The following is a 57,671-nucleotide window of genomic DNA, read 5'->3' as shown; positions in this document are numbered from 1 at the left end:
ATTGATTGCTCAACCAAATTCGCCAGTGTTTCATGATCTTTCCGGTATGCCACCAAAGGCTCACCTGCACTTTCAATCAACATACACGCATGAAATAACCGTTTTAAACCTAAGCTGCCTGCGGACCCTTTTAATTTATGCGCGAGCGACTTCACTTCAAGATAATCATCCGCGTTGTCCGCAACTTGTAGGCTCACTAGTACGTCTCGGCTACTGGTTACAAACAGCCCTACGATTTCACGCATTTTATCTCGGCCTAGAATAGACATGTCCCCTTCAATGACCGTAACATCTATCACTCTTATCTCATTTGGTGTATTTTTTTCATCTGAAGAACTTACACTCTCATGCATAGTGCAATCATCCTTATTTAACGAATCAACACCCTCTTCATCTAGTTGAGGTAATACTAACGATTTCCCATCGAGAGTACTTTGAATGAGGGCTGCCAATGCATCCTTATCAAGTGGTTTAGGTAAGTAGCCATCAAACCCACTTGATAAATAACTCTCAACTTCTTCATTGAAAACATGGGCAGATACCGCCACCATTGGCGTTGGATGAGCCTGTAATGTGATCTCTTTATTTTTCTCAATCGCCTTCAAACTGCCCAGAAGATCAACGCCATTGCAATCGGGTAAGTTAATATCCAACAACGCGATATCAAAATGCTGCGATTCAAAAATTTGCTCAGCTTCGGCTCCGGTTTCCGCAGTCACCACTTCATGCCCTAAGTTCGATAAGAACCCTTCAGCAACCAGGCAGTTCACAGGGTTATCTTCTACCAGTAAGACTTTAGCTTTAATCACCGTGTTCAAGCTCGTCACTGATGGAATATCCACCTTTTCTCCGGGTTGAAGCTCTAAACTAAACCAGAAGCGACTCCCCTCTCCAACGTTTGACTCTAAATGCAACTCCGCATCCATCGCCTCAATAATTCGTTTACTGATGGCTAGGCCTAATCCTGTTCCCCCAGTCGAATTAATCCCACCACTAGCCTGAGTAAATGGGTCGAATAGGTTTCTTTGTTCTTCTGGGCCAATACCAATACCAGAATCGCTCACTTCAAACATCACTCGCTTGTCGTTATCAACATCCATACTCACATAGATATCAACTTCACCGCGTTCCGTAAATTTAATCGCATTACCCACAAGGTTATTGAGAACTTGGCTGATACGAGTTACGTCTCCCCTCCAATATTTTGCAACATCACTTTCAATATGCTGATAGAAAGCAAGATGCTTCTCTTGCGCTCGGCTTTGCATTAGCTGAAAGGCATCATCAACCATATGGTGCAAGTTGAAAGAGGATTCACGAATTTCAAGGTGACCCGCCTCAATTTTTGAGTAGTCCAATATATCATTCAAAATAGCGAGTAAGTTTTTACCGCTACGGTTAATAATATCGACGTACTGCCCCTGCAATGGATCTAAGCCACTGTCTTTAAGTAAGTGGGCCGTCCCGAGTACCCCATTCATTGGTGTTCGGATTTCATGACTCATTGTCGCGAGGAATGCAGATTTGGCGCGACTGGCTTGTTCCGCTAAAGAGCGAGCTTTCGCATGGTTCAAAACTTCTACATTGAGTCGTTGGTTCGTTTTCTGCAGTTGATGAGTTCTGTCAGTAACAAGCTCTTCAAGGTGTTCCTTGTGTTCCTCTAAATCTCGCTTCGCTTGTGCCTCTCCTTCTGCTACTACCTGCAAGGCTTGAGCGGTGTTTCTAGCAGTAACGATGGCTTGTCCCATATGCGCAAGTTCATCATTTCCTTTGACATGGATCGTGACATCTAAATGCCCCTGAGCAATCGAAAGTAGAGCAGATGAGTATTCTGTTAGGCGTTTCACTACCGAGATGTACACCACCTTCCAGACGATGATCACGGCAATGATTAAACCAATGATCGAGATTAAACTCAGAGAAAGCTGCGCGTAATTGAGGGTTTTTGTTAACTCTTCTACCGCTTTTGTGGTGGTCAGGTTCGATTCATCAACTAAGCTGTTTACGGTATTGTTCAACTCACTGAAAAGGCTCAATGTATTTTGCATTAAGAACTGAGACTGCTGCTCGTTCTCATACTTTTCCATTAAGATATCAAATACCACTTGGCGCTTACCCAAATCGACTAATAGTGCAGTCATCTGCTTGGATCGCGTTGGATCTTCCACTGCACGAACGCGGCGCATCATAATTTTTAGGTTATCTTGAAATTCACTCTGAATAATCTGGATACGTTCAATATTCGTAACGGTACGTGCTTCTTCTATCTGATTGAGCATTTTAAAAGCTAACAAATGCAGTTCATGTAAGCGTTCTGATAAATCGAGGTCAACTTCAACTAATGCATCCAGTGCTTGGTATACCTTCTCAGTCTGTTTATTCTCTAATAAGTCATAGATATGAGTGACATTCGCCACCGCAATAGTACTGGTATTCAATACCTGCGTTCGAGTCAACTGTTCTAACTCGGCACTGAGCTTACGCATCTCTTCCACTCGGATATGCAACTCACCACTCAACCACAGCTTCTTCTCTACGGTAATACCGAGTTCTGCTAACGTATTGATGACGCTTTCAACGTTATTTTCGAGTCGAGTCAATAAACCAGAATCAAAAGAATCCGACCCAAGGGCTTTAATATGTGTAAGAAGGGATTCAAGTTGCTCAAACAGCATTTTCCCAGATGCTTTACGCTCCTGTTCATTTTTGGCATTTGACAGAGTTTGAACCGATGAGATGATCCTAGAACTCAGCTCAGAAACTTGCCTCGCTTCTATCATTGCCGGAATGGCAGAGTCCACGACATTTCTTTCCGTTTTCGCCACAAACGAAAAACCTGAAGCGCCAATGAGTGCAGAAAGTAATACCAGCAAAGCCATGATCAAAAATGAGAACAATAACTTACGGCCGATACTCGCGGTTGCTAACAACATAAAATGATAACCTTTGAGAACATGCTTCTTAACCGAACGATAATACGTTATATTTTGCAGTGTTTATCCAATCAATGCCAATGAACTATTATTCCATGCCTAGACCTAAGTCACTTTCAGCAACATTAGTACGTCTCGCAGCCACCATCAGCCTGGTAAGCATGCCAATTTCGACTGTTTTTGCTGAACCGTCAAAGACGCAAAAAGTTAACACTCCAGCACCAAAAATATGCGCGATTTACCCGCACTTAAAAGATTCATATTGGTTATCCGTTAACTACGGAATGGTTTCTGAAGCACGAAAACAGCATGTGGAATTACGAGTTCTAGAAGCAGGTGGTTACCCAAACAAGATTAAGCAACAGCAGCAACTTTCGCTGTGCACTCGCTGGGGTGCAGACGCCATCATTCTTGGAACCGTGTCACCTGATGCTTTTTCTAATAATTTAAGTGAATTTGTTGGCTCAACACCGGTTTTTGCCACGGTGAATAAATTGGTACTCAATGACAAGCAGAGTGATTTACTAAAAGGCGTCGTGGGCGTTGACTGGTACTGGATGGGCTTTGAAGCAGGTCAGTACTTAGCCAATGCGCATCCTAAAGGGAGTGGTGTTACCGATATTGCCTTCTTGCCTGGGCCAAAAACAAGCGGCGGAACAAAACCCGCAACTGTCGGCTTTTATGATGCAATCAAAGGAAGCGATATAAATATCGTGGTGAGCTATTGGGCTGACAACGACAAAGAATTGCAGCGAAACCTTGTTCAAAAAGTCATTGATACCCCAAATGTTCAATACATAGTGGGAAGTGCAGTTGCCATTGAAGCCGCAGTCAGTGAATTACGAGCTGCTGAAAAAACGGATGACATTAAATTAGTCTCCACTTACTTAAGTCATGGCGTTTACCGCGGCTTACTCCGAAATCGTGTAGAGTTTGCACCGACCGATCAAATGGTCCAGCAAGGCCGCTTATCCATGAGACAAGTTATTCACTACCTAAACGATGAAAAGTACGCTTTTGATAGTGCTCCGAGCATTGAACCTCTCACACCAAAAACGTTACAGCGCAAAGTAATTGAAAATTCTTTATCTCCATCAGAATACAGGCCTACTTTTAACATAAAAGAGATTGAATAATTCAAGCGACCTATGTTTTAGTATCAACCGTTTATAATTCTAACAAGACTCAGCACAGACTGTTGATATTACTATATTAGGGAATACTTACATGCAAAAAACGACTCGTACTATGCCTGCGCATAAACATGTCGCTCTTGTGGCTCATGATCACTACAAACCTGAATTATTAAAATGGGTTGTTGAAAATAAAGAAAAGCTTCAAAGCCATTTCTTATACGCGACTGGCACGACGGGTACCATGCTAAGCAAAGAAACCGGTTTAGCCATTAAGAGTATGATGAGCGGGCCAATGGGGGGCGATCAACAATTAGGCGCTCTTATCGCAGAAGGAAAAATCGACATGATGATTTTCTTCTGGGATCCACTCAATGCCGTACCTCATGATCCAGATGTAAAAGCGCTACTGCGCATAGCCAGTGTTTGGAATATCCCCGTCGCTACAAACCGCGCAACGGCAAAATTCTTATTTGAGTCTAAACTGCTCGAAGAGGAAGTGGTCATCGAGATCCCGGACTACGAAAACTACTTAGCAGATAGAACTTAATTAATCTGATTCGTCAGATGGTTAAGTCGTCGTAAAAACGCCTTCTTTTTGATCTTCAATATTTATTCTAATCGTAAAAAGAAAATCATGCAGAAGGCGATATCTTGAACTTAATCTGTGAATTTCGAGCTTTGATTCTGTCTTTAGCTTTTAGCTTTTAGCTTTAAAAATACTGACTCTTCACTTCAAAATTCAGCCCGTTTCGTTATTTCTTTCTTATCACTGGCCAATCACCAGAATTCAACTCTTGAACAAAGCCTGAACCATCACCGCTATGGGTGATCCATACTTTATGTCTAGCACGGGTCATTGCGACATAGAATAACCTTCGCTCTTCGGCATATGGAAAGAGATCATCAGATTGAGACAACGCCCCATCAAGATGTAACTGTTTTTTCTTCGCAGGGAGTTGCCCTTCATCAACACATAGGATAATGACGAAATCCGCCTCTTTTCCCTTACTGCCATGGCAGGTCATAAATTGAATATCAAGCTCTGTAAACTGCTTCTTCCAATCCATGAGTAGTGTCGGGCTGTGGTAATGATTTCGCCCAAGCAGTAAAACACTCGGTCTGTTCTTCGCAGACTTAGCGATACCCTCTAAGATTTTTTCAACACTAGCACTTGGAGCTGTCACCACGGCTTTCTGCTTTTGCTGCTTAAAGCTGTTGAGCTCTTTTGGTATCTGACGTGGGTTAGCTTGTATAAAACGGTTGGCTACCTCACCGATCTTGCTATTAAACCTATAGGTCATATCAAGGTTGTGTACGGTTGAGTTTGGAAAACGTTTCTCAAAATCTGTCGTTAAATCAACATCTGCCCCTGCAAATTGATAAATTGACTGCCAATCATCCCCCACCGCATATAGAGAAGTGCTGTAAGCTTGCTTATCTTGTTCGCACAAGGCTTGAATGAGAGCGAGTCTATCTGGTGAAATATCTTGGTATTCATCAATCATGATAAACTTCCACGCTCCTTGAAAACGTCCTTTTTCAACGTATTTCGTAGCACGGCTGATCATCAATGGAAAATCAATCTGATTCTGTTCTTTTAACATCTGTTGCCACGCTTGCACGCAAGGCCAACAAAGCGCAAGCTCGCTATTGAGCCTTGAATATTCAGGGTGCGCAACCAAGTTCTGCTGAATGTCTTTCTTTGACAGCCCTGATGCGCAGAGCTTTTCTAACTGAGTTTCTAACCAGTTAATTAGTTTAGGATCTTCAACGTGACTGCCTAATTCATCATCCCCGGTCAAATACGCAATAGGCCATTTAGACAGATGCTTTTGCCAGCGTTTAAAGCTCGTTGGAGTCATCCAATGTTTTTTAAGCCAATCAATACACCACGCTTGCTTAAGTTTGCTATCCAATGCAATCGGAGAGATCACGACATTGTTACCTTCAACATGTTTAAGGATGCTTAATCCTAGTTGATGGAAGGTATTGACTTGAACTTGCTCTGCTGACATGCCAATTTTTGAATCCAGACGCTGTTTCATTTCAGCGGCGGCATCTCGCCCAAACGCCAGCATTAAGATTTGATCCGCTTGTGCTTGATGACTCTGCATTAAGTACGCAACGCGAGCCGTTAATACACTCGTTTTACCAGACCCAGCCCCCGCCAAAACAAGGTTATGGTCATCATTGAGAAGCACGGCATGTTGCTGAGAGGCGTTAAGAGGTGAAGATTCACATTGGGAGAATAAAACTTCCCAATTCTTTTTCTCGTTCTCAATCCAACCCTTATTACGGCCAGATAATGTTGATGATGGCTCTTTAAGCCAAGATTGCAGGCGTGATACACGTTTCGGTAAACGCAAAGCCGCTTCATCTATACTCATGCTCATTTGAGAAAAATCATGATTCACTTGAGTAACCCAAGCATTCACTTGAGAATGTTGGAGAAATGCAGGTTGTTTTTCTAATTGATCTAGCGTCGCTTCCCACTGTGGTAGATATTCAGCCAGCTGAGAACATTGATGATTGTGCCACTGCTGATAAGTGGCTACCGCATGGCGGGCAAAGTTGCGGCACAGCGCCCAAGGAAGCCCTTGAACAACCCAACTTTTTGTTTGACCATTTTCTTCATGCGCAAAAAATTGTAACGATCCCCAAATCAAACCTCGATGTAACCCTACTCTACCATCCCAAACGGTGAAGGGTATTCGCTCTTCACTACCAGAAGACGAAAGGAGTAAACGATTATCATCAAGTTCGACCTGATAATATTCGTTTTGAATAAAAAACTGTGCAGTCTTATTTGCGCTTAGCTGCATGAATAAATGCTCATTAAAATTTCATTCAGCGATTTTATACTAATCAGGCATTGTATTGAAAAATTTATGTCAATATTTGATAAGGTGAATTTATAATCGATCAGGAATATTTATTAACTTATATTCTAATTACATCAGAACCTTGCGTGTCTATTCTGCTAGTATAATGTTTTTGGTTTTTATCTGAGTTATTGTGAAGTTACCAGTCAAATTACGCCTATATTGGGCAAATAAAACAATCAATTACAGCATTCTGATTCTTATCACTCTCATGGGGGTGGTTTTACCTGCTTGGTATTATGAGCAGCATACCTTGATCACCCCTCTGATCTTAGGTGTGATTGCCGCAGCACTGGCTGAAAGTGAAGACAATTTCTCTGGTCGAGTAAAAGCCATAACCCTTACCTTTATCTGTTTTGCGATAGCGGCATTCTCAATAGAGATACTCTTTAATACACCTTGGTTATTTGCTATCGGGCTTTTCCTCTCGACGTTCGGCTTTATTATGCTCGGAGCTATTGGCCCCCGTTATGCCAGTATTGCCTTTGGCTCTTTATTGATCGCGATTTATACCATGCTTGGCGCGCATGAAAGCACCAACTTGTGGTTCCAGCCCTTATTACTATTAAGCGGCACGGCATGGTACTTTTTCATGTCGATGATCTGGCATATTTTCTGGCCTATGCAGCCCGTTCAACAAAATTTAGCCAATGTATTTCTTGAAGTGGCTAACTACCTAGAATCCAAGGCTAAATTGTTTCACCCTGTGACCGATTTAACGCCGCAGCCTTTACGCATAAATGAAGCCAGACTCAATGCGAGCACGGTAACCGCCCTAAACAACTGTAAAGCCACTCTATTGGCTCGATCTAAACGTGGGCATATAGACAGCGCCAGTGACCGTTTTTTGAATGTTTACTTCCTAGCGCAAGATATCCATGAGCGAGTGAGTTCAAGCCACTATCGCTATCAAGAACTAGCACAACACTTTGGACGATCGGATGTGCTTTTTCGATTTAAATACCTACTAGAGACACAAGCACAATCTTGTCGAAAGGTGGCGGAATCGATTCGTTTGGGTAATGAATACCAGCATGCCTCGGATTCAACATTGGCGCTAGATGAGCTTCAAAGCTCCCTAAACAACCTAAAAGAGCAGCAACGCCCTGAATGTCGAGCGCTTCTTGCCCAACTTGGCTATCTATTTACTAACCTTTCTACTGTAGAAAAACAACTTTCCAACGTAAGTAACCCCGACGTCACTATCATTGATGACGGCACGCTTGATGACACCGACCCACGCACCATAAAAACAATGTGGCAAAAAGTTAAAGCGAACCTCAATAAAGACTCACTGCTATTTCGACATGCCATCCGCATGGCCCTCGCGCTTACTGCGGGTTACGGCATCATTCAAGGGTTTGATATTGAACGCGGCTATTGGATCCTACTTACCACGCTGTTTGTTTGCCAGCCAAACTACAGTGCGACCAAGCAAAAACTTATTGCTCGTGTAATTGGAACATTGGCAGGTTTGCTTGTTGGTGTCCCACTGTTAACCCTCTTCCCATCTCAAGAGAGTCAGCTATTTTTCATTGTTATCTCAGGCATTATGTTTTTTGCCTTCAGAATGAACAATTACAGCTTTGCCACCGGGTTCATTACGGTTCTCGTACTATTTTGCTTTAACCAACTCGGTGAAGGCTATGCCGTGGTATTGCCTCGTTTAGCCGATACTTTAGTGGGCTGTGCTCTGGCTGTTTTAGCATTGATGTTAATTTTGCCAGACTGGGAATCAAAGCGACTTCATAAAGTGATGGCGGATTCTATACAATCGAACCAACACTATCTTGCTCAGATCATTGGTCAATATAGAATAGGTAAGAAAGACACTCTAAATTACAGGATCTCCCGCCGCTCAGCGCACAACCATGATGCTAACCTAACTTCTGCAATCAGCAATATGCTGGCAGAACCGGGAAAATATCGTGCAGCGGTCAATGAAAGCTTCCGATTCTTAACATTAAACCACGCCTTGCTGAGCTATATTTCAGCGTTAGGCGCTCATAGAACACAACTGGATGACCAAGCTACGCATCAATTGATCTTAGATGCACACCGTGTTATCCATCAGCATCTAGAAGCAATACATCATCAACTTTATGAACATAAAACAGAGTGCGATATTGATAGCATCGGCCAAGGCGACCTTCTTACACGCTTAAGTGAATGGAGAGAAGAAGATGACAGCTCAGTTAGAATGGTGCTTCAACAACTTCATTTGATATATCGAATGCTTCCAGAATTGCACTCACTGGCCAGTAAGTTTGCCGTGCGCACTTTATGATTTTTAGCACTTGATGATCTTTAACGCTTTATGATCTTTAACAGAAGCATTAAGCAAACAAAACCAATCACCTCTCATGCAGCGGCCAATCTATAGTGCCGCTGTTTGCTTGCCCTAAGTCCCCCTGATAAAAAATGTCATCGCTGATTAAAATATCGACGTTTATTTCACACGCCACTCATTATCATCATCTTAAGCTCAAAAAACACATACCATTCGCCGAGATATTAGTCACATTACTTGACGAACAATTGAAGCGAACTTGACACTGCCCGGACAAAAAAACAGCGTTCAAAACTTAAAGTAAATCTATACAAGAGAGACTAAATTGATGCAATTGAAGTAAAGCTCTTCCTTCTCTCAAAATGTGTATTTTTCGGTCATACCACCAGTAGAGGTAACGTTATGAGTTCACGACAATTTGAATTACTAAGAAACCAGCTTCAGCTACTTTCACCCCAACAACTGAAATCGTTGCAAGGTGAAATATCAAATACTCTAGGTGATCAAAATAAAGATTTGCTGACCGATGAAGAAAAAAACTTAATTTTCAACCTCTTCTCTTATGATGAGGCACCCAGTGTTCAATGAGCATAAGTTGCAGGATCTCACTAAGAGGTTTAAGCTGTAGATAGTACGAAGGAGTTTAGCTATGTCTATTTCCGGTATACAGTCAGGCTACCAAATGATCCAGCAGTCATCTGCAATGGCAGAAGACGCTGCGCGTGATATAAATCAGATTAATAAAACCCCTTCTCATGTGGAATCAGAGTTCCAACCAAAAACTGAAACTCCTCCAAAGCAAGACCCTATCATCACCCAAGATGACAGCCTTAGTTTCAACAAAATTGAATTTATGAAAGAGCCGGAACCGTCAGCGCCAATATCCTATGTTGATTCCACGCAGCAATTAACTCAAGCGGCAGGTTATAATCGAATTGGGGCTAATATTGTGGAACGCAGCAATGAGATGATTGGTAGTTTGTTGGATATCCATATTTAGTCACTTCTCCTGCGATGTTTACCAAATATATACGTGTAAAAATCCGCGATAAACGGTTACCTCTTTTAACCAGCCCTTGTTTCTCAATTTGTTGTCGGTAGAATCGACCCAAATCAATTATGTTGTACTCTTATGCCAAAACTTAATCTGCATCGCCGTGACTACGTTTCAATTTTAGGTGGCGATATCTCCGCAGACGAATTAGAGCAAACGCTCCAGCCAAATTTTTCTCCAATCAAAAACAAACTGACTCCTAGCCCTTATTTGACAGACAAGAACATCGAACGTCGCTGGAAAGCCCTCAATCAGGATGACTTAAAAGCCCAACTTCTCGATCCCCATACTCTTGCGAATGCGCAAGCCTATGAAAAAAATATCGAGCACTTCATCGGGACGGTAAAAATCCCAGTAGGCATTGCGGGGCCACTTAGAGTCAATGGGCTATTTGCCAAAGGAGACTTTCTAGTCCCTCTTGCCACAACAGAGGCGGCTTTGGTCGCATCTTATAACCGTGGCGCGAAACTACTGAGCGCATGTGGTGGTGCAAGCGCAATGCTATTGAATGAAGGGGTGACTCGTACTCCGGCTTTCGCTTTTTATGGTATAGCTCAAGCAGGACAGTTCGTTGCTTGGGCGGTCACTCAGTACGACGAATTCAAAAAAATTGCGGAATCTACAACGTCACATGGCAAGCTCACCGATATTAATATCAATATTGAAGGCAATCACGTTTATATCGTTTTTGAATTCTTAACCGGTGATGCTTCAGGGCAAAATATGGTGACCATTGCCACCAATGCGGTTTTCGAATTCATTATGCAGCACAGTCCCATTCAGCCCGAGTATGCGTTCCTTGATGGCAACTTATCCGGTGATAAAAAAGCCAACACCCAGACACTTCGGAGTGTGCGAGGAAAGAAAGTAACGGCAGAAGCTCATATACCAGCAGAGTTAATTCAAAAGTACCTACATACGACGCCCGAAAAAATGATGCAATTTGGTCAAATGACAACAGTGGGTGGTGCACTAAGCGGCACGATAGGCATTAATGCCCACTACGCCAATGCGCTGGCTGCACTGTATATTGCATGTGGCCAAGATGCGGCATGTGTCGCTGAATCCGCAATAGGTATGACAAGGATGGAGGTCGATCGCGAAGGCGGTTTATACGCCAGTGTTACGCTCCCGAATTTAATGATTGGTACGGTTGGAGGTGGTACATCTCTTCCAAGCCAGAAAGCTTGCTTAGACGTCATGGGGTTATTTGGTAATGGTAAATCCCAGGCGCTCGCAGAAGTCTGCGCGGCGTTATGTCTTGCGGGTGAGCTCTCTATTGTTGGAGCATTCTGTGCAGGCCACTTCTCAAGAGCTCATCACAAACTCGCACGCTAATACTAAACTTCCCTCTCAAACTCCCCTCTCAAAACGCTACCTATTCAAACATTTTTGTTATTCAAAAAGCCTTACTTATCCAGTAAGGCTTTTTTCGTCTATGCTTTATTTTGAGTGAACGAGTAAAAAACATGATCTCCATCATATAAAACAATCAAAAAGTAACAAATATGAAAAATAAATGTGTATATTCAACTCACCAAATGAGCGAACGAACACAAAAGGCAGCGATATGACCAAGATAACGAAACAAAGCGAATGTAATGATACAAAATCATCCATCTTAGATCTGATTGTTGTCGGCGGTGGTATTAATGGTGCAGGCATAGCTGCAGATGCTTCGGGCCGTGAACTTACCGTTGGTCTATATGAAGCGAAAGATTTTGCTAGCGCGACCTCATCGGCGAGTTCAAAACTGATCCATGGTGGGCTGCGCTATTTAGAACATTATGAGTTTCGTTTAGTGGGTGAGGCGCTAGCCGAGCGTGAAATTCTACTTAAGAAAGTGCCACATATTGCTAAACCAATGCGTTTTCGTTTACCACATCGCCCATATCTACGCCCTGCTTGGATGTTAAGAGCTGGACTGTTTCTATACGATAACTTAGGAAAACGAACCTCATTAGCCGCGAGCCAAAAAATCAAGCTAAACGCTGGAGTTGTCACTAAACCCGACATGAAAATAGGATTTGAATATTCAGACTGCTGGGTTGATGATGCTCGTTTGGTTATTCTCAATGCCATTCAAGCTCAGCAGAATGGCGCGGAGGTAAAGAATTACTGTAGCGTTGAAAAAGCCGAGCGTGATGGTGATATCTGGGTGGTCACTCTATTTGATCATGTCAGTCAACAACGATTCATTCGTCGCTGTCATACCCTAGTGAATGCGACAGGCCCCTGGGTGAAATCATTTATTACGGACAAAATGAATGAACAATCTCCTTATGGTATCCGATTAATCAAGGGGTCTCACCTTATCGTGCCAAAAATTCATGATGAGGAGCAAGCCTATATTCTGCAAAATGCAGATAAGCGTATTGTGTTTGTTATCCCTTATTTAGACAAATTCTCGATGATTGGTACCACCGACGTTGAATACGATGGAAAACCACGAGATGTCGCGATCAGCGCCGAAGAGACGAAGTATTTGCTTGATGTCGCGAATAAGCACTTTATGACTCAAACTCAAGAGACAGATATTATTTCATCATTCAGCGGTGTGCGACCGTTATGCGATGATGAATCAGACTCCCCACAAGCCATCACACGTGATTACACTATCGCCCTTCAGCAAGAACTTGAACAGGCTCCTTTGCTTTCAATCTTCGGCGGCAAGCTGACCACATATAGAAAACTAGCTGAATCTGCATTAAGCCAATTATCTGAATTCCTCCCACATATGGGACAAGCTTGGACAAAAGATAGCCCATTACCTGGTGGTGAAAGTTTTCATTTTAATACCCAGTTTAGCCATCTCTCTAAGAAACTCCCATTTTTGAATCCCGTAATGATAAAGCGTTGGCTAACCACATACGGGAGTCGAACTGAGAACTTACTTCGCAACGTAGCATCGCAAGATGATCTTGGTCAGCAGTTTTCAGATGAGTGCTATCAAGTCGAAATCGACTACCTTATTGATCATGAGTTTGCTGTCACCGTGGAAGATATACTCTGGCGTAGAACCAAACTAGGGTTACTTTTAACTACCCAAGAAATCGATAACCTATCACTGTATGTAAACAAGCTAAAATCGCCTCAAGAGATGAATATCGAAACTTATTGTAACGAACCGATCAGCGATACTCCCTTAAACGCTCAAGCAAAAGCAGTCAATGGGTAGTTAAGTATGTAAAGAAAAAATTCAAGGCAACGTGACTTCGATATTGCACACAATAACGGTGTGATCACACACTTTTATTGTGTTGCATATAAAAAGCTAACAAATTGAATTATTAACGATTATATTTTATCTAATTTCGGCATTGGAACGGCACTTCTAGGATAATCGTTAATAATTTATGAGCTCAAAAAACAACAACAGCCAAGATATTCAAAAGTTCATGAAACCAGGGATGAAGGTTTCAGTCACTCTTGAATTTGCCCCCACAGATAAACTGATCATTAATACTCACTACATTGGCTGCAAAGACGAGCAATATCTCATTATTGAACTCCCTATCAAAATCTTAGAAGATCTATCCATGCGTCAACTGGCTAATGTAGATACCGTAATCCGCGGCATTTCGGATACCGAACTCGGGCACATTATTGCTTTCAAAACGTCGGTGATAAATACCATTACCAAGCCTTTCCCGTTGCTTTTTTTAAGAGCACCTAAACAGTTCGCTACAAAGGCCGTTAGAGAACATCAACGCTATAAGCTTTCGCTTCCTGTGACAGTGAGTTATCAATCGAATGTCTTTGAAGGAACAATTCTCGACTTCTCAGTTTCAGGCTGCGGCCTTCTATTAGAGACCAGAAATGAATTAGTTTGCGACACAGAGATAAACGTTGAATCACAATTGAAGCGTTTTCTCCCTAGCGATATCAAATATTGTATTGTGAGTGTGAAAAGGCACCAAAAAGGTCAGTTGGTTGGTATTAAGTTTGATAATCCAATCATCATGGGAGACGATCTAAAACAGGAGATACTAGAGCAAGCTTTTATCGCGGGTAGTATTTGATCGTCACATGAACGCAGGGCTTACCTTTAAGCCCTACAAATACGGATACAACTAAAAAACGAATGGGCAATGAGTGAGAAATGAATACATCACCATGGAGCTATTCACTCTTCTGAATTAAGAAAATGCCTTTTAAAATGAACGAACGCAGCATGTAGCACATGTTCCTTAATTGGCTTAACAATCACATAATTAGCCCCAGCGGCGATGAATGCATCATTAGTAGAAGCAAGGCTATCTGCAGTACAAGCGTATATTGGCGTGGATATGTGTAAATCGTTTCGAATCGCCATGGTGGTTTCGATTCCGCCTAAATTCGGCAACTGGTTATCCATCAGAATCAGATCAAAAGACTCTGCCTCAATAATTTTCAGTGCACTCAACCCATCTTTCGTCCACTGCACATCCATCCCATATTTTTTACAAAATGCCTGTGCGATAAATGCGTTGGTACCATTATCCTCTACTAGCAGCACCTTCAGTGTTCTGTCAAAAAGCTCATGAGGAAGAAGTTCTTGTTCTGTTGATTGAAAATCAGAACCGACAGAACCACTCTTCACAGGGACAGTGACTACAAATTCTGTACCTACTCCCTTTTCACTCCCAACTTGAATATCACCCCCTAGCATATCAACCAGGTTCTTTACTATGGTCAGACCTAAACCACTACCACCGTATTCGCGTGTTGTTGTTGATTCCTCTTGTACAAAAGGATCGAACATTGCGTCCAAACGCTTCGGATCAATACCAATTCCAGAGTCCTTAATGTTAATAATCAGCATGTCATTATTTGCAGACTCAAACTGTTCTAAATCGAAGCCAATTTTAATGGTTCCAGAGTGTGTAAATTTCACTGCGTTACTTAAAAGATTAAACAAGATCTGATTCAAACGAACTTGATCTGTGTAAATCAACGTATTCGTTGCCAAATTATTCTTAATAACTAACTGAACATCATTTTCGGCACAGGCAGGCTGATAGATAGTTTCAAGCGTATTCACGAGTTCAGAAAACTTGAACTCATTAAGCTGAATATTAAACTTACCTTGTTCTAATTTTGAAAAATCCAGAATGTCATTGAGAACAGCCAATAGATGTTCACCACTATTGCATAAGACATCAATCTGCTTAAGGTTTTCAGCATCATGAATAGAGCGCTTTAATAGCTGGGATACACCCAAAATACCATTCAATGGCGTTCTGATTTCATGACTCATTTTCGCTAAGAAATCAGCCCTCATTTTTGCCGACTCTTCCGCCTCTTTTCTCGCTAAATCACTCTGTTTTTCAGCTTCAATGAAGGTTGTAACGTCTTGGCCTTGGACAATAATGCTAGAGATATCCCCTTCAATCCTTATCGGGGATAAATTCCAGCGGTAAACTTTATCTCCAATCGGAACGTTAACTCCGGTAAGCGTTGCGCCTTGAGCTGACATTCTAATATGAGGAATTAACTGGGACTTAAATACATCAAAATGAGGTAAAATCTTGTACTGTCCTAACTCGTTTGCTTTCGATAACTCTTTGCGAGCTGCTGGATTCATCTGCAAAACATCACCAGCGCCAGACCAAACAATAGTAGGAGAGAGTGCAAAGTTGAATAGATCTTGAAAAGACTTCTCCTGCTCAGCCAACCGCTCAAATGTGCTTTCGAGGGTGTGACCAATATGATCGAATTCATAGATCGTAGATCCTTCAAACCCTCTTTTGGCGTCTTTTATCCCGGCGAGTTTAGTGTAAGTCATTAATTTTGCCAGTTCGTTAGAGACTTTTTTCTGCACCCATTTCCGTGTGAATGCAAAAACAGCGCAAATAGCGAGCATGGTGAAAATCAGGCCATACTGATGATTTCTTTTCAACGCCATTACACCTTTACTGTACTCGACAGTAAATACCGTCAGAGGTGTCTCCTCATCATTAACCTTCAATGCCGTTGCACTCACCAAAGTCTCTCCAAGCTCGCTATCAACTTGTTTTCTAAAACTAATAATGTCATCGGCAGTATAAGGCTCAGAACCTAGCAAGGTTGTCGCGATTGGTAGATCTTCTAAAGCAAGTACCACATTATCGCTATTACTGCGTCGTTGAAGAGATTCGATCAACATGACGTTGTTATCGAGGATCATCCCAACATAAAGTTGGCCTAATACTTCTCCCGAATTATCATTGATTATCGGAGAACGCCTCACTAATAAGTGTTTAAGCCCTATTGAACTATGAAGTTCAAGTATGTGCCAATTACTATTAAACGCAACTTGCTCTGCAACATCATTAAGCAATTCAAGAGATAAACCGTAGAATTCGGCGTTGCCATCATCCCAGATAATACCCTTTGGTTTTGCAATAAAGCGTACATCAGGAACATGTTTAGGCTCACGTTGATCCAGCCCTAGGAAATAATAATCGAGAAGTTCTTCGTCTCCAGCCACAAAAAAATCCACCAACGTGTCACTTTTCGCATTACTGTCTTGGTGGATTTGCAAAACAGCCAATCGGTAATCAAACAGACTTTGAATCAAACTCGATGTCTGCTGAAGTGTTCGGTTGACTTCTTGTTTAATTATACGATTACTGAATTGAAAACTTTGTACAAGCACGCCCAACGTCAATATGCAGATCACCAAAATGACAATTTGTGAAATTAAGGTAACAAGTGAGCGTTTTTTCGTTGGGCCAAGCTTTATTTTCATGACTTATCTGAATACCTAAAAGCACGTTCTTTTAATTTTTGGATATGTTCAGGCTCATCCTCGGTAGAGACTACTTCAAAGTCTCCAGAATAAACGGTAGGCACCTTCTTACCTTCTAAATCAAGTTTGATCGCTTCTGCCATTGCAACGCCTGTATCATCGTTCATTCGCATAACAGTCACATCGAGCTCACCACGCTCCAAAGCTTCAAGTTCGGCGGAGCCTCCTCCCCATCCGTTAATTTTGATATCCGTACGGTTCAGGTCTTCTAAAGCTTGCACCGCTCCCAGTGCAACGTCCGTCGAACAGGCGTAAATAAAATCGAGATCAGGCGTTTTTTCAATGCTCAACTTGGCAACATCATACCCGCTGGCTTTCGTCGTTTTTGTGTAGAATGATGAGCGCAATTCGTAATCTGAATGGTGACTCATCTCTTGAATAAAAGTATCACCCCTAGCATCACTGATGTAGCCTTCAGAAAAGTACAGTACCGAATAGTTACCTCCAGCCTTAACGTGTTGTTTGAAATAGTCCGCTAACGCTAAGCTTCCTGTTGAGTGGTCAAAGCCCACGTAGAAGAAAGGTTGGCGATTCTTCCATGCGCGAACAGGCGTTGTGATGTTTTGCAATATTAGCTTTGTTTTTTCGGAATTAATCACATGCTCAATAAATTTACGATGACGTGTTGTATCCAATGTAAAGATCAAATAATCCGTTTCATTTTGAATGGCTTTTTTTAAGGAAAGGCTTTGCTGCTTTACATCAATATTAGGGCGAGTAAATACTTGGTTAATTTGATATTGGATACCAAGTTCATCTAACCTTGCTTCAAATGCTCTGATGTTGCGCACCCAATAATCAGATACCTGTTGACCTGGATACACAACCGAAATTGTGACGGGTTCTTTTTGTTTAACCGAAATCTTTTGTGAGTCGTTACGAACGATATCACTGAATATCTGGTTCAATTCATTCTGTTTCGGGAAAGTTTCCAGAAACTCTTTATATTCCCAATACCCTGTGAGAACTTGCGCTGGATGCGCCATTAATGGCATGGAAAAACTAGCCAATGCGGAAAGCAATAGTAAACGTTTCATTTTTATCTCAGCCTAGATGGACTACATTGGCCCATAATTATTAACCTAATCAATGACCATACTCTTACGCATGGTATGAAAATCATTATGAGTTAACCTTATTAAAAATGATAGTTCTATGCCAGATAAAGATGGCGGGAATAGCGTGTAAAAGAGAAGTTAAACCGATAAAAATAACGCGGGGGCTTTATCTATTGATCCCAAGGATGAGTAATGTCAATTGATGTGCAGTGTTTCTAGATCCCAAAGTTTCTGAATTAATTGTTCCTTCTTTATTTTTGGCAACTTTTTCAGCTTAATTTCGTATTTTAAAGCCAAACTTTTCGTTTCGACAGAGTGACTCCAAACGAGATCCAGTGGCCCTTTTCCGCGAAGAAACTTAGCCCCTTTTCCCATTTGGTGTTGTTTGAACCGACGATCTACATCGACCGTTATTCCACAATATAGTGCATCACTTCGTGTCCGAATTAGATAAATGTACCAAGACGGACACGTTTCGCTTACCTTTGTCATGAAAATCAGAGAACAGATTCAACTAACGCTTTGAGCTCAGCCAACTCGTTCTTCAATTCTGCCACTTCTTTCTCTAGTGACTCGATTCTTTGAGATGATGAGTTTTCAGAAGAATGGCTCATTGTTGAACTGACCGGCATTGCCGCCGCGATCGAATCCACGTCAACAGCACCGCTTAAAAGATGCTGATAGCGAGATTCTCTCTTACCCGCTTCGCGTGGCAATTTCACCACCAAAGAACCTTCGGCACGATTCGCTAGCTTTTCAAGTACCGCTTCCACCTCTTTTACATCTGTGAATGACGCCAACCGATTAGTACGAGTGCGCAATTCGCCAGGAGTTTGAGGCCCACGAAGTAACATGCAGCAGATAATGGCGCGTTCTTGTTCACTAAACTGTAAATCGCCAAATTCAGTGTTACAAAAACGATGCTGATACTTACTCACACGGCTATTAAAGCTACTCTCATCACTCACTAAACGACGAGAGATAAGGCTCTCTACGACATCAAGAATATCTGAGTCACTCAAGGCCATGACAGGATCTCGGTTACTCTTCTGATTACATGCAGTGGTTAGACTATTAAGTGTTAGAGGGTAATATTCAGGAGTGGTTACTTCTTTTTCAATCAGACAGCCAATGACTCTTGCTTCAACAGGTGACAGTTCAATGCTCATACTCAATTCCTTGTTTTTATTATTAGCTTTGTTGCATTAGTAAATCTAACGACTCAACCATTTAAAGCGCTGAATTTACGTTGTGAGTGTTAAATTCTGGCTCAAAATTTTTAGCTTTGCATCTCTTGTTATCAGCAGTGTAACTATTGGTATTCAAACATTGATATTCAAACATCGATATTCAAAAACATTAGTAACCAAACATCCGTTTTCACTAATGCTCCGGAATCAGTGGGATGCGTTTCATATTGCCTTTTTCATCAACCAATATGATTTTTGCTCGGTTTAGCTCAATCTCAGTTATCTCTAATTTTGTTCGCTCAGAAATATAGGCCTCACGAAGTTTTTCTTGCTCTACTTCACCTTCAGGTTCTACGTCATGCGACTCGTAATCATCTTGTTCGACTGGCTGTTCCATGTTTTTTTTCATTACACTGTCATACTTAATAACGCATAATATAGCGAACGCACAAGCGAACACAATCGATTAAAGAGAGAGTGCTGATTAATTCACCAACATCGCCAGAGGATTGATCTTAAGGCTGTTCTGTATTCATTTGTTGTGCTTTAATCAAACCAGACATATTTTAGACTAGGAAAAAACTATGAGTAGTGTATTTGAAATCGTAAACCAAGCACGTCGTAAAAATAAGCTAAAACGTGAACTTGTTGATAACGAAAAAAAAGTTCGTGATAACCGTAAACGTGTTGATCTACTTGATAACCTTCTTGACTACATTAAGCCAGAAATGAGCCACGATGAGATTCTGGTTATTGTTAAAAACATGAAAGCCGATTACGAAGATCGCGTTGATGACCACATCATCAAAAGTGCTGAGATCTCTAAATCTCGCCGTGACATCAGCCGTCGCATTCGTGAACTGACTGAAGAAGATAAGCAAACTCAAGGTAAAAAATAACCTTAGCTTATCGATAAGATTCTGGTAGACCTAGCTTGCACACAACCTAGTGTGTTGTTTCATTTCGCAGCTAGAAGTATCTAGGTGACAACAAAAAAGCCGAAGCAATATAATATTGCTTCGGCTTTTCATTAACCTTTATCTATAAACCTTTGTCTATAAACCTTTTTTATATTGCTGGCTGCTCGTTTGCGCTAATGCCTGTTTTATCGCAACTAATGCCGGAGACTCGACCTTATCGCCACGAGTGTCCAAATGGTTCATCGATTCCTGTAGCATTTCTTGGAATAGCACAACCAAGGCTGCGTTATCGATCTCCGCTTTATCTAAACTCACTTTGGTCTGTGTTTTGATATTTCGTAGATCAATCAGAACATCAGAATAGAGCCCTGCACAATCTTTAAGTACGTCTGTATTCAAGAAGTTTTGTTCGCTGTACAAACTGTTGTGATCGCCTTTTTTCTTATCAATCACATAAGGCTTATCTTTCAAGTTAATGATAGAGGTTGTTTTCTCACACCCCTTCAAACAACGATTATCCACACGCTTTTTCTTACAACCTACACTTTGTAAAAATAGGCACTGACGACTAGTTAGCATCGCAATCGGGTGGTAAATGCTATGAAACAGGCGGAAGTTATCTGGACGAACGATCTTACGCATCTGCAGTTTGCTTAACTCATTAGAGATAAAAGCACCGCTGCCTTTGTACTCTTGTTGAATACATTTGAGCGCATACGAATTAGTGATATTCAGTTGCGGCCCTGCAATCCATTGAATGCCTCTTTCATAAGCCAGTTGTGCTACGCCTGTATTATTGGTGACGATCAACGCTGGCTTAACTGTATCTAAAAACGTTCTCGCCGCTTCAAAGTCATCTCCAATTTGAATAGCAGAAAACCAAGGGATCAAAGCTGGATTTTCAGTAAACAGTGTACTCAATTTAGCCAACTGTGTGCTCAGCGCCATCGGTAACTGATAGAAGACATCTAAAGGTGTCGTTGAAGTGTTCATTTCGCACAACGCAACATCTTCTGCCGATGAGATAAGTACAGATAATTTTGGAGCCGAAGTCAAAGGCGTTGATGGTGGTAGCTTTGGTAATTCAACGGCTTTCACGTAATCGGGGTCGCCTTTTACTACCGTTAATGACTTTGAATCATCAATCACTAAATCTTTGGTCTTCTCTTCCACCAGCGCCATGATATCCGTTTTTTCATCAAACAGATCTTTTTTCACTTTATCGATACTGGCTTCGGTAGTACAGCCGTAAATCTTAGTGAAGTGTGTAGACGAATTGTCTCTTGGGTTATCGATATACATATCTTGGGAGATGTTATCTTTCAGATATGAGTTCGAAAAGTCACGATTAAATACCGTGTATAGACCTTTGGTATCGGTTAAAGGTTGGCCACCAGCACAATAAGTGTCTATCTGTTTACGCCAATTGTCGACCACAGTATAAACGTAATGCGCTTTCTTGATTCGACCTTCAACTTTTAATGAGTAAACACCCGCATCAACCAACTCATTCAAATCACCATAAGCAGAGTTGTCTTTCATGTTCAGTGGGTAATTTTTACCTACTTTCGTTGTTTCGTATTGATCACGGCAAGGCTGGCTACAACGACCTCGGTTCCCCGATGCACCATTTTTGACAGAACTGATGTAACAAAGGCCCGAAAAGCCAATACAGTAAGAACCATGCACGAACACTTCCATTAGAACATCATGCTCTAGTCCAAATTGAGCTAAATGTTTAATCTCGCTGATATTTAACTCTCGTGAAAGGTTTACACGGCTTGCACCTAACTTATTTAGTAATAAGATTTGACCTTCATTATGAGTGTTCAGTTGTGTTGAAGCATGCATGTCCAAGCTAGGGAAGTAGTGCTTAAGAATATAGCCTAATCCAAGATCTTGAATGATAACGCCATCGATATGAGTGTTAACCAATTTATTCAATAAGCGGACAACCGTTGGTACTTCACTTTCAAGAATAATGATATTCAAAGTCAGGAAGATTTTACAGTTGTGCTGATGAGCCAAATCAACCAAACCGTTTAAGGTATCTAGGTCGAGGTTTGTTGCTCGATTACGGGCATTAAATTTATCTAAACCACAATAAACGGCATCCGCGCCAGCGGCAATCGCCGCTTTTATCGAATCTATATCGCCACCAGGGGCCAACAACTCAAATTGATCTTTATTCACAGAAAATGTACTCGCCTTACTGTATAGCGTAATAATAAGGCGGGTATTTTACGGGTTTCGGTTACAAATTACCGCATGAGTCACACTTTTTTTTGAAATTAGCTATAGATCAGCACCTTAATTTCCCAAAGTACTCATCGCGTACCCACAATCAGTCGATTACTTAAAACAAGTTTCAGCCCAGCGAGCCAAACCTGCTGTAACCGAACCAAAGTAATTCCCACTCACAATCGGCACATTTGGCAGTTGAGATTCCACCGCTTGACGCAATACAGGAGAACGAGCAGAGCCTCCCGTCATGAAGATCACATCCGGTTTTTTCGCACTTTGCGCGACCGCTTCTTTCACTAAATCAACCATCTTCGCTTTTGGAGTCTCAATCGCGTCTATCATTTGATCTAAGCTAATATCCACTTCAACCAACTCAGACACTAAATCCATCTTGACGCGAAATTCGTTGCAATCTGCAAGTGCTATTTTCGCTTCTTCCGCTTTTCTTACTACGCTGTAGCCTAATGTCTCTTGGTAGATTCTAAGTAAGCGATCCAATTTTTCCGGAGACTGCGCCTCTTTTTTCAGTAGCTTAAGTGCTTTAAGGTTCTCGCGTGAATAAAAGTCGCGTTGCGCTTCTACATTGTTGATCGCAATCGGGTTCCAAAATTGAGTCAGAGGCATATCGATACCAGACAGTGACTTACTTGTGGAGCCAAAAGAGGTCATCAGCTGTTTGAACGCTAGGTAAATATCAAGATCATTTCCCCCAACTCGTTGCCCACTATGAGCTAATAAGCTGGCAGTACGATCACTCATTCCTCGCCACGTTGGTCCCATATCAATCAGCGAACAGTCGGTTGTACCACCGCCAATGTCCACAACTAATACTGTTTTATCTTCTGTTAGTGTGCTCTCGTATTCCAACCCTGCCGCGACAGGCTCAAATTGAAATTCAATATTATGAAACCCTGCGCGCTTGGCTGCTTGTAATAATATTTTTTCCGCTTGTTGGTTCGCGAGTTCGCCACCACGACCGTGAAAGTTAATTGGGCGACCGATCACCGTGTCGCGGATCTCTTGCTCACTTTGAGCTTCCGCTTTTTGTTTAATATTGGCCATCATGGCGCATACAAGATCTTCAAAAAAACTGACCTGAATATCATGCAACCCGCTTGCGCCTAAGAAGGATTTCGGCGATTTCACATAGTAAACATCTCTCGGATCTTCTAAATAAAGATCTAACGCCGCTTGACCAAAGGCTAAGTCACCTTTAATTAGGTCGATACTCTCTTCTCGATTGAAGGCAATCGCTCGGCGCAGTACTTGCTCACCAATCGCATCAGAAGGCGAAATTTTAAAGTGACGAAATAGATACTCAGATACAGATTCACGCGTAGGGGCACAAATGGTGGAAGGGATGTAAAAGTTGTCCCCTTCAAGAGAAAGTAATCTTGGTTGGCCATCAGACATCGAAGCAACAGAGCAGTTCGCTGTACCATAATCAAAACCTATAAACATTTTTACCTCTAGCCAATCCAAAAAGGTCGGCAATGCTACCTCAATTATCCTTTAATTTCGAGCGACAAAACCCCAAGAAAAGCATAAATTTATGCAAGTTTAATCCGGTAAATCCAAAGTACTGCATCTTACATAGATGACTCTCTAATTAGATCAGGGTCACAAATTGATAAGTTACTCAAATAACGTTGGAACTTCATCAATTCTCTTATTAAATTATTTAAATTCAATCAATTAACCCCACAGACTGAAGGCTTGTTTTTGACGCCATTTTCATAGCATCAACCAACTCGTTGATTTTATAAATAAAATAAAAATTTCCATAATTCATCCTTATTGATCGTATCTTATCTATAGAAGATGCTGAATTTGACAGCCTACAACCTCGTTACTAACGTTTTACTGTCGTTTCTAATAACAATGTTTAGGAAGAACAATGAATAAAAATAAATTAGTAATAGCGTTAGGCTTAACAAGCAGTTTAGGCTTAGTTGGCTGTGGTGACGGAGAGACAGGTACAACAGCAAACAGCAACGCCTATTCCGTCACAGCAATTGATGGATATCTAAAAAATGCCCAAGTTTGGCTCGATATTGATGGCGATTTTCAACTCGATCCTGATGAACCGTCTGCCATTAGTGGCGATGGAGGTAAAGCCGTTCTTGATGTCTCCAATACCCCTAATCCCGAGAATTACGCCGTTATTGTTAAAGCAATAAAAGGTCAAACCATCGATGAAACAACCGGACCTGTTTTATCTGATTATGTAATGTCAGCACCTGCGGGACAAACCGATGTAACTCCCCTCTCGACTCTTGTTCACGTAAAACTAGAAAGTGGCACTTTTAGTACCATCGAAGAAGCCGTTACCGATGTAGCAAATGACCTAGGACTTGAAGAAAGTGATGTTCTAGGCGATTACATCGAAGATGGAAAAACAGACGCTGCATACAGTGCTGAAGCTCTTGTGACTTCAGGTGTTATCCCAGAAGATACAACAGAATTATCTGAGAATGCCGATGGTAGTAAAACAGATTTATCAGATAACTCAGAACAGATAGGGACCATTATTAAGGCTCCTGATTTTGATCCTGACAAAACTGCGATCATTCCTGGAGACAACGGAGGGTATGAGTCTGTCGAAAATACAGACACAGATGGTGACGGCGTCATTGATGAGCTTGATGAGTTTGTTGACGACGATACGGAATGGGTTGATTCAGACAAAGATGGAACTGGTGATAACGCCGACACCAATGATGACAACGATGCAGCCCTAGATGTCGATGATGATTTCCCATTTGATAAAGATGAGACAACAGATACTGATGGTGATGGTATCGGTAACAATGCCGATCTCGACGATGATAACGATGACACACCTGATGTAAGTGATGACTTCCCATTAGACGAAAATGAAACAACAGATACCGATGGCGATGGTGTTGGTAATAATGCCGATCTCGATGACGATAATGATGACACACCTGATGCCAGTGACGACTTCCCATTAGATAAAGATGAAACAACAGATACCGATGGCGATGGTATTGGTAACAATGAAGATACTGATGATGACAATGATGGCATCTTAGATGAAGACGACGACTCTCCTCTCACCCCCGATTTAAGTCCTATTCAGCAAGTTATTACCTTCATGCGTGACAGTGGTACTTTCTATTCTCTTTGGGCAGATGAAGAGACACGTAACAACAACGGCGTAGAAACAACCGATGTTGAGGTATTTGTCGAAGAGTTCACAATGAACAATGACATAGGTACTTTATCTAAACTCTACCAAGTCGGTGCCGATGGAAGAACGCATACGATTGATCCCAATGATGATAAAGACATCATTCTAGGTCCACAAGGTTGGGAAATGTTCAATGATGTGTACTCACTTGCGATAGTAGGTGATGCCATATCCGTTTACCCTGCCGATCTACCAACATTAACCAGTACCGCTTCTGGCTATGTGCGAGATTTAAGTGGTAAATCAATTGCTGGTAATGCGGGCGAGTTGTCTGATTATGTCAATGAAACCGCGGTATTCCCACAAGGTTCTCAAGGTGGCTCAGTCAGTTTAACCGCTGATTTTGATGAGTATTACTTATGGAATAAACCTTGGTTCTATCACGGTACCGCGAATAACGAAGAAGACGGAAATAATGCAACATCATTTGCAGATGTTATTGTTAATACAGCGGCGGGAGACGGAGCTCTGGTAAGCACCGTTAAAGGGTTATCCATAGGTTACGATATAGGGATTGAACTGGTTACTGGTGGAGTGATCAACTACTACACTTGGGATTGGAGTTGGACTAATGGTCAAGAAACCATGGTGACTCTCAACGGTTCTGGTCAATGGACACAATCCACCGTCAATGGGGAAGAGGTCATTCGCTTCGATATTCCGCAATCTGTTATCGACCTATGGGGAGATGCTTGGGATCACGATACCAACCAGCGCATTTTATCTGTATATGATGGCTATCTATATGAAGGTGAGTTTATTGCTGCTGGCGATGCTGAAGATGACAACGATGGCTACCTATTGAATGCTGTTGCAAAAGAGGCATTAATTAACGCCATCAATATTGAAGGTTGGTGCTTCATTACCGAAACCGATTCAGGCTCAACTCTTGCCGATTTCGAAGCACAGCTAGCGGACTGTACATTGCCGACCATGATGCCAGAAGACTCAATTTCTTACCGTGTTAGTGGTTCAGGAGAAACAAGGACCGCTGCATTTGGCGACAACAACCAAATGCTACGCTTTAAAAATAGTGCTCCTAGCATGAAATATTGGAACATGAACAGTAAGGGCATTTTAGAAATAGGTGAAAACGCGAATGAAATTTGGGACTACCGCAAACTTATTATTGATGTAAACGATGATAAGCAATATTCAGTGGCACATTTTGATCCAGAAGTAGGCTCAATATGGCTAGCGACGTATTTAGACGTTGATATAAATAAAGATATCCAGACATGTGATGTCGATGAGTCCGGTTGGAATGATGAAACCGACCAACCAGTTAACTTCAAAACTTACGCTCAATATATCGCAGCTCTAGACTCCTGTCGTGAAGACGAAGACTACAAAACACCACTGTTTAGTACTCGCTTCATTGGTGATGAAAGAGTCTTACAAGCTGAAGATGAGCGACTAAGCTTCATGGCTGACGGCTCAGGCACATTCGAAGACCTAAACCTTGATGGAACGGTCATGGAATCCTTTAATTTCACTTGGGCAATGCATGATGTTGATAAAGGTATAATCAAGCTAAGCTTCGCTTACACCGATGATAATAACGTCGCTCAAACCGCCACTGACTACATGACGATAGCCTATAGTAATGGGATTGAATTCAATGTAAAAGTATTCACCGTTTCTAGTGAATGGGGCGGAAACGCAATCACGGAAGAAGGAGAAATATGGTATTCAAACTATAGCAATCCGGATTCAGAATCAGAACTGACAGACTTAGGTTTTATCACCCCAGCAACACCATAAACAAGTCACTTTAACCTAAATTAAAAGCCAAGTTTTTTACTTGGCTTTTTTATTTCTTACATCCAAATAAAAAACTGTTAGATTTACGGTACAAGTTTTATAGAGTAAAGATGAATGAAAACACCTTGTATTGCTGCGTGCAAAAACAGTGATGGGATCTGCTCAGGCTGCCATCGAACCATGGCTGAAATTATCGGTTGGAAAGAGTATTCAGACACTGAGCGTGAAGCCATTATGAAGCAGATAACTAGCGTCTCACACACTCATCAATGTCCATCATGTGGTGAAGGTGCACACTGTGATATCAGCGCAGGAAAAAGCACCTGCTGGTGCTTTGAAGTAGAAGAAAGGAACACAAGTAAAGTGTCGGATAACCAAAGTTGTGTGTGTCGAAAATGTTTAACGGCTCTACCGACAATTTAGCTCTGAGTTAAAGGAAACTAACTCAAATGCCTCACATTCGAGCTTACATTAGAAGCCATAATAAACACTTAAATTAAGACTCATAGCACCATCATCTCCGTCAGGTGCTATTGAACTCTCTTTTACATATTGTCCTTCAATATCAAAAATTAGCGGTGTGTTATTTCTAAAACGCATCCCAGCACCCATACTCGGAGCCCATTCTGTACCGTGGTTTTCAGTTCCAATCGCGCTATAACCCAAAGTCCCGAACAGATTAAAATGATAATCCAATGGGATAAACCACTTACTCACTACACCTGCATGCCACTTAATTCGGTCATCTTTATCCGACACCACGATATATTCCCGCCCTTCTATTGCGAAAAAAGATAATGGACGATAACCAAAAACGACTCCAGCAAGCGTACTATCAAATTTATCATCATCTCGATATTGCGAATCGCTGAAGTTTGCCATGCTAAAACCGGCACCTAGGTACAACTGACTATACTCTTTCTCTTCCTCTTGCTGTGCATAACTCAGTGAGCTTATAACACTCAGCGCAAGAAAGATGGAGGAAACTGGATGCTTCATTATCACTTCCTTTTCTATTTGTCCCATAAAAAGGTTAGCTCATACGCAACCAGTCACTCTATAGCCATTAATATATGTGATTTAGATCTACTATTTGATCTTCAACGTATTTAGCTTTCAATACGTTCTATATCAATATTTAGCTATTAATACGTTTGGTTATCAAGAAGTTCAGTTATCAATATCTTTAGCAATCAATGCAGTTTGTTCAAATTTGATTCCACCCCAACCTGTCTTGATAAAGTTTCGGATATTTTGATGGTCCTTATCATCAGGGTTACCAAGTACATCGACACGGTAAAACTTCCCAAAACAGGAAAGCGCCTCCTCTTCCGTTAACTTGTGAAGCAAACCAAAGGCAAAAATTTTACAAGAACCATTATTTTCTCCAGCTTCATTTCTTAAGTCACCGTTAGTAAATGAAGTAGGAACAAAGTCATAATTTGCATCAATGACATCCATGACCTGCTCAAATTTTATTTCCTTAGGACTATTTAATAAATCAAACAAAAAACCTTTTACTTCCATAATATATCCATATCCTCATGTACTTAATGTTAAATTTTATGCCAAATATGTGAAGAAACAAAGCACCATGAAATGCAACAACAACTATTTTGGTCATATAATGTAAATAGACAAAATACCATACTAAGGACGCCAATGAGCCATCGTGATACATGCTTATCAAATTCAGATCAAAAAATTATCGATCTTCAAAAATGGCAGCATACGGTTGATCTCATGTCTGAACTGTTTGGTGCTAGCAGTGGAACCATCGTTCAATTGAGACAAAATGAGTTCAATGTTGTGGTCGCGAGCCAAAACAAAGAGAATTTCTTAAAAACAGATGTGACTTGGTCGTGGGAGATGAAAAGTTTCTGTCGCACGATTATGGAAACCAAGCAGAACCTGTATGTAAATAATGCAAAGCAAGATGATTATTGGAAAGATGCTCCTCCGGTTACACACGGCCCCGTAGAATCCTACTGTGGGCTTCCTATCTATTGGCCAAATGGCGAACTATTTGGAACCATTTGTGTTATAGATACGAAACCAACCTCCTACCCGACAAAACTACTCAACTTACTTGAGCAATTCAGTAATTTGATCATGTCTGACTTAAAAGTTTATTGTCACTATCAAGAGCTACAAGATCTTGCCCTGACGGATGAATTAACAGGCCTGAACAATCGCAGAGGTTTGCATTTACTTGGTGAACAGCGAGTTAAAGATGCTAAACGGGCAAGACAAACCATTGGTGTAATTTACTTAGATATCGATAAGCTAAAACAAGTCAACGACCAACATGGACATTGTGTTGGTGACGAATGCATTAAAACTGTGGCAAAAGTATTATCCGAAAACTGCCGGGAAAGTGACATTGTGGTGCGAATGGGGGGAGATGAATTTGTCATTATGAGCTTATTTAACGATGAAGATGGATTCAATCATGATGAGCAACTTGAAGCACTCTGCCAACGTTTAATTAAAAACTACCACGTCCAAATCGAAGCTCAACCACAATTCGGTATGACATCTCTTAGCTACGGTCAAAAAACGTTCAATCACAACAGAGAACTTACAATCGAAGAGATGATCGAGCAAACGGATCACCTGATGTATCAAAATAAAAAAAAATGAGCCACAATAATAAGTAGAATAATCAAGGGATGATAATGAGCCGCACTCCACAGTTCGAGAACAGCAAGCAAAGCCCTATATCGAGCCATATCGGACGACGAATCATCCTAATCTTAATTCTGATAAGCAGTGCGGTAACCCTAATTACAACGCTGATACAAACCTATTGGGATTATAATCGTGAGTTGAGTGCCGTAGAAAGCCGCCACTATGAAATTGAGAAAATTCATATCGATTTACTCGCCCCATCACTATGGCGGTTTGACTTAGAGCTTTTACAACAACGAATAGAAGGTCTCGTCAATTTACCTAAAGTCGATTACCTAGAAGTCGAAGCCGATAACTACATATTTAGAGCTGGAACCCCAGTAGAAAAGCAAATCATTTCTAGCCGCTATCCTATCAAATTTTCAATTTCAGAAAACGAGCCAAAAGAGGTCATTGGTAGCTTGTATGTAGAGTCTGACGCCAACACTATCTACAGCTATCTCTTAAAGCAATTCCTTATCACTCTTGGAATTAACGCGCTTAAAACCGCTATTGTCTGCTATCTGATTTTAATGATATTTCACCAGAGCGTTAACCGACGACTGTTCTCCATCGCGCAATATTTACGAAAATTCAACCCTCGCAACCCAAATAAACCACTTACACTCCAATACACGCCTTGGATTATGGAAAAAGAAGACGAACTCAAATGGCTTGGAGATGAAACCAATAAAATAACGTCGAGTGTGTCCTCTCTTTATCGCGATATTAAATATCAACAAGAGCGTTTTGCTGACTTTGCCGATGTCTCTTCTGATTGGCTATGGGAGACTAATGAATCAGGGGTATTAATTTATGCTTCAGATGAAATGGTAAAAAATTTAAACCTCAGCGGCTGCGAATCAGTTCCCCTATTTAACATCCCAACATTCAACAAGACTCACTCTTTACTCGCCCATATTAACGCAAAATTAAGTTTCTCATTATGTGAAGAAAAATTGATAATCGAGGGCCAAGAGCGATTTTTACTCTTTCAAGGAACAGCAAAATATCAAGATGATACCTTTACTGGGTTTCGTGGGACGGCATTGGATATCTCAGCCTTAACTCAAGCTAAGGTAAAGCTAGAGGAGCTCAACCATACTCTTGAGAATAAAGTAAAAGAACGAACTCAAGAACTTGAAAATAATATGGTCACTCTACAAAAGACCCAAGATCAGTTGGTCGAATCTGAAAAGTTAGCCGCATTAGGTGGGCTCGTTGCTGGAGTCGCTCATGAAGTAAACACACCATTAGGAATATCCGTGACCGCCGCGTCTATCATCAAAGAAATCACACAAGAACTTAACCAAGCATTTGCTGATCAGACATTATCCAGCGTTCAATTTGCAGACTTGATGGAGCGCATGAGTGAGAGCACAATTATGCTGGAGGATAACTTAAATCGAGGTTCTAAACTGATACGTGACTTTAAACAAACTGCCGTCAACCAAGTGTCAGAATGCCGGAGCAATTTTGTTATCCATCAAGTATTAGATGCATTAATTACCAGCTTGCACCCTGAGACTCGCAAAATCCCCGTGACCCCAATCATTTCAGGCAGCGACACTCTTTCAATGAGCAGTTTACCTGGAGTACTCACGCAAGTGATCACCAATCTCATTATGAATAGTATCAATCATGCCTTTGCGGATTCATCTGAACCCGCAAAAATTAGCATTTCTTTCTATGAACAAAACAACGAGATTATCTTCGAATATATCGATAATGGTTCTGGAATTGAAGAAGCATTGCATCAAAAGATATTTGAACCTTTTTACACCAGTAAACGCGGAAATGGCGGCTCGGGGCTTGGGCTCAACTTAGTGTTCAACCTTATACACCAGAAGCTAGCGGGAAGCTTAAATTTTGAGTCATCCATTAATCAAGGCGTCCATTTTACATTCAGAACGCCGAAAGAGTTGCCGATATCACCAGAACAAAGCTCATAGCATTGTTCACCCTTCACAATTTATTGAGTATTAGTCAGGAAATCTGTCACGGATCTCAGTAAACGTATCCCAGTTATCCAGCATTAAATCGACTAACACGGGTTCAAAATGCTTTCCTTTCTGAGACAAGATTTCCTTTCTAATCTTCTCATCAGGCCACGGTTTCTTATAACTTCGCTTAGCGCCAAGGGCATCAAACACATCTGCAATTGCCGTAATTCGCCCACTGATTGGAATATCTTCACCGCTCAATTGATTGGGGTACCCTGTACCATCCCATTTCTCATGGTGGTAAGCCGCGATCTCTTTGGCGACTAAAATCAATTTTCGCTTTGAACGACTTAAAATATCAACACCATATTCAACATGCTTTTGCATAATATACCACTCATCTTCAGTGAGCTTTCCAGGTTTATGTAATATGCTGTCTGGGATCGCCACCTTACCCACATCATGCAAAGGCGACGCTTGTTTAATCATAAAAGTATCATATTCTGAAAGACCATATAAAATCGCTAGCTGTTCCGATACCAGAGACACGCGTTGCACGTGCGCCCCCGTCTCTTTGCTCCTTGCTTCCACTGCGTTGGCTAAATTATAAACCAACTCTTTTGAGGTCTCTTTTAAATCCACAAGCAGACTAAGGTTCTCAAACGTCAAGCCTATGTTATGCATATAGATTTCAAGTAACTGCTTATCTAACTCTGAAAGTGCAGTATTAATATTGATATAAAGCAGGTTGTTCACGCCACGCTCATCAGCCATAAAAAATACGTAGGCATCCTCGTAGCTCTGACTTTGCTTTTTCTTGGCCGCGTCATGGCAACGTTTAGAGACAATATCCGGCAAACGGTCATATGCACATTCAGAGTAGGCATTCACATCCCCTCCCGTAGCCGCGAGTGTTAATGCGCTCGATTCCTCCCCTTCAGGCGTAGGCTGAACAACGCCATAAAAAGCAGAAACGTCCAATTTCAATAATGACGTCGCCTGCAACAAAGACGCCGCGGCATAAGCTTTCATCGTCGTGGTATTTTGCACATTAGCAGATGCTTGAATGACTAACCTCAGACCTTCTCTTTGCTTATCAATGGTACAAAGGTCTCGATATGCTCTTAGCATTGAATACAGCAATGTTCGTAGCTTCTGGGTAGTTAGCTCGGTTTTTTCCTTGTAATCATCAATTTCGTACTCTTGAATAACGATATCTTCAGGTGCCTGTCCTGCTTGTCCCGTTCGAAGTACCAAACGAATAAGCTTGTTATTTAATCCTCCGCGAATATGCCGAACCAGATCCAAGCCAGCATGTTCCGTTTCCATCACGACATCAACAAGAGCAATAGCAATATCATCGGCTGAATCTAAGATCTGCTTCGCTTCTTCACCCGACAGCGCTGAAATCAGCTCTAATTTACGATCCTGAAATGTAAATCCACTCAAGGCTAATTTTGTGATTTGATGAACCTGATCATCATCATCTACAATTAATACGCGCCACGGTTTCAGAAGTTTATGGACTTTACTGGCTGATGGTTCAGTTTGTATTTCATTCCGATAATCAGAAAATAACTCCATCAGTAACCTCAATATTTACACAGACTCTTATAGGTTTAGCACACCAACGCCTATCTTGATCACTAATCAATTAATAAAAGGCTCAAGAATACAATTCAACACTAAACTACGCCATCAGCATGTTGCGATAATGTTAACAAAACAGTAAGATAGGAATTAAAACGATTGTTTGATTTTGAGGCCATGTGTGGAAAACCTACTAAAAGAGTACTCTGTTATTACTGAAATTCCTGTCGCCTGGGGAGAGATGGACGCACTCAATCACGTCAACAACGCGGTCTATTTTCGTTATTTTGAAACCGCTCGCATTGCCCATTTTAATAAAGTGGAATTGATGGAAGAGATGGCCATGACCAAAGTTGGGCCAGTACTTGGAGAAACTCAGTGTCGCTACAAACTCCCAGTTACCTACCCTGACACGCTTTTGATTGGCTCCAAAGTCACCGATATACAATCGGATAGGTTCACGATGCAATATGAAATTGTGAGCAAAAAACTTAGAAAAATCACAACGATTGGCAGCGCAACGATTGTTATGTTCGATTTCAAAACCAATCAAAAGGCTGAGTTATCGGAACGCCTTACTCTCGCCATTAAAGCGCTGGATAAAGAGCTAGCGTAAGCAGGTATGCTGTCACTTCACTCAATGTTAAGATAAATATCAATTCCACACTCTGACACTGATGGTAGTTAATGACTCGTTACGAACAGCTTGCTCAAGATATTAAGCGGCAGATTAGCCAAAAGGTTTGGCGATCTGGTGAAAAGATCCCTTCGGTGCGAGTAAGCTGTAAAAGTACGGGTTATAGCATCGCCACCGTTTTACAGGCATATCAGTTACTTGAGAGCCAAGGTTGGGTGACTGCAAAACCACAATCAGGCTATTTCGTCGCACCACAGATTGAAAACCTACTTAGCCCTCAAGCATCATCAAGCTCTACGAAGCCAAAACAGATTAATATCAACGATCAACTGTTTGATGTGTTACAGCGCAATAAACAACAAGACATGGTGCCCTTAGGCTCTGCCTTTCCCGATCCATCCCTCTTTCCCCAACAAGCACTTGCTCGAAACTTGGCTAGCGCGAGTCGCAAAATGCCTGAAAATAGCGCCATAATAAATATGCCTCCAGGGAGTGAAAGCCTACGCCGCAATATTGCCCAACGCTACGCTCAGCAAGGTTTATCAGTCTCACCCGATGATATAGTGATCACCTCTGGGGCAATGGAAGCGCTAAGTTTAAGTTTGCAAGCCGTAACAAAGCCTGGAGACTTGGTGGTGATTGAAAGCCCAACATTCTATGGCGCTTTACAGACGATTGAACGGCTTAATTTGCGAGCCGTCGAGATCCCAACCCACCCTCTTGAAGGGATTGATTTAATCGCGCTTGAAAAGGCATTAACTGAACTCCCAATCAAAGCATGCTGGCTAATGACTAACTTCCAAAACCCACTTGGATTTTGCATGTCAGATCACGCTAAGCAATCTCTTGTTGAACTACTTCATCACCATCAAACGCCTCTGATCGAAGACGATGTTTATGCCGAGCTGTTTTTTAGCCCAGATAAACCCAAACCAGCGAAAGCATTTGATCAACACGACGACGTTTTGCTCTGTGGTTCATTTTCAAAATGTTTATCTCCGGGTTTTCGTATTGGCTGGGTTGTCGCCGGACAGCGAAGCGAAACAATCCAGCGTTTCCAATTAATGTCGACTCTTTCAAGTAGCGTTCCAATTCAACTAGGGATCAGCCACTATCTTCAATTTGGCTCATTTGATGCACATTTAAGAAAGCTAAGACGCAAACTTGAACAGCATAAACACCAAATGCTTGCAGCAATACGAACTTACTTCCCTGACTCCATCAGCGTCACGGACCCAAGTGGTGGCTATTTCATTTGGATTGAATTCGGCGGTCACTTCGACTGTTCCCACTTCTATGAACAAGCACTCCAATCTCAAATAGCCGTGGCACCTGGAACACTCTTTAGTAGTGATAACCAAGGTTCTAAGCACATTCGGATCAACTACTCCTACCCATGCGAAGGCAGGATCTTAAACGCCATCATAGAGTTAGGTAGGCTCGCGCATTTAACCCTCAATAAACCCGAGTGATGTCACCAAACCAACTGTTCTATGTTTTTTCATCATAGCTGTTCTATCTCTAACAGTTAGCATCGTGGTTCAATGCCTGTTCACATACCTACCTTGAGTCAATAGTATGAAAACGACGGCCACAAAACACGAAATTAGATTGATCATCGTCGCCATTATCGGTGCGCTTTTATTAATTTTCGGTCATTTAATTTTAGCGAAAAGTTTCTCTCATTTCCCGTGGGCTGAAATCACGGCGGCGCTGATCCCATTTCTTATGTTTGCCTTATGTGTCGGCTCCATTCACTACGCCGTGAATGCCGATGACAGCGACCACAGCAATAATAGCGACAGCAACAGCAACAGCAACAGCAACAGCAACAGCAACAGCAACGATGATGAATGATTGTGACGCTCGGTTGTCTACACCTACGAAAAAAGCACTTAAGCCACGAGAGGGAGCGACTTAAGTGCTTGGTATATCTATTTTGAATGACCTTTAAACCGTAGCAAAATTATTCATATTTGAATTGAGCCATCTCCTTATTTAGCTCTTGAGCTTGATCAGTCAATGCTCCTAGCACCTCATCCACATCATTTACTTGGGTAGAAACAGAAGATGAAGCATCGGCAATCGAGGTGATGCTGCCACTGATTTCATCGGTCACCGCTTTCTGCTCTTCAGTCGCGGCGGCAATTTGAATATTCATATCATTAATTTCAGTGAGCATTGAGACGATTTGCTCAAGCATTTCTGTATTTCGTTCACAACTTTCAACGCCTTTTATCACGGATGTATTCGCCTCCTCAATTCCGGTAGACACCGACGCGGTCTCTTTCTGAAGGGATTCAATTTTGGATCGTATCTCTTCCGTCGAAGCTTGTGTACGACTGGCAAGAGAGCGTACTTCATCTGCAACGACAGCAAAACCTCGTCCCTGCTCTCCTGCCCTTGCCGCTTCTATCGCTGCATTTAACGCAAGTAAATTAGTCTGCTCTGCAATACCTTGAATGACATCCAACACTTCTGCTATCGAGTTGCTTTCACTGTGCAAACGACCAATCGCTTCCACTGCCGTGCGCATTTGAGCATTCAGTTCCGTCATTTCATTGCCTAAGACTAACCCGACTTGAACACTCTCACTTCCCGTATCATTAGCATTTTTTACAAAATCGGCGGCTCGGTTCGCAAACTGTGCCACTTCAGCAATCGACGCGCTCATTTCATTAACAGCGGTAGCTACAGACTCTGTTCGATGCGACTGCTCATTCACTGCTTCTCTTGTACTGCTCATATTTCCAGACATCGTTCGCGTGTTTCTATCGAGCTCATTAGTGGCGCTTGCAAACTCTTTGATCATATTTTGAAGTTGAGAAAATAGTTTATTCAGCGATACTGCGAGATCAGACATTTCATCTTTACCACGTTCATCCAACCGCTCTGTCAGGTCATTCCCTTTGCTGATTTTTTGAATTTGTAGTGAAGCCATCCTGATTGGGCGAGATATACCGTTTCCGACAAGATAAGAGATCCCAATTGAGATCAGTACAATCACTACAATACTGATGATCACCGTAGTTTGCACCGCTGAATTAAGGGCAGTAACATCCTTAAACGCTTCCGATTCGTCTATCTCGGTTAATATCCCCCAAGAAAGTCCAGCGGCATTGATAGGAGCGTACGCAGAGAGAACCGAGATACCACGATAATCTTGCACTAACTCATACCCACTCTGTCCGCTTAATGCTCGCTTTGCCGTCTCAGATTCAACAGGTTGCAGCCCGATTGCTGAGTTTTTACCTTTAATATTTTTGACTACACTGGCAGAAACGCCAGCCATTGAAAGAGCCGATAAATACTGACTTGGGTCTTCAATTAGAAAGCGAGGTTGGCTTCGTAGTAGCCCATCTTGCCCAATTAAATAGGTTTCTCCGCTCGCTCCTAACCCTGCCGCACTCCAGTTTTGATTAAACGTCATGATCGAATTAATGGCATCAACAGGCATTTGAAAAATGAGGGCTCCGATCCGTTGACCACCTGAAAAAACGGGCGTGCCTATAAATGATGCAGCAGACTCATAAGAGGGATAATAAGGAGAGAAGTCTTCAATATAGAAGTATCTATTGGATGCATTTTTTACCTGATTGTATGTTTTGGCTAGACCAGACTGGCGGTAAGGACCAGTAAGTAGATTGGTGGCAAAATCCAGCTCTTTATAAACGGAATACACCACGTTACCTTGGTTGTCGACCATAAAAATATCGTAATAGCCGAATGAGGTGAGAAAATGACGCAGCGAATCATGATACCGCTCGTGAACTTGATCATATCCTGTGTTTAATGGATCGGAATCTAATAAATGCTTTTCACCTACTTGATTAGAGTTTACACCGATGTATCGAGCTTGCAGTGCTTGCCCCGCAACGGACAGTTGGCTCAGGCGGCTTAATTCATTCGCTGATTTTTGATCATTTTTATCACGATATAGAGCACCAAATTGAGAGGTATAGTAATTGCGCAAGGCTGAGTAATCTTGCTCTGATACTTGCTCAATGGGATAACGTTCAAACTCTCGACTAAATGCAGTCAATGCATCTTGAATCGCCACATCGCTGGCTAACGTCTCTAGTTGGAAATGAATTTGATCGAAATATCGCTCAATTTCACCCTTTTTGATCTCTCTTACCGACAGTAATTGACTTGATGCTCGCTCATGCAGTGCTTGTTTCGATAAAGAGGACGCTTTCCAGCCTACAAATCCCCCACTGACCACAACCCCAATCGCACAAAGTACAGTACAAGCTAAAATAATTTTAGTTGCAATTCTCATCCCAAAACCTCACAGCTAGATTGCTGAAATAATTCATGTATATCCCGAATCGATGTCGAGATCAGACGCACCTAGCCGTAGGTAAGTACCAACTTTATAATATGAATTTGTCTTGATACTCAGACAAAAGTTTAGAAGTGAAAATCGGTTTTATCGAATTTATTAATAGTTTTATTACTAACTCAGAAAGATTCATTGCTAATCACTATCAAAGGGGAAGATAGCCTGATGACTCACCGAGAAGGGGATGGTGAGCCACCAAGCTAAATGGTGGTTAATTGTGGTTATCGCCGCTTGAGCTCATTTCAACGGCATCAACTTAACTAGCATTCAATAGGTCACATTTAGATGCACAGATAAAATCATTTCTATGTAAACCTTTAATTGAGTGACTCCACCATGTCACCGTCACCTTGCCCCACTCTAGTAAGGTTGCTGGATGATGAAATTCTTCTTCAGCGAGTTGCGCGATTTTATTGGAAAACGCCCATGCTAATTTATAGTTTTTAAAAGTATAGACTTTCTCAAGCTGGGGGATTTCATCTCGCTCTACAAGCGCCCAACCATTAAGTTCAGCTAAAAGCTCTTGCTGTTCAAATTTCGTTAGTGATACAGAATCAATGCTGCAAGCTTCGCAGCGTAGTTCGTTAAGCATGGTTCATTTCCTTAGATTTTGCTTTCGGTTCAAACAAAGGCGATAACATTTCTGCTTTCATCGCTTTGTGTACTTGGTCCATCAAGTCCTGCTGACTCAAACGATATAACGCCGCAATATCATCCAGTTCGTAATACAACGGCTGCATAATATCAATTCGATAGGGTGTATTCAGTACAGTTTGGATATCAAATGGTTGACGTTTCGCTTCAGTACTATCCAGCGAATACACCGTTTCACCTGGGGAAGACAAAATTCCGCCACCATAGATTTTGCTTTTCCCGTTCTCTTTCACCAAGCCAAACTCGACGGTAAACCAGTACAATCGGGCAAGATAAACGCGCTCTGCTGGGGTTGCCGCTTTTCCAAGCACACCATAAGCATGGGTAAATGCAGCAAAATCTTGATGCGTTAACATTGCACAATGGCCAAAGATTTCATGGAAAAAATCTGGCTCTTGTAAATAGTCAAAGTCCTCTCTGGTTCGAAGAAACGTTGCCACCGGAAATTTGCGTTCTGCTAACAGCGAAAAGAACCGATCAAAATTAATTAATGCCGCAACAGGCTCGACTTGCCAACCCGTTTCTTGCAGTAAAATTTTATTGATATCATTTAATTGTGGAACACGATCGTGTGTTAATTGAAGCATGTCTAGTCCATCTAGATATGGACGACATGCCCTATCACCTATGACGCTTTGCTGACGAGTAACAAGTTCCGACCATATTTGATCTTCTTCTGCACTCCACTCAACTTTCCCTGCACCGTTTACCGGCTTGGAATGATATTGCACCATCACCCCTCTCCTTTACATTGTGGTTACATAAAGCCTATCTCTCGACGCCGTTCATCGCCAACCCTCTTTCAAAATCAACCAGTTAATCGATGTAACATATTGTTTACAACTTTGTGTTTTTTTCTTATTTTTCATACTTATATTTCTTGTGGGAATGTTTGACTTTGGCTCAATTGAAGTCAAAACTTGTTCGATAATTGATCAAAAATCGACAATGAGGGAACAATGTCAGATTCAGAACCGGTATGGATACCAACTCAACAGCGAGTAAACTCTTCACTTCTGCATGGATTTATTGAACGTCTTAATGCGCAAGACATGGATCTTGATGGCTATCAACCACTCCACCAATGGTCGATAACAGAACCAAGATCGTTTTGGAAAGAAACCTGGGAGTATTGCGGTGTCATCGGCTCTCAAGGAGAATGCATCATTGATACAGGAAGAGCCAAATGGGGCGATTATAGTCCCCCTAGAGATTCCATTTGGTTCCCACAAGCTCAGTTAAACTATGCAGAAAACCTTTTATGTTACGCCCACAAAACCCCAAATGAGATTGTGGTTTGGTTTAAAAACGAACGAGGGCATCAGCACAAGGTTTCTTGGCTGGAGTTATATGAACAAGTATCCGTTACTCAACAATGGCTGAAAAATAATGGCGTAGGCAAGGGAGATGTCGTCGCTGGTTACCTCCCATATTTACCTCAAACTCTCGTGGCAATGCTTGCGACCACAAGCTTAGGCGCTATTTGGACATCCACTTCACCCGACTTCGGTGCAAGCAGCGTTATTGAGCGTTTTGAACAAGTTAAACCGAAAGTTTTATTCTGTTGTAATGGTTATACCTTTAATGGCAAGACTCACCTTATGGGCGATAAAAACAGGGTCATCGTCAATGCCATATCGAGTATTACCCATGTTTGTGAAATTGAATATCTAGAACCCTCCGCAGGTTTTCCTTCTAATCAATCAGAGAACTCAGCATTGACACATTGGGATGATTTACTCTCATGCTTCTCTGCGCGTGAAGTGCAATTCGAGCGTGTTGCTTTTAATGATCCCCTCTTCGTTCTTTATTCCTCAGGCACAACGGGAAAACCCAAATGCATCACTCATTCTGTTGGGGGCACAACGCTCAATCACTTGAAAGAACATCAGCTGCACTGCGATATTAAGCCTAGCGACCGCGTTTTTTACTACACAACTTGCGGCTGGATGATGTGGAACTGGCATGTTTCGACATTAGCAAGTGGAGCAACCTTAGTGATTTATGACGGCAGTCCAATGTACCCAACAGCAGATACGTTATGGGAACTGGCGGAGCATGCTGAAGTCAGTCTTTTTGGTACTTCAGCGAAGTATCTGGAAGCGTTACAAAAACAGAGTATCAGCCCCCAATCGACTTATAATTTACACGCATTACGAACTCTCTGCTCAACAGGATCCGCCTTGTATCCTGAACAATTTGATTTCGTTTATTCTCATATCAAACAGGATATTCATTTAGCCTCCATTTCGGGAGGAACGGATATTTGTGGCTGCTTTGTATTAGGTAACCCAATATCTCCTGTTTATCGTGGAGAATGCCAAAATTCAGCGCTTGGCATGGACGTAAGAGTGTTTTCAGATACTGGATTAGGCATTGAACAACAACGCGGTGAATTAGTGTGTTTGAACAGTTTCCCAAATCAGCCGATTGGCTTTTGGGGAGATGACGGTGAGCGCTACCACCAAGCGTATTGGGATAAATTTCCAAATATCTGGCACCATGGTGACGATGTAGTGCAAACCTCAACGCATGGCATGATTTTCTATGGACGCAGTGACACTACCTTAAATCCAGGAGGCGTGAGAATTGGCAGTGCTGAAATATATCAACAGGTCAATCAGCTTGATGCGATAGAGGATTCCATTGCCATTGGAGAACAGTTTCAAGGCGATGAGCGAATCGTACTTTTTGTAAAACTATGTGATGGATTCAGTCTGAATGATGATTTAAAACAGTTAATCGCTCAAACATTAAGAACCAAATGCTCCCCGCGCCATGTTCCTGCTATCGTTCACTCGATCAGCGACATTCCTAAAACCAAATCTGGGAAGCTGGTGGAATCAGCAGTTAAAAATATTGTGCATGGCATTCAGGTTAAAAATCTCAGCGCCATCGCCAACCCTGACGTTCTCGATGAAATTGCGGAACTGTATCCATCCACTTAACTCTTTCGCTGTATCGCTATAGCCGTATCGCTATAAATAACGTCATTATCTTGAGATTCATTTTATGATGCTCAATGATGACGTTATACTCCCCGAGTTCCCCCCTCTCCTATGAGAAAAATTGATGGATTACGTACACCTATCTCGGATTAGCTTGAAACACTTAACGGCATTACACATTATGCTCAATAGCCATAGTGTGACTCTCACTGCTGAACAACTATGTGTCAGCCCATCAAGCGTCAGTAAAACACTTTCTCAACTCCGATCACTGCTCAATGACGAGCTTTTCTATCGTGATGGGACTCAATTGATCCCAACACCGTTTGCTTTAAAAATTGGTCCAACCGTACATTCTATCTTAGCGAGCATGAACGGTTTGCTTCACCAAGAGCAGTTCAACCCCGCGACGTATAATGGTTCGTTTTGTCTCTCGATGCGTGAGAGTGCTTTCGAAATTTTCGCTCCGACGCTTGCTCAAATTGCAGCCAAAGATGCACCTCTTGCGCGTTTCAATATCCATTCGAAAGAACACTTGGGGTTTGATGCATTACTCAGTGGGCAGGTTGATTTTATTATTCTTCCGCATGATATTAGCCAACCTCCGACCAATGATAAAGATCTGGTGTGGGAACGAATATTAGATGATGAGATGGTTTGCATCATGCACCCAAGCCACCCGCTGAGTGATCAAACGCTCACGATTGAGTCCTATCTTGCGAATAAACATATTGGGATTTTGGATAAGGAACTCTCGATTCCCTACTTTGAGCAAAACCTAACACAGCAGCATCACTCAAGAGAGATTGCGATATCTGTGGCTGATTTTGGCTCAGCAGCCGTACTGTGCCACCACACTGATTTCCTATTTACCAGTTCAAAGTGTTGGGCTGAAAAGGCATTACAAGCCCGAGGTCTAGTGCAAAAATCATTGCCGTTTGATTACGGAAAAGTAGCTTATAGCTTGGTCTGGAATAAGCCAAACATGAACGATCAAGCCATGACTTGGCTGCGTACTCAATTACGTCAGTTTGCGGTGTGAGTATAAAAAAGCGCGACCTTGATGGCCGCGCTTTAACTGTGTTTAAGCTATGTTTGAACTAAATTTAGCTGCATTTATCTACATTTAACCTACGTTTACAACGATGACATTATGCCTCAGCCAACGCGTTTTCTTCTTTGTTTACCGGAGCTTCAACCGGAGCTTCAACTTCTTGTAGTCGAGCAGTGAAGTGGCGCAGAACCGCAGGCTCATAAATAAAATCTAACCCTTTTACATTCTTCGCATTCGCTTTCACTTTCTCAAACGCTTCAATAACAAAGTCCATGTGGGTTTGAGTGTATGTCGCACGAGGAATGGTCAAACGTAACAATTCAGCAGGACACGGATGCTGCTTACCTGTCGCAGGATCACGACCCAATAGCAACGACCCAATCTCAACGGCGCGAATACCAGCCACTTTGTATAACTCACACGCAAGGGCATGGGCAGGGAATTGCTCAGCAGGAATATGAGGTAGAAGTTTACCCGCATCCACAAATGCAGCGTGACCACCAGCTTGCTGACACACAATGCCTAGCGCTTCTAACCCATCGACCAAATATTGCACCTGACCAATGCGGTACTCTAACCAATCTTGGCGCATACCGTCATAAAGACCAACCGCAAGGCGTTCCATAGCTCCGCCTTCAAGTCCACCGTATGTTGGAAAACCTTCTTGAACCACACATAGAGTGCGACATTCAGTGTACACATCCATCAATGATTCATCTTTAAAGCAAAGCAAACCACCCATTTGAACCATGGCGTCTTTCTTCGCTGACATCGCAAGACCATCAGCATATTTGTATGATTCACGAGTGATCTGTTCGATCGTCCAATCTTGATACCCCTCTTCACGCTGCTGGATGAAGAACGCATTTTCTGCGTATCGAGCGGAGTCCATGATCACGGGAATATCGTATTTTTGCGCAATCTCGTAGACCGCTTTAAGGTTTGCAATTGAAACAGGCTGACCACCCGCTGAGTTACAAGTGATAGTACTTACAATGTATGGAACATTCGCTGCACCTGCTTCGATGATCGCCTCTTCTAGTTTGATCAGGTCGAAGTTTCCTTTAAAGTCTGCGCTCACTGCGGTGTCGAATGCATCGTCAAGATAGACGTTTTTCGCCATGCAGCAGTTAATTTGTGTATGTCCTTGAGTGGTATCGAAGAAGTAGTTAGACAGAGCCACCATTTTACTGCGATCTAAGCCCTTTTCCATCTCGCGTTTTTTAATCAACACTGGAATATAGATTTGCTCAGCACCACGACCTTGATGAGTTGGAATGGTCATTTCGTAGCCGAAAATATCTTTCACAGCATTCGACAGAGCGTAGTAACTACGGCTGCCACTGTACGCTTCATCACCCATCAACATTGCCGCTTGCATACGCTGAGTGATGGACCCTGTACCGCTATCGGTTAACAGATCAATAAACACATCATCGCTATCAAGTAAAAACGGATTCATTCCTGCTTTAATAATAGCTTGCTCACGGTATTCACGAGTCGTACGTTTTACAGGCTCAACAACACGGATACGAAATGGTTCTGGTAAGTGCTTAAAGTTTTCCATAATAATGCCTTTTCATTCACTTGATGCTGACACACCAAATTAGTTCATCTATTAACTTCTCTATATAGAGAATTGCGTTCCGACTATTACACGAGCATATTTTGTCTAATTTAAATGAATGACTCGTTTAATAGTTCAAGAGAAAAAGAGTAGAAACACAATATTTAAAGAGGGTTTCGTTTTAGCGAAACGAATAACCAACATCACCACAGATCAATTTAATATAGATCAATCATACGAAAATAGTTTCAAGAAAGTGGTACAAATTGATGAGGTTATACTGCGCACATTGCGCTATATGGCGAGAGACGCCAATGAACACACTCTATTCAGAAGAAAGGTGGAATGAAAGCTGATGATCGAGAGTATACCAAGCTAACATGGTTAGCCATGAGGTAGATTGCCACTTAAGGTACATATTCACTTGATGTTCCTATGTTGAAATCCAGAATGAAACGTTATACTCACTATATTGTAAGCCATGATTTGAGTATGCACACAAATAAAATAACTGTGAACTCTACAACCAATATTTAAGCCTTAAGAATAAAACTTGCCGACACGTTCACAAATACACGACAACACTATGAAACTAATATCTATCAACTATTTTTAATGTCTAAAAATATTCTAATAATTTTTATATGAAGAACAACCACTTGATGAGTAATAGGATGAAGTTTGATTTTATAAATAACAGAACACTTAAGAATAGTGCTTACATATAGACAGAAGGAAGTTGAATGTCGCGCTTAACATACTGAATCAGCTCTTGATGGAACGCCATCATATCCACCTCTCCACACGTTTCCCACTGCAAAGCCTCACCAATTACACCATGGTGTTGAAACGCATTGAGACGCACTTTCACGCTTTCCGGCAGGCGATTTAAATAGTGACCAACACTTTCCACTTCACTTTGCAGATCCGTCTTTCCGGGAATGTGCAGCAGGCGGACTTCATAGAGTTTTTCAACTTCTGCAAGGTAAGCCATCGACTGAAACACTCGATGATTATCTCGCCCAACAAGCCATTGATGAGTCTCATTCTGCCACGCTTTCAAATCGATCATCGCGCCATCGAAGTATGGCTCAACCTTTTGCCATCCAGATAATGAAAGCGAACCATTACTATCAATAAAACAGCTTAAATGGTTTAACTCTGCATCCTGCTTTATCGCTTTAAAGAGATCGACAATAAAGCCTATTTGCAAGGTTGCTTCCCCACCAGAAACCGTAATACCACTTAAGAACACATGGTTTTTGCGGATCAACTCAATCATCTGGCTCACTGAGAAGTGTTGTATTTTGGGGTTGGACTTGTGCTGGCAAACATCAATGCATTTATCACATTGCGTGCATTTTGATGGGTCCCACTTAACTTTTAGATCTGCATCTAAAGACAGCGCATCGGCTGGGCAGTGAGAAACGCAATCACCGCAATGGTTACAGTGATTAATGGTATGAGGGTTATGGCACGATATACAATCGAAATTACACCCTTGCAAAAAAATGACAAGCCGGTTTCCCGGCCCATCGACACAAGAGAAGGTCAGCACACGGCTGACCTTCGCTTGTTTTTCTGTAGTACTTTTTATATTAACCCTAGCCATGAGTTGTTAGTATTTTTACAGAATTATTCGAAGCTTGGCGACATTTCGAAGCTCGCCACTCTTGGTTTACGTTCTAGAATCCCCGTATTTTTCGCCGCTTCTGCACCTAAGAATGTCGTATTGGTTCTGGAGCCTTGCTCTGAGAATTTTGCGATGTCAGAGAGCTTAACCATATAGCCCGTTACGCGGATCAAATCATTCGATTCAACGTTAGCGGTAAACTCCCGATAACCAAGCTGCAGCGCCCCTTTACAAAGGTTAAACATCGCTTCTGGGTTAGATTTCACCGTCTGATCAATCGTTAAAATATCGCTGATTCCAGAAGTATAGTACTGATGGTGTTCTGCCGTCGCGCGTACATAACTCACAGGATCCGGTTCCGTTCCATATGGAATACGAACACCCGGAGTCACGCCATCATCTAAACTGATACCGCCTTGAGCGTGCAATAAAGCTTTTCCTTCCAAGCCATATTTAACCGTAGTCGACTCAACGATCTCCGCCAGTTTTTTAGAAATTCTATGACCAAGTTGATTTGCTTCTTCATCTTGACCATATTGAGCCGTAATTCCCTCTTTCTCCACTAGGATATTGACCGCTTCAGCCATGCCATAAATGCCAAACATTGGCGCGAAGCGAGACTCATCAATTAAGCCTTCAGTGGTTAAGAACCCTTGGAAGAAGTTCGACTCCTCATGCAAAAAGCGACTACGCTCATCAATCAGATCGAACATCACTTTACAGAAGGAAGGTAGCACTTGGTTTAAGAAATCCACACGATCATTCGATTTTAGTGCCACTTCTTTTAAATTCATACGAACCAGTGTGTTCGACCCACCCGCCAGTGGCAGTGAGTTATAGCAGCTTACGATACCGAACTTTTTATCACCATAAACATTCGCGTGGATTGGGTAGTTTGCGATATGAGGTTTACTGCATTCACAGATGTTACTTGCCGCTTGGCGCAATAGTGAATCAGGCGTCACCGCTGGGTCGTACATGAAAGTCAGGTTCGGAGCGATCTGTTTTAGCTCTGCATCCACACGTAAGATAGTACGGCAAATGATGTTATCACTTGGGCCAATATTCACATGCATAAACGCATCTGGCAGAGTGCGATCCAGCATGATCCAAAACAGTTTCAGTTTTTGGTAAATCTGCGCTTCAGTTAAATCACCAACATAAGGCAGCAACACATCATCGAGTTGACCAAGGTAAACAGGGATAGAAGTCACCGAAGGAACATGATGGTAAAGGATCGTGAGCAAATTCAGCGCTTCATCAAAATTGCTTGCCGCTTCAAGTTCTAAATGCTCAGAGCCTTGACGTAAGAATTTTGCGTAATCAGGTAACACGTAACGAGGTTTATAAGGAGCATGCCCTTCAAACATGTCACACAGAACACCGCTATCTAACGCTTCTTTTGCTGCATCTGAAATTGGCATATACGGTAAGCTCGCTTCCGCTTCTAAAGCAAGATATTGAGACTTTTGCTTTGGCGAAAGGTGTGCATCCGTAATGATCTCTTGGAATCTCTGTTGTGTGGCGTTAAATGCTTGCTGGCTCATGCTTAAATCCTATCGACTTAAAACCCTATGTTTAATATGGGAACACTGTAAGTCAGATAGTGAATTTCCACAAATGAAACATATAGAATTATCAATTTCCAAATTGGAAACAGCGACCCCTTTATTTAAGCCTTATATTGAATTCTATAAACACAAAGGCAGACGAAATGATTGTTGATACATCCCCTTCGTCTGCACTGTGCTCAAAGCGCTGTGGTGCAGCATCAAAATTGATTTAATAATTTTAACTCCGATCCCTAGTGAACCACTCTCAGAATCATCTTCTGCTTGATTAATCAATGTGATGTAAAGTGAAGCATCCTTCTTAGCCACATCAACGTTAAGTTCAATAGCTGAACCTTCCGGACTGTGGCGGATAGCATTTTCAAATAAATTTTCAAATAACCTTGAAAGCAATAATTTATCCCCTTCAATCGTTGGGTAAGATTTATCGTCAAACACCAATGTTAAGTGCTTTTTCGTTAACTCAATCTTTGTAGCTTCTACGACGTCTTCCACCAGTGAGGCTAGATTAATTGGCTCTTGATGATAACTCGGCATGAGGCGTTCTTGCTTTGCCATATTGAGTTGAGTTTGCAACTGTTCTGACAATTTAAGAGCATTTTTATAAGCCACATCGATCATAGGATCTGGCTGTTGCTGCTGGAGCCTCCAAGTCTCTAAATAACCTAACACGCTCGATAGCGGAGTTTTCAGGTCATGGCTTATTTGCATGAGTTGAGAGTGCTGCGCCGACGATTGAAATTCTAATTGTAAGAACTGCTGCTGAATGCGTTTTGCCGCCAATTGATAATGTTGAGCAATCGGTTTTAGCTCTGGGACTTGGTTGATAAAGTTAGGGCTTAAACGGAAATCTTTGTCTGCTTGTTGTTCTAAATCTTTTGTTACGACCTCAATAGGCTTGAGCAGGCTCATTTTCACTAACCAATAAGCGACAATACTGAACCCGACAATCGTGACAAAACCGAGCATTAACGCCCAAAAAAGTGGGGTTCTGGTTTCAGAGTTAATAAGACTAGTATGCTGCTCACTGCCAATAACCACATAGAGATAACCCACCGTTGAACCGAACTCTTTGATTGGAGCCACTGAAAACACTTTGTTTCCGCTCGGATTTCGAGGGTCATCCCCCAAAATCGGGTAAGGTTCCCCCGCAATAAACGCTTTGATGGGTTCAGTAGAGATTTGCTTGCTCACGAATGCATCTTTAGGCGCAGCATGGCTGGTTACGTTTCCTGACGCATCAAGAAAATAGATCTCAAAATCAGGTCCAATTAGCATGAGGGTATGGAAAATAGATTTCAGTGCGACAGGGTTATAATCCGTTCCAATCATCAAAGGATTATCGTCTCGCATATGAGCAGCCAGATCTTTATGCAAACTCTGCTTGGTACGTAGCTCCACTTTTATCTGCTGATTTTGATACATCACAGTCATCGCAACGGACGATGCAAAAAACCAAATAAAGGTAAGCAACAGTAGACGGATTTTAAAACTCATGGCTCACCTTATCTTACTGGCCGTAAGCGGCACTGTTTATCTTTGAAATAGTACAAACCGTTAGTCCATACCATTTTGGAATTTGTACCCCACACCCCAAACCGTATGAATAAATCGCTGGTTGTTTGAGTGAGTTTCTAATTTGCTACGTAAGCGGTTCACGGTGCTACAAACCGTATGTTGATAGCCTTCATATTGAGTGTTCCAAACATGATCTAACAGTTCGTCCTTGCTATAGACCCGCCCCGGTCGCTTCGCTAAAAAGTGCAGCAGTGAAAATTCAGTCGCCGTTAACGCCACGGTACGTTCAGCCAGTTTGACATGATGCTGTTCAGGACAAATAAACAGTTGCCCAAACTGGAGTTGCGCCGATGGAGGTAGGTTTGCAGCATCCCTTTTTTCACTCAAAGAGGCGTTATTTGTTGGGTGGGGATCTATCGCAGAGTGGTCTACCAAACTGGTATCTGCTGAGGATTGCTCTTCCAAAGCATTATCTATCGGAACATCACCTATGGGCATTTGGTTGGTGAGTTGTCTATCGGAAGTGGCTTCGGGTTTTTGTTGTGATCGTTGACTCATCTGCTCTTGCCTGCGAAGAATGGTTCTCACTCTGGCTTGAAACTCTAGAACACTAAATGGCTTGGTCAGGTAATCATCTGCACCAGACTCTAACCCTTCCACCTTATCCACCTCAGAATCTCGCGCCGTCAGCATTAAGATAGGAATATGGTTTCCCTGTTGCCGCAACTCATAACTCAGCAACAAACCATCACCATCGGGTAAACCTCTATCCAAAATCATCAAAGAAAAAGAGTCCGATTTCATTAATTCTTTGGCTTTAGATAACTGATTCACACGAGTAACGCTGTGCCCTTGAAAACCTAAGTGCATGTGAATCAGCCCAGCTAAATCATCATCATCTTCGACAATTAAGATGTTCACTGGCGTAATCATTTCAGAATTTAGCATTCCCTTCCCTCATTCCTGCAACCCATCAACATGACCGGAATGAAGGAGGAAATATTTCACAAAATGATAATTAAGGTTACTTAACTCGGGTAATGATCAGTTTTGCCCCCGGATTTAAGAAGCGATGTGTCGCATTCAATGCAGATGCAGCCAACCCATCATCTTGGCTTATAACGCCGGAATGAAAGGTAACGATGTCGTTATCATCTCTTGCGCTGTTAAAGCCTTCCCCACCGCCTGCGGGGCCCGGAACCGTCGCCGCAGTTTCGGAATTCGCTTCCGTTCCCGAATCCCAAACATCCATAGACATGGTGTAACGTTGACCAACACTAAACCCTGTTGTTTTAAGATCGGTTTCCCCGACAAAAGCATCATTGGTATTCACCAACATACTCGCTAAAGAGAGATGCGACGATTGATAAGGGTTAAGCGTGATCGACACAGTGTCTGATGCTCCCGGAAGAATTAAACCCGCCCCCGCCTTAGCTTGATACACATCACTGTTGGTATTGACTCTATCAAGCAGCATGCTGTTATCACCAGACTCAGCCAACATCTCCAACGCAACAGAAGAGGCTTGCCCAATATTAAATAAGTGATAATCACTGTTATGCCCAAGAACAACCAAAGGCGACATTGGCTGATTGGCCGTTTGGTTCTCAACCGTGATGGTAAATGTTTGGATTAGGTCTTTATCGGAGTCATCAGGACACCCTGCTAATAGTCCCACCGAAGCCGCAAGTATTAATATACGATATTTCATAGCGAGCTCCTTAGTTAACCGTAATTGTCAGAGTCGCCACAGGATTTAACCAACGATGACTGCTTGAATCTAGGTCGCTCTTACCACCCGTTGCATCGCTGTCCCCAAGGTTCCCAGGATGAATATGAACTTTACTATTAGTCACCGCTGTTTCAACTCCCGTTCCGTTTAAACCAAAAGTGATAAATGGAGGGTTTGGCATACTTGCCGCTAATTCATCATTCGCTTCAGTACCAGCATCATAGCCATTTAAGGAGACTTTATAAGTGCCCGGTTCTGTCGGAATTTTCCAGCTATCTAAACCAACAAAACCATCGTTCGTTGGTAGCAGCATCGCGCCTAATGAAAGATATTGATGAGAGCCAGTATCAATTGAAACAGAAGCAGAGACGCCCGGATTCAAAATCCCTGATGCTGGATTTTCTTCCACAACCCCACCAGCGTTCGTCACAGCAGATGACAATCCTGAAATATCACCACCCTCTGCCATCGCCTCTAACTCAGCACTTGCCGATTCACCTGTTTTAAATAGCGAAATAGTTGAGTCATGCGCGGCAACAAGAATTGGTGTGAAGTAAATACCTTTAGTGGCATTAGTCAGCGTAATGTCCAAATCTGCGGCTTGTGAGCTAACACTTGAAAGCATACCGACAACGGCTAAAGATGCGGTCATCATTGGGGTGAGTTTTTTAGTATTTTCCATGTTCTGTCCATCCTATGTTTCGAAATAAATTGTTTTCGACACAATGATGATGGTTGTGAGATCTAGCAGCACCCTCACATAAATCTCATAAATTTCTCACAAGCGTTATTTTATAGAAGAAAAGCCATTCTCAGCACGAATAACGTTACAAATATAACCATAAAACCATTAGTTATAGAAAAATAGAAAGACTGAAGACTGAAGACTGAAGACTGAAGACTGAAGACTGAAGACTGAAGACTGAAGACTGAAGACTGAAGACTGAAGACTGAAGATAAATTGCCGCAGTCACTTTTAAAAAGCAACTGCGAAACAATTCAATTATAAGGGAAGTATTTTCTTAGGTATTTAGAGCGACGATACTCAACTCGACGATATTGAAATCAAGGTTACTGAAACACACCTCTTCGACCGACACCCATGACCACTTTCTGTGCCCCTTTGCCTGCATCAATTTCAAACGGAACTGACACTTGTACATCATCAAAACCAGCGGCTGATAAGACATTTTCAATTTTTTGTACGCTTAGACCATAGTTAGCATTTTCATCTTCCACTAACCAATCCCAGTGAACAAACAGACCATCATCTTCCAAGAGAGTATAAATTAAGCTCACACTATCTTGGAAATTTGGGAGAAAACCACATACTGATGACGCCACAACCAAATCAAATTGACGTCTAAACGCAGGGTGCTGCGCAGCTAAACCTCGTGACAGCAGGTCCACAACAGGTTCAACATTAGGTAACTCTTTTTTGTCCAACTCTTCTACCATGGCTTCAGACCCGTCTATGGCGACAATGTCTTTAACTAGTGGAGAGAGTTTTTGGCTTAATAAGCCCGTACCACAACCAAAATCTAATACACGAACATCTTCAAGGTTTATGAGCTTTTCCAGCTCATTGAATACAGACTGCGAAAACTGCCCCGTAGCTTGATCTTTTTCCCAGTTAACTGCGTATTCATCCCATTCGTTTGCCATCATGGCCTCCATCGTAACTTCTTGTATTCGGGAACTGCCGATAGAGTAAACCAAAATGATTCCAAGTTCATAGCGTTATTGCCCAATCTTTTGCACAAATCTGTCGTATGCAACATAACGATAATTAAGTATTCTAGGTGAGTCGTATTTATCTAGGTATATTCATGAATCTTTCTCAAGTTCAAGCATTCTGCACCGTTGCCGATCTTGGTTCCGTTTCGGAAGCCGCTCGCCAACTTGAATGCAATCGTACTAAGCTCAGCATGGCGATTAAAGCGTTTGAGAAAGAACTCAATATTCAACTTTTTACTCGTAGTGGCAACAATTTAACTTTATCTGAAGCCGGTAAAGCCATTTATAAAGACTGCGAAGATTTGTTGGTCACTGCGGCAAGAATCAAACAGACTTGTTCTCATGTTTCAGGTGAGTTTAATGCGGAGATTTGGATTGCACGCGATGACTCTTTGCCTGATGAAATGTGGCAAGAGCTGTCGCTGGATCTCAACAAGCGTTACCCCTCAACTTCATTTAATATTGTTTTGGCATCGAGTGGTGATCTCGCCAATTTAGTTGAGACCCAACAGGTAGACTTTGCCTTCGGTGTCGATTACGAACGAAACAATGATCCAAGGATCAGCTATCACCCATTAGGTAAAATTCGCATGATGTCGGTGTGTCGAGCCAGCCACCCTCTCAGTAAAATGCGCCGGGTCTCCGATGCTAACTTACGTAATGCGATGCAAGTCTCTATGAGCTATCTCAACGAAAAAGATAACCCTGAACTTCAACCTTTTTCTCTGCGTTACCTTGGTTTTTCGAGTTTTGATTACATGCTCAATACCATTTTAGCAGAGGATGCATGGGGGGTATTACCTGAGCCACTCATTCGCCATCATCTCCGCCAGCAAGATATTGCGGTCATTAAACACACCTATGGTCTAACGCAAGAGGATTACTGCATGTTAACCGCCGCAGGTATGGCAGAGCACCCAGGGATGACTTGGCTAGCCGATAAATTGAGCGATTATCTCTTCGACTTCTAACTAACGCGGTATAACCATCAGTCAGCGTCAATTTTAATGACAGCCAAAATCCCACCTAAGCATCTGTTTATTAATGGTTAATTAGTTATCTCTTTCAATCCTCTATGATATCAGCCAGATACCAATTGTATATTTAGCCTAAGATGCGAACAATGAAGGCGTGTTCCCAATTAGGATTATTTGTATGTGTGCTAGGACAAACCAAAACGAAAATCGAGTTCTTATCTTTTCAGCCCTTTTAGCATCAGGCTTTGCTATCGGTGGTTTAGTTCTTGGTCTATTGGTTGGCTCCTTAGTAATCGTATTTGACGGTGTTTATTCTCTCGTCAGTTTACTGTTAACATTATTGTCACTCGCCGCATCCAAATACATTCAAAAACCGTCTGACGCCTCTTTTCCACATGGCCGTGCCGTTATTGAGCCCATCGTTATTGCGATCAAAGGAGCGGTAATATTAACAGTCGTTGGCTTTTCTCTTTATTCGGCAATTATTGCGCTCTTTAATGGTGGACGCGAAGTCGATGCGTCGATTGCGACTCTGTTTGGCGTAATCAATGTGGTCGGTTGTGGTTATGCGTGGTGGTATATTGCTCGTAAGAGTCGTACTTTCTCGTCTGGATTGATTGAAGCGGAATCTAAACAGTGGCAAATGGACACGCTACTCAGTGTTGCGGTTACAGCAGGCTTTGTGGCAGCATGGTTAGTGACATTGTCACCTTTCTCAGCTTACTCTGTTTATGCTGATCCCATGATGATGGTGTTGATGTCGTTCTACTTTATCAAGGTACCTTTTGATATGTTGAAAGGTGCAGTCCGTGAATTGCTCAACATGGCACCAAATAGAGAGATTTGCGATAAAGTTGATGAAGAAATTAACGCCGTGAATAGCGACAGCGAAGCTAATGCAAAATTGGAGTTAGCAGGCGTCACTAAAGTGGGACAAGAATTAAGAGTGACGGTTGATGTCCACTCTTGTGCGAGTAATAGCATTGCTGCAACCGAGATTGCACGTACTCGAAAAAATTTGCATCGCCGTTTATCTACTCTTCCTTTTGAGCTTCAGCTAAACCTAAATATTGCGAGCTAATAGATTTCACCGTCTCGCAATGACTCAGCACGCCAACAAGCCAATATCTAATGAAGAGCAGTATCTAGTAAAGTGCAGTATCTAATTACGAGCAATCTCTAGTGAAAAACATACTATAAAAACATAAGCCTCACCTTAGGCTTATGCTTTTATTAAATTTAATGAGTTACGCTTTTATTGACTTATCTTTTGTTACCCAATAGCACACCAGAGATCCCACCGTCACCATTACGACACCTTGCCAGAAGGTAGAGCTTAAAGAGACACCTAAAATCAGCGAAGACAAGAATGTTGACAATATAGGGGTAAAGTAGGACATGGTTGCCAATAGCATCATATTTCCACCAATTATGGCGATATTCCAAAGCGCGTAACCACTTCCCATAACCAAACCAGCCAACAAGAGATCTACCCCGGCACCTAAGCTAAATGTCATGCCTGCCTCGTCACTCAGCCCATATAGGGTCCATAAGACGATTGCCGTTGCCGAGAAAAAAAGAGTAATGGCATTTTGACCATTAGCTAAACGTTTAGTTAAGTTGCAATAGATCGCCCATATGATCGCCCCAAAAAACGCCATAGCATAAGTGGCGGGGTTCGTCGCGACGTTAGCTACGATCTTACTGATCGTCAGTCCATCGTCTCCACTAATGCTCCACGCTACGCCAAAAAAAGCCAATATAATGCTAGGGTAAACAAGCCAACTGGTTTTTTTAGGGCTAGTAAGCACAGCAAATAACACCGTGAATGCGGGCCATAAATAATTGATCACCGCCATTTCCATTGCTTGTAAACGATCATTTGCCATACCAAGCGCTAAGGTTAGGAAAATCTCATAAACAACAAACAAGCCTCCTCCAACTAAAACATAAGAGGCTGATAATCCTTTAAGTTTCGGAGGCCCCATGACCAGTAATAAAAAAATAGCACTGACGGTATATAAGCAAGCAGCACCTCCTACAGGACCTAACTGTTCAGTGACATTACGCGATAGAGCCGTTAAACAGCTCCAAAAGAGAATGGCTGCACAGCCAAAGAGTGTAAAACGATATTTAACAAACAAAAGCATTCCCTTTAAATTATTTCAAACAAACAGTACACATAAGCGTAATGCTTACTGTATGACCTTGTAAATAAGGTGGTTACTTGGATAAATGCTGAAAAGTAATCATCAACATAACGGCTTCTGCATCAAAATATTAACAATTATCGCTTTATTATATTGATCACACTGCATACAATCGTCTGGATCTAGAGAGGACTCTTAAAATGCTCGTGTCATACAACTTTAAACTTTATCTCAATAACAGCTTACAAACTATTATTGATGCACCTTCTTGTCAAAATGCAAAAGAGATATATCAACAAGTTGAGCAATACGCAAAAGCCAATAATGTTGTCATTCCGACCGCTTATGAGCTGTTCTTTTCTGGCTACATTCTTTATCGTCAGGGGCTTTTTAACCGAGCACTTAAAACGCACATTCATGCTCTCGATCTCGCACAGCAATATCGCTATGTCACATTAGAAAACTCTCTACACTTTATTATTGGTTTAGCCCTGTACCGTATCGGTGATAGCAGTAAAGCCATTGCATCACTTTCGAATGCCATCAAATGCAAAGAGCATAACCAGTCCAATCTAGCGTCTCGGGTCTACAATACATTTGGCATGCTCTTTCTAGACGCGGCTGACTACGATCAAGCATGCTCTTATTTCGCTCTTGCGTATCGAGAAATAGAGCATCAGGAATGCATTAGCTATACACCCATTGTGACGAATTTAGCTTACCTCCATGCCATTCTTGGTAACACAGAGAAAAGCGCTCAATTATTTTCACAATTTAAGCAGAACCTTGAAACCTACCCCAATCAATTAGGGCAGCTATTTTATTACAGTGCTTACGCATCCTATTTGGAGATCAAACAGGACTACTCCAGTGCTCTAATCTATTTTTTCAAAACCATAAAATGTGCAGAAGAGATAAATGACGATGTTCAAATGCTAAACGCGATTGAAGAATATTGTCTGTGCTTGCTCCATCATTTCCCTGATAGAGCACTTGAACCCTATTTATCACATGGAATTAGACTTGCGAAACAGTTAGGAAGCACCGCAACCATTCAAAGCTTTTCCAATATCATATTTAGGCAAAGTGAAATGATTGGTTCTGAACATTACAAATACCAATTGATTAAGCGGGCCTACGAGTTACAAACGCTCTCCATTGAATTGCATACGAAAAAAGACAAAAGCTACCTTTCACAACTTTATCAATTAAACTCAGATCGAGTTAAGCTTGAGAGTGCGCAATCTATTGAGTCTAACCTTGAGCTAATTGCCTCTATTGGTGAGTACATCGCCTCACATAAATCGATGGATGATCTCATCATGAGGTTATACGACGACTTAAGTTTAGTGATGCCAATCAGCTCGCTTGCGTTAGCCACTTATCATGCCGATTTACATATCTTGGATTATTCCCATTGCGTGGTAAATGGGCGCTTATTAGACGCCTTCACCATCAATTGCAACAAGACTGTAGTGGTACGCTGAA

The 57,671-nt window shown here is 41.9% G+C and carries 45 protein-coding genes (1 of these 45 running past the window's edge); 21 read left to right on the top strand and 24 right to left on the bottom strand.

From position 1 onward, the window contains the following. On the bottom strand, window positions 1-2,933 hold the 5' portion of the coding sequence (gene torS, locus FCV43_RS11665) for a TMAO reductase system sensor histidine kinase/response regulator TorS (protein ID WP_136995279.1). 28 nt of this gene lie to the left of the window's left edge; 2,933 of the gene's 2,961 nt are visible here — the first part of the coding sequence; it begins with the start codon at window positions 2,931-2,933; its stop codon lies beyond the left edge, outside the window. Window positions 2,934-3,028: 95 nt separating this feature from the next. Between torS and torT the strand changes: the two genes are divergently transcribed. Both torT and FCV43_RS11655 read left to right on the top strand, forming a co-directional pair. Then, entirely contained in the window at window positions 3,029-4,069 is a 1,041-nt protein-coding gene (gene torT / locus FCV43_RS11660) for a TMAO reductase system periplasmic protein TorT (protein WP_017053577.1), read from the top strand. 91 nt (window positions 4,070-4,160) lie between these two features. Further along, window positions 4,161-4,616, top strand: a complete 456-nt coding sequence (locus FCV43_RS11655) for a methylglyoxal synthase (RefSeq protein ID WP_017053576.1) — start codon at window positions 4,161-4,163, stop codon at window positions 4,614-4,616. A 205-nt stretch (window positions 4,617-4,821) separates the two neighbouring features. Here the strand turns inward: FCV43_RS11655 and helD are convergent, their stop codons facing one another. Continuing rightward, window positions 4,822-6,891 carry a DNA helicase IV gene (gene helD, locus FCV43_RS11650; protein ID WP_136995278.1) on the bottom strand — a complete coding sequence of 690 codons (2,070 nt, stop codon included), beginning with the start codon at window positions 6,889-6,891 and terminating at the stop codon, window positions 4,822-4,824. A gap of 193 nt (window positions 6,892-7,084) precedes the next feature. Here helD and yccS point away from each other — a divergent pair, with 193 nt between their 5' ends. From yccS to FCV43_RS11620, 6 genes are all read left to right on the top strand, one after another. Next, the gene (gene yccS, locus FCV43_RS11645) at window positions 7,085-9,238 is read left to right on the top strand and encodes a YccS family putative transporter (RefSeq protein ID WP_136995277.1); all 2,154 of its coding nucleotides are present in this window, start codon (window positions 7,085-7,087) and stop codon (window positions 9,236-9,238) included. 405 nt (window positions 9,239-9,643) lie between these two features. Further along, window positions 9,644-9,829 (top strand): hypothetical protein, encoded by a 186-nt coding sequence (locus FCV43_RS11640; RefSeq protein ID WP_113799755.1) that lies wholly within the window; start codon window positions 9,644-9,646, stop codon window positions 9,827-9,829. A 61-nt stretch (window positions 9,830-9,890) separates the two neighbouring features. Then, the gene (locus tag FCV43_RS11635; RefSeq protein WP_136995276.1) at window positions 9,891-10,241 is read left to right on the top strand and encodes a hypothetical protein; all 351 of its coding nucleotides are present in this window, start codon (window positions 9,891-9,893) and stop codon (window positions 10,239-10,241) included. Between the two features lie 132 nt (window positions 10,242-10,373). Next, window positions 10,374-11,633, top strand: a complete 1,260-nt coding sequence (locus tag FCV43_RS11630; RefSeq protein ID WP_136995275.1) for a hydroxymethylglutaryl-CoA reductase — start codon at window positions 10,374-10,376, stop codon at window positions 11,631-11,633. A 232-nt stretch (window positions 11,634-11,865) separates the two neighbouring features. Further along, a complete protein-coding gene (gene glpD / locus FCV43_RS11625; protein ID WP_240697156.1) occupies window positions 11,866-13,473 on the top strand; it encodes a glycerol-3-phosphate dehydrogenase in 1,608 nt (535 codons plus the stop codon). A gap of 178 nt (window positions 13,474-13,651) precedes the next feature. Continuing rightward, the gene (locus FCV43_RS11620; protein WP_136995273.1) at window positions 13,652-14,317 is read left to right on the top strand and encodes a PilZ domain-containing protein; all 666 of its coding nucleotides are present in this window, start codon (window positions 13,652-13,654) and stop codon (window positions 14,315-14,317) included. Window positions 14,318-14,421: 104 nt separating this feature from the next. On the opposite strand, the gene luxQ is transcribed toward FCV43_RS11620, so the two are convergent. From luxQ to FCV43_RS11595, 5 genes are all read right to left on the bottom strand, one after another. Beyond that, window positions 14,422-17,007 (bottom strand): quorum-sensing autoinducer 2 sensor kinase/phosphatase LuxQ, encoded by a 2,586-nt coding sequence (gene luxQ, locus FCV43_RS11615; protein ID WP_136995272.1) that lies wholly within the window; start codon window positions 17,005-17,007, stop codon window positions 14,422-14,424. Then, complete coding sequence (locus tag FCV43_RS11610; protein ID WP_017053567.1) at window positions 17,004-18,104, bottom strand: autoinducer 2-binding periplasmic protein LuxP; 1,101 nt, start codon at window positions 18,102-18,104, stop codon at window positions 17,004-17,006. Before FCV43_RS11610 ends, luxQ begins: the two co-directional genes overlap by 4 nt. A 216-nt stretch (window positions 18,105-18,320) precedes the next feature. Then, a complete protein-coding gene (locus tag FCV43_RS11605; RefSeq protein ID WP_136995271.1) occupies window positions 18,321-18,617 on the bottom strand; it encodes a GIY-YIG nuclease family protein in 297 nt (98 codons plus the stop codon). A gap of 5 nt (window positions 18,618-18,622) precedes the next feature. Next, window positions 18,623-19,294, bottom strand: a complete 672-nt coding sequence (locus FCV43_RS11600; RefSeq protein ID WP_136995270.1) for a YceH family protein — start codon at window positions 19,292-19,294, stop codon at window positions 18,623-18,625. A 214-nt stretch (window positions 19,295-19,508) separates the two neighbouring features. Then, window positions 19,509-19,724 (bottom strand): hypothetical protein, encoded by a 216-nt coding sequence (locus tag FCV43_RS11595; protein WP_240697155.1) that lies wholly within the window; start codon window positions 19,722-19,724, stop codon window positions 19,509-19,511. Window positions 19,725-19,899: 175 nt separating this feature from the next. Between FCV43_RS11595 and FCV43_RS11590 the strand changes: the two genes are divergently transcribed. Beyond that, window positions 19,900-20,214, top strand: coding sequence for a DUF496 family protein (locus tag FCV43_RS11590; protein ID WP_113799774.1), 315 nt, complete (start codon window positions 19,900-19,902; stop codon window positions 20,212-20,214). A 156-nt stretch (window positions 20,215-20,370) separates the two neighbouring features. Here FCV43_RS11590 and FCV43_RS11585 read toward each other — a convergent pair whose 3' ends face one another. After that, the gene (locus FCV43_RS11585; protein ID WP_136995269.1) at window positions 20,371-22,428 is read right to left on the bottom strand and encodes a peptidase U32 family protein; all 2,058 of its coding nucleotides are present in this window, start codon (window positions 22,426-22,428) and stop codon (window positions 20,371-20,373) included. Between the two features lie 159 nt (window positions 22,429-22,587). Further along, window positions 22,588-23,940 carry a molecular chaperone gene (gene yegD / locus FCV43_RS11580; RefSeq protein WP_136995268.1) on the bottom strand — a complete coding sequence of 451 codons (1,353 nt, stop codon included), beginning with the start codon at window positions 23,938-23,940 and terminating at the stop codon, window positions 22,588-22,590. A 436-nt stretch (window positions 23,941-24,376) separates the two neighbouring features. Between yegD and FCV43_RS11575 the strand changes: the two genes are divergently transcribed. Next, entirely contained in the window at window positions 24,377-27,457 is a 3,081-nt protein-coding gene (locus FCV43_RS11575) for a hypothetical protein (protein ID WP_136995267.1), read from the top strand. A 114-nt stretch (window positions 27,458-27,571) separates the two neighbouring features. After that, complete coding sequence (locus FCV43_RS11570) at window positions 27,572-27,880, top strand: cysteine-rich CWC family protein (protein ID WP_136995266.1); 309 nt, start codon at window positions 27,572-27,574, stop codon at window positions 27,878-27,880. A gap of 48 nt (window positions 27,881-27,928) precedes the next feature. Here the strand turns inward: FCV43_RS11570 and FCV43_RS11565 are convergent, their stop codons facing one another. Together FCV43_RS11565 and FCV43_RS11560 are read right to left on the bottom strand one after the other, a co-directional pair. Next, a complete protein-coding gene (locus tag FCV43_RS11565; RefSeq protein ID WP_158008163.1) occupies window positions 27,929-28,456 on the bottom strand; it encodes an outer membrane beta-barrel protein in 528 nt (175 codons plus the stop codon). 171 nt (window positions 28,457-28,627) lie between these two features. After that, a complete protein-coding gene (locus FCV43_RS11560; RefSeq protein ID WP_136995265.1) occupies window positions 28,628-28,984 on the bottom strand; it encodes a HopJ type III effector protein in 357 nt (118 codons plus the stop codon). Window positions 28,985-29,119: 135 nt separating this feature from the next. Between FCV43_RS11560 and FCV43_RS11555 the strand changes: the two genes are divergently transcribed. Together FCV43_RS11555 and FCV43_RS11550 are read left to right on the top strand one after the other, a co-directional pair. Further along, window positions 29,120-30,100, top strand: coding sequence for a sensor domain-containing diguanylate cyclase (locus tag FCV43_RS11555; RefSeq protein WP_017053555.1), 981 nt, complete (start codon window positions 29,120-29,122; stop codon window positions 30,098-30,100). A gap of 35 nt (window positions 30,101-30,135) precedes the next feature. Then, window positions 30,136-32,079 carry a sensor histidine kinase gene (locus FCV43_RS11550; protein WP_136995264.1) on the top strand — a complete coding sequence of 648 codons (1,944 nt, stop codon included), beginning with the start codon at window positions 30,136-30,138 and terminating at the stop codon, window positions 32,077-32,079. Window positions 32,080-32,109: 30 nt separating this feature from the next. Here the strand turns inward: FCV43_RS11550 and FCV43_RS11545 are convergent, their stop codons facing one another. Then, window positions 32,110-33,654: an HD domain-containing phosphohydrolase gene (locus FCV43_RS11545; RefSeq protein WP_136995263.1), complete on the bottom strand. Its 1,545-nt coding sequence runs from the start codon at window positions 33,652-33,654 to the stop codon at window positions 32,110-32,112. A gap of 187 nt (window positions 33,655-33,841) precedes the next feature. On the opposite strand from FCV43_RS11545, the gene FCV43_RS11540 reads away from it, so the two are divergent. The 3 genes from FCV43_RS11540 (at window position 33,842) to FCV43_RS11530 (ending at window position 36,154) form a co-directional block, all read left to right on the top strand. Beyond that, window positions 33,842-34,276, top strand: coding sequence for an acyl-CoA thioesterase (locus FCV43_RS11540; RefSeq protein ID WP_136995262.1), 435 nt, complete (start codon window positions 33,842-33,844; stop codon window positions 34,274-34,276). A 71-nt stretch (window positions 34,277-34,347) separates the two neighbouring features. Continuing rightward, the gene (locus FCV43_RS11535; RefSeq protein WP_136995261.1) at window positions 34,348-35,769 is read left to right on the top strand and encodes a PLP-dependent aminotransferase family protein; all 1,422 of its coding nucleotides are present in this window, start codon (window positions 34,348-34,350) and stop codon (window positions 35,767-35,769) included. A gap of 106 nt (window positions 35,770-35,875) precedes the next feature. After that, window positions 35,876-36,154 carry a hypothetical protein gene (locus FCV43_RS11530; protein ID WP_136995260.1) on the top strand — a complete coding sequence of 93 codons (279 nt, stop codon included), beginning with the start codon at window positions 35,876-35,878 and terminating at the stop codon, window positions 36,152-36,154. A gap of 109 nt (window positions 36,155-36,263) precedes the next feature. On the opposite strand, the gene FCV43_RS11525 is transcribed toward FCV43_RS11530, so the two are convergent. From FCV43_RS11525 to phhA, 3 genes are all read right to left on the bottom strand, one after another. Further along, window positions 36,264-38,579: a methyl-accepting chemotaxis protein gene (locus FCV43_RS11525; RefSeq protein WP_136995259.1), complete on the bottom strand. Its 2,316-nt coding sequence runs from the start codon at window positions 38,577-38,579 to the stop codon at window positions 36,264-36,266. A gap of 319 nt (window positions 38,580-38,898) precedes the next feature. Then, window positions 38,899-39,234, bottom strand: coding sequence for a 4a-hydroxytetrahydrobiopterin dehydratase (locus FCV43_RS11520; protein ID WP_017052326.1), 336 nt, complete (start codon window positions 39,232-39,234; stop codon window positions 38,899-38,901). Next, the gene (gene phhA, locus FCV43_RS11515) at window positions 39,227-40,030 is read right to left on the bottom strand and encodes a phenylalanine 4-monooxygenase (protein ID WP_017052325.1); all 804 of its coding nucleotides are present in this window, start codon (window positions 40,028-40,030) and stop codon (window positions 39,227-39,229) included. Before phhA ends, FCV43_RS11520 begins: the two co-directional genes overlap by 8 nt. A gap of 225 nt (window positions 40,031-40,255) precedes the next feature. On the opposite strand from phhA, the gene FCV43_RS11510 reads away from it, so the two are divergent. Beyond that, window positions 40,256-42,244, top strand: coding sequence for an acetoacetate--CoA ligase (locus FCV43_RS11510; protein WP_136995258.1), 1,989 nt, complete (start codon window positions 40,256-40,258; stop codon window positions 42,242-42,244). 124 nt (window positions 42,245-42,368) lie between these two features. Beyond that, window positions 42,369-43,286 (top strand): LysR family transcriptional regulator, encoded by a 918-nt coding sequence (locus FCV43_RS11505; protein WP_136995257.1) that lies wholly within the window; start codon window positions 42,369-42,371, stop codon window positions 43,284-43,286. Window positions 43,287-43,395: 109 nt separating this feature from the next. Here the strand turns inward: FCV43_RS11505 and tnaA are convergent, their stop codons facing one another. From tnaA to FCV43_RS11460, 8 genes are all read right to left on the bottom strand, one after another. After that, on the bottom strand, window positions 43,396-44,865 hold the full coding sequence (gene tnaA / locus FCV43_RS11500; RefSeq protein ID WP_136995256.1) for a tryptophanase: 1,470 nt from the start codon (window positions 44,863-44,865) through the stop codon (window positions 43,396-43,398). Window positions 44,866-45,583: 718 nt separating this feature from the next. Continuing rightward, complete coding sequence (locus tag FCV43_RS11495; RefSeq protein WP_136995255.1) at window positions 45,584-46,477, bottom strand: YjjW family glycine radical enzyme activase; 894 nt, start codon at window positions 46,475-46,477, stop codon at window positions 45,584-45,586. A gap of 23 nt (window positions 46,478-46,500) precedes the next feature. Continuing rightward, window positions 46,501-48,045, bottom strand: a complete 1,545-nt coding sequence (locus FCV43_RS11490; RefSeq protein WP_136995254.1) for a YjjI family glycine radical enzyme — start codon at window positions 48,043-48,045, stop codon at window positions 46,501-46,503. Window positions 48,046-48,189: 144 nt separating this feature from the next. Next, on the bottom strand, window positions 48,190-49,566 hold the full coding sequence (locus FCV43_RS11485; RefSeq protein ID WP_136995253.1) for a sensor histidine kinase: 1,377 nt from the start codon (window positions 49,564-49,566) through the stop codon (window positions 48,190-48,192). A 60-nt stretch (window positions 49,567-49,626) separates the two neighbouring features. Then, window positions 49,627-50,535 (bottom strand): response regulator transcription factor, encoded by a 909-nt coding sequence (locus tag FCV43_RS20635; protein ID WP_240697154.1) that lies wholly within the window; start codon window positions 50,533-50,535, stop codon window positions 49,627-49,629. Window positions 50,536-50,611: 76 nt separating this feature from the next. Next, entirely contained in the window at window positions 50,612-51,298 is a 687-nt protein-coding gene (locus FCV43_RS11470; RefSeq protein WP_136995252.1) for a spondin domain-containing protein, read from the bottom strand. Between the two features lie 10 nt (window positions 51,299-51,308). Next, window positions 51,309-51,974 (bottom strand): spondin domain-containing protein, encoded by a 666-nt coding sequence (locus tag FCV43_RS11465; RefSeq protein ID WP_371730027.1) that lies wholly within the window; start codon window positions 51,972-51,974, stop codon window positions 51,309-51,311. Between the two features lie 416 nt (window positions 51,975-52,390). Further along, a complete protein-coding gene (locus FCV43_RS11460; RefSeq protein WP_136995251.1) occupies window positions 52,391-52,984 on the bottom strand; it encodes a class I SAM-dependent DNA methyltransferase in 594 nt (197 codons plus the stop codon). Between the two features lie 164 nt (window positions 52,985-53,148). Here FCV43_RS11460 and FCV43_RS11455 point away from each other — a divergent pair, with 164 nt between their 5' ends. Together FCV43_RS11455 and FCV43_RS11450 are read left to right on the top strand one after the other, a co-directional pair. Continuing rightward, a complete protein-coding gene (locus tag FCV43_RS11455; RefSeq protein WP_017054623.1) occupies window positions 53,149-54,027 on the top strand; it encodes a LysR family transcriptional regulator in 879 nt (292 codons plus the stop codon). 184 nt (window positions 54,028-54,211) lie between these two features. Further along, entirely contained in the window at window positions 54,212-55,114 is a 903-nt protein-coding gene (locus FCV43_RS11450) for a cation diffusion facilitator family transporter (protein ID WP_017054622.1), read from the top strand. A gap of 166 nt (window positions 55,115-55,280) precedes the next feature. Here FCV43_RS11450 and yddG read toward each other — a convergent pair whose 3' ends face one another. Beyond that, on the bottom strand, window positions 55,281-56,183 hold the full coding sequence (yddG, locus tag FCV43_RS11445; RefSeq protein ID WP_371729916.1) for an aromatic amino acid DMT transporter YddG: 903 nt from the start codon (window positions 56,181-56,183) through the stop codon (window positions 55,281-55,283). Window positions 56,184-56,383: 200 nt separating this feature from the next. Here yddG and FCV43_RS11440 point away from each other — a divergent pair, with 200 nt between their 5' ends. Beyond that, complete coding sequence (locus FCV43_RS11440; RefSeq protein ID WP_136995249.1) at window positions 56,384-57,670, top strand: hypothetical protein; 1,287 nt, start codon at window positions 56,384-56,386, stop codon at window positions 57,668-57,670. Window position 57,671 lies beyond the last annotated feature (1 nt).

Source organism: Vibrio genomosp. F6, from assembly GCF_005146325.1.
GTDB classification, from domain to species: Bacteria; Pseudomonadota; Gammaproteobacteria; order Enterobacterales; family Vibrionaceae; genus Vibrio; species Vibrio cortegadensis.
This window is presented reverse-complemented; position numbering and strand designations above follow the sequence as displayed.

Bases quoted from the DNA above. Each gene is read 5' to 3' on its own strand.
- torT (WP_017053577.1), top strand. From the start codon at position 3,029: ATGCCTAGACCTAAGTCACTTTCAGCAACATTAGTACGTCTCGCAGCC.
- FCV43_RS11655 (WP_017053576.1), top strand. From the start codon at position 4,161: ATGCAAAAAACGACTCGTACTATGCCTGCGCATAAACATGTCGCTCTT.
- helD (WP_136995278.1), bottom strand. From the start codon at position 6,891: ATGCAGCTAAGCGCAAATAAGACTGCACAGTTTTTTATTCAAAACGAA.
- FCV43_RS11640 (WP_113799755.1), top strand. From the start codon at position 9,644: ATGAGTTCACGACAATTTGAATTACTAAGAAACCAGCTTCAGCTACTT.
- FCV43_RS11635 (WP_136995276.1), top strand. From the start codon at position 9,891: ATGTCTATTTCCGGTATACAGTCAGGCTACCAAATGATCCAGCAGTCA.
- FCV43_RS11630 (WP_136995275.1), top strand. From the start codon at position 10,374: ATGCCAAAACTTAATCTGCATCGCCGTGACTACGTTTCAATTTTAGGT.
- glpD (WP_240697156.1), top strand. From the start codon at position 11,866: ATGACCAAGATAACGAAACAAAGCGAATGTAATGATACAAAATCATCC.
- FCV43_RS11620 (WP_136995273.1), top strand. From the start codon at position 13,652: ATGAGCTCAAAAAACAACAACAGCCAAGATATTCAAAAGTTCATGAAA.
- luxQ (WP_136995272.1), bottom strand. From the start codon at position 17,007: ATGAAAATAAAGCTTGGCCCAACGAAAAAACGCTCACTTGTTACCTTA.
- FCV43_RS11610 (WP_017053567.1), bottom strand. From the start codon at position 18,104: ATGAAACGTTTACTATTGCTTTCCGCATTGGCTAGTTTTTCCATGCCA.
- FCV43_RS11605 (WP_136995271.1), bottom strand. From the start codon at position 18,617: ATGACAAAGGTAAGCGAAACGTGTCCGTCTTGGTACATTTATCTAATT.
- FCV43_RS11600 (WP_136995270.1), bottom strand. From the start codon at position 19,294: ATGAGCATTGAACTGTCACCTGTTGAAGCAAGAGTCATTGGCTGTCTG.
- FCV43_RS11595 (WP_240697155.1), bottom strand. From the start codon at position 19,724: ATGAAAAAAAACATGGAACAGCCAGTCGAACAAGATGATTACGAGTCG.
- FCV43_RS11590 (WP_113799774.1), top strand. From the start codon at position 19,900: ATGAGTAGTGTATTTGAAATCGTAAACCAAGCACGTCGTAAAAATAAG.
- yegD (WP_136995268.1), bottom strand. From the start codon at position 23,940: ATGTTTATAGGTTTTGATTATGGTACAGCGAACTGCTCTGTTGCTTCG.
- FCV43_RS11575 (WP_136995267.1), top strand. From the start codon at position 24,377: ATGAATAAAAATAAATTAGTAATAGCGTTAGGCTTAACAAGCAGTTTA.
- FCV43_RS11570 (WP_136995266.1), top strand. From the start codon at position 27,572: ATGAAAACACCTTGTATTGCTGCGTGCAAAAACAGTGATGGGATCTGC.
- FCV43_RS11565 (WP_158008163.1), bottom strand. From the start codon at position 28,456: ATGAAGCATCCAGTTTCCTCCATCTTTCTTGCGCTGAGTGTTATAAGC.
- FCV43_RS11560 (WP_136995265.1), bottom strand. From the start codon at position 28,984: ATGGAAGTAAAAGGTTTTTTGTTTGATTTATTAAATAGTCCTAAGGAA.
- FCV43_RS11555 (WP_017053555.1), top strand. From the start codon at position 29,120: ATGAGCCATCGTGATACATGCTTATCAAATTCAGATCAAAAAATTATC.
- FCV43_RS11550 (WP_136995264.1), top strand. From the start codon at position 30,136: ATGAGCCGCACTCCACAGTTCGAGAACAGCAAGCAAAGCCCTATATCG.
- FCV43_RS11545 (WP_136995263.1), bottom strand. From the start codon at position 33,654: ATGGAGTTATTTTCTGATTATCGGAATGAAATACAAACTGAACCATCA.
- FCV43_RS11535 (WP_136995261.1), top strand. From the start codon at position 34,348: ATGACTCGTTACGAACAGCTTGCTCAAGATATTAAGCGGCAGATTAGC.
- FCV43_RS11530 (WP_136995260.1), top strand. From the start codon at position 35,876: ATGAAAACGACGGCCACAAAACACGAAATTAGATTGATCATCGTCGCC.
- FCV43_RS11525 (WP_136995259.1), bottom strand. From the start codon at position 38,579: ATGAGAATTGCAACTAAAATTATTTTAGCTTGTACTGTACTTTGTGCG.
- FCV43_RS11520 (WP_017052326.1), bottom strand. From the start codon at position 39,234: ATGCTTAACGAACTACGCTGCGAAGCTTGCAGCATTGATTCTGTATCA.
- phhA (WP_017052325.1), bottom strand. From the start codon at position 40,030: ATGGTGCAATATCATTCCAAGCCGGTAAACGGTGCAGGGAAAGTTGAG.
- FCV43_RS11510 (WP_136995258.1), top strand. From the start codon at position 40,256: ATGTCAGATTCAGAACCGGTATGGATACCAACTCAACAGCGAGTAAAC.
- FCV43_RS11505 (WP_136995257.1), top strand. From the start codon at position 42,369: ATGGATTACGTACACCTATCTCGGATTAGCTTGAAACACTTAACGGCA.
- tnaA (WP_136995256.1), bottom strand. From the start codon at position 44,865: ATGGAAAACTTTAAGCACTTACCAGAACCATTTCGTATCCGTGTTGTT.
- FCV43_RS11495 (WP_136995255.1), bottom strand. From the start codon at position 46,477: ATGGCTAGGGTTAATATAAAAAGTACTACAGAAAAACAAGCGAAGGTC.
- FCV43_RS11490 (WP_136995254.1), bottom strand. From the start codon at position 48,045: ATGAGCCAGCAAGCATTTAACGCCACACAACAGAGATTCCAAGAGATC.
- FCV43_RS11485 (WP_136995253.1), bottom strand. From the start codon at position 49,566: ATGAGTTTTAAAATCCGTCTACTGTTGCTTACCTTTATTTGGTTTTTT.
- FCV43_RS20635 (WP_240697154.1), bottom strand. From the start codon at position 50,535: ATGCTAAATTCTGAAATGATTACGCCAGTGAACATCTTAATTGTCGAA.
- FCV43_RS11470 (WP_136995252.1), bottom strand. From the start codon at position 51,298: ATGAAATATCGTATATTAATACTTGCGGCTTCGGTGGGACTATTAGCA.
- FCV43_RS11465 (WP_371730027.1), bottom strand. From the start codon at position 51,974: ATGATGACCGCATCTTTAGCCGTTGTCGGTATGCTTTCAAGTGTTAGC.
- FCV43_RS11460 (WP_136995251.1), bottom strand. From the start codon at position 52,984: ATGGCAAACGAATGGGATGAATACGCAGTTAACTGGGAAAAAGATCAA.
- FCV43_RS11455 (WP_017054623.1), top strand. From the start codon at position 53,149: ATGAATCTTTCTCAAGTTCAAGCATTCTGCACCGTTGCCGATCTTGGT.
- FCV43_RS11450 (WP_017054622.1), top strand. From the start codon at position 54,212: ATGTGTGCTAGGACAAACCAAAACGAAAATCGAGTTCTTATCTTTTCA.
- yddG (WP_371729916.1), bottom strand. From the start codon at position 56,183: ATGCTTTTGTTTGTTAAATATCGTTTTACACTCTTTGGCTGTGCAGCC.
- FCV43_RS11440 (WP_136995249.1), top strand. From the start codon at position 56,384: ATGCTCGTGTCATACAACTTTAAACTTTATCTCAATAACAGCTTACAA.